The organism is Ferruginibacter lapsinanis, from assembly GCF_020783315.1.
In the GTDB taxonomy this organism is placed as follows: Bacteria; Bacteroidota; Bacteroidia; order Chitinophagales; family Chitinophagaceae; genus Ferruginibacter; species Ferruginibacter lapsinanis.
Genome location: NZ_CP086063.1, coordinates 1,835,514 through 1,893,184, shown reverse-complemented (window position 1 = coordinate 1,893,184; position 57,671 = coordinate 1,835,514). Strand labels below are relative to the sequence as shown.

Annotated in this window: 50 protein-coding genes (2 of these 50 cut by a window edge); 19 read left to right on the top strand and 31 right to left on the bottom strand. The window is 36.0% G+C overall.

What is annotated here, in order from left to right; genetic code table 11:
• The 3 genes from LK994_RS08175 to LK994_RS08165 all read right to left on the bottom strand — a co-directional run.
• A protein-coding gene (locus LK994_RS08175) for a hypothetical protein (RefSeq protein ID WP_229759585.1) crosses the window boundary here: on the bottom strand, nt 1–202 show its 5' portion. 356 nt of this gene lie to the left of the window's left edge; 202 of the gene's 558 nt are visible here — the first part of the coding sequence; it begins with the start codon at nt 200–202; its stop codon lies off the left edge, out of view.
• Nucleotides 203–325: 123 nt separating this feature from the next.
• Nucleotides 326–1,969 (bottom strand): TonB-dependent receptor, encoded by a 1,644-nt coding sequence (locus tag LK994_RS08170; RefSeq protein WP_229759584.1) that lies wholly within the window; start codon nt 1,967–1,969, stop codon nt 326–328.
• Nucleotide 1,970: 1 nt separating this feature from the next.
• A complete protein-coding gene (locus tag LK994_RS08165) occupies nt 1,971–5,015 on the bottom strand; it encodes a tetratricopeptide repeat protein (RefSeq protein WP_229759583.1) in 3,045 nt (1,014 codons plus the stop codon).
• Between the two features lie 145 nt (nt 5,016–5,160).
• On the opposite strand from LK994_RS08165, the gene LK994_RS08160 reads away from it, so the two are divergent.
• Both LK994_RS08160 and LK994_RS08155 read left to right on the top strand, forming a co-directional pair.
• Nucleotides 5,161–5,568 (top strand): DoxX family protein, encoded by a 408-nt coding sequence (locus LK994_RS08160; RefSeq protein ID WP_229759582.1) that lies wholly within the window; start codon nt 5,161–5,163, stop codon nt 5,566–5,568.
• A gap of 62 nt (nt 5,569–5,630) precedes the next feature.
• Nucleotides 5,631–6,038, top strand: coding sequence for an acyl-CoA thioesterase (locus tag LK994_RS08155; RefSeq protein WP_229759581.1), 408 nt, complete (start codon nt 5,631–5,633; stop codon nt 6,036–6,038).
• 121 nt (nt 6,039–6,159) lie between these two features.
• Here the strand turns inward: LK994_RS08155 and LK994_RS08150 are convergent, their stop codons facing one another.
• Nucleotides 6,160–6,588 (bottom strand): DUF6526 family protein, encoded by a 429-nt coding sequence (locus LK994_RS08150; RefSeq protein WP_229759580.1) that lies wholly within the window; start codon nt 6,586–6,588, stop codon nt 6,160–6,162.
• Between the two features lie 87 nt (nt 6,589–6,675).
• On the opposite strand from LK994_RS08150, the gene LK994_RS08145 reads away from it, so the two are divergent.
• Both LK994_RS08145 and LK994_RS08140 read left to right on the top strand, forming a co-directional pair.
• Nucleotides 6,676–7,923, top strand: a complete 1,248-nt coding sequence (locus LK994_RS08145) for a competence/damage-inducible protein A (protein WP_229759579.1) — start codon at nt 6,676–6,678, stop codon at nt 7,921–7,923.
• A 94-nt stretch (nt 7,924–8,017) separates the two neighbouring features.
• A complete protein-coding gene (locus LK994_RS08140; RefSeq protein WP_229759578.1) occupies nt 8,018–9,409 on the top strand; it encodes a dihydrolipoamide acetyltransferase family protein in 1,392 nt (463 codons plus the stop codon).
• Between the two features lie 135 nt (nt 9,410–9,544).
• Here LK994_RS08140 and LK994_RS08135 read toward each other — a convergent pair whose 3' ends face one another.
• Nucleotides 9,545–11,737 carry a glutamine synthetase III family protein gene (locus LK994_RS08135; RefSeq protein WP_229759577.1) on the bottom strand — a complete coding sequence of 731 codons (2,193 nt, stop codon included), beginning with the start codon at nt 11,735–11,737 and terminating at the stop codon, nt 9,545–9,547.
• Nucleotides 11,738–11,848: 111 nt separating this feature from the next.
• Entirely contained in the window at nt 11,849–13,114 is a 1,266-nt protein-coding gene (locus LK994_RS08130; protein ID WP_229759576.1) for a hypothetical protein, read from the bottom strand.
• Nucleotides 13,115–13,361: 247 nt separating this feature from the next.
• Here LK994_RS08130 and purL point away from each other — a divergent pair, with 247 nt between their 5' ends.
• Nucleotides 13,362–15,605: a phosphoribosylformylglycinamidine synthase subunit PurL gene (gene purL / locus LK994_RS08125; RefSeq protein WP_229759575.1), complete on the top strand. Its 2,244-nt coding sequence runs from the start codon at nt 13,362–13,364 to the stop codon at nt 15,603–15,605.
• Nucleotides 15,606–15,647: 42 nt separating this feature from the next.
• On the top strand, nt 15,648–16,442 hold the full coding sequence (gene proC, locus LK994_RS08120) for a pyrroline-5-carboxylate reductase (RefSeq protein WP_229759574.1): 795 nt from the start codon (nt 15,648–15,650) through the stop codon (nt 16,440–16,442).
• 2 nt (nt 16,443–16,444) lie between these two features.
• On the opposite strand, the gene LK994_RS08115 is transcribed toward proC, so the two are convergent.
• Together LK994_RS08115 and LK994_RS08110 are read right to left on the bottom strand one after the other, a co-directional pair.
• Entirely contained in the window at nt 16,445–17,530 is a 1,086-nt protein-coding gene (locus LK994_RS08115; protein ID WP_229759573.1) for an LptF/LptG family permease, read from the bottom strand.
• A 107-nt stretch (nt 17,531–17,637) separates the two neighbouring features.
• Complete coding sequence (locus LK994_RS08110; protein WP_229759572.1) at nt 17,638–18,354, bottom strand: OmpA family protein; 717 nt, start codon at nt 18,352–18,354, stop codon at nt 17,638–17,640.
• Between the two features lie 267 nt (nt 18,355–18,621).
• Here LK994_RS08110 and LK994_RS08105 point away from each other — a divergent pair, with 267 nt between their 5' ends.
• Nucleotides 18,622–19,017 carry a PRC-barrel domain-containing protein gene (locus tag LK994_RS08105; RefSeq protein WP_229759571.1) on the top strand — a complete coding sequence of 132 codons (396 nt, stop codon included), beginning with the start codon at nt 18,622–18,624 and terminating at the stop codon, nt 19,015–19,017.
• Between the two features lie 22 nt (nt 19,018–19,039).
• Here LK994_RS08105 and tgt read toward each other — a convergent pair whose 3' ends face one another.
• Nucleotides 19,040–20,224, bottom strand: a complete 1,185-nt coding sequence (gene tgt, locus LK994_RS08100) for a tRNA guanosine(34) transglycosylase Tgt (protein ID WP_229759570.1) — start codon at nt 20,222–20,224, stop codon at nt 19,040–19,042.
• Between the two features lie 88 nt (nt 20,225–20,312).
• On the opposite strand from tgt, the gene LK994_RS08095 reads away from it, so the two are divergent.
• Both LK994_RS08095 and rsmG read left to right on the top strand, forming a co-directional pair.
• A complete protein-coding gene (locus LK994_RS08095; RefSeq protein ID WP_229759569.1) occupies nt 20,313–21,446 on the top strand; it encodes a glycosyltransferase in 1,134 nt (377 codons plus the stop codon).
• On the top strand, nt 21,437–22,051 hold the full coding sequence (rsmG, locus tag LK994_RS08090; RefSeq protein ID WP_229759568.1) for a 16S rRNA (guanine(527)-N(7))-methyltransferase RsmG: 615 nt from the start codon (nt 21,437–21,439) through the stop codon (nt 22,049–22,051). The genes LK994_RS08095 and rsmG overlap by 10 nt, the downstream gene beginning before the upstream one ends.
• Here the strand turns inward: rsmG and LK994_RS08085 are convergent.
• The 14 genes from LK994_RS08085 to LK994_RS08020 all read right to left on the bottom strand — a co-directional run bounded on the left by LK994_RS08085 (nt 22,031) and on the right by LK994_RS08020 (nt 34,897).
• Entirely contained in the window at nt 22,031–22,567 is a 537-nt protein-coding gene (locus LK994_RS08085) for a GNAT family N-acetyltransferase (RefSeq protein ID WP_229759567.1), read from the bottom strand. The genes rsmG and LK994_RS08085 overlap by 21 nt on opposite strands.
• 4 nt (nt 22,568–22,571) lie before the next feature.
• The gene (locus LK994_RS08080) at nt 22,572–24,506 is read right to left on the bottom strand and encodes a M1 family metallopeptidase (RefSeq protein ID WP_229759566.1); all 1,935 of its coding nucleotides are present in this window, start codon (nt 24,504–24,506) and stop codon (nt 22,572–22,574) included.
• A gap of 237 nt (nt 24,507–24,743) precedes the next feature.
• A complete protein-coding gene (gene rsmI / locus LK994_RS08075) occupies nt 24,744–25,472 on the bottom strand; it encodes a 16S rRNA (cytidine(1402)-2'-O)-methyltransferase (RefSeq protein WP_229759565.1) in 729 nt (242 codons plus the stop codon).
• Nucleotides 25,473–25,513: 41 nt separating this feature from the next.
• Nucleotides 25,514–25,768 (bottom strand): phosphoribosylformylglycinamidine synthase subunit PurS, encoded by a 255-nt coding sequence (gene purS, locus LK994_RS08070; protein ID WP_229759564.1) that lies wholly within the window; start codon nt 25,766–25,768, stop codon nt 25,514–25,516.
• Nucleotides 25,768–26,541 carry a CDP-alcohol phosphatidyltransferase family protein gene (locus tag LK994_RS08065; RefSeq protein ID WP_229759563.1) on the bottom strand — a complete coding sequence of 258 codons (774 nt, stop codon included), beginning with the start codon at nt 26,539–26,541 and terminating at the stop codon, nt 25,768–25,770. The genes purS and LK994_RS08065 overlap by 1 nt, the downstream gene beginning before the upstream one ends.
• Nucleotides 26,542–26,548: 7 nt before the next feature.
• Nucleotides 26,549–27,838 carry an aminopeptidase P family protein gene (locus tag LK994_RS08060; protein WP_229759562.1) on the bottom strand — a complete coding sequence of 430 codons (1,290 nt, stop codon included), beginning with the start codon at nt 27,836–27,838 and terminating at the stop codon, nt 26,549–26,551.
• Nucleotides 27,839–27,873: 35 nt separating this feature from the next.
• Nucleotides 27,874–28,530 carry a CoA transferase subunit B gene (locus tag LK994_RS08055; protein WP_229759561.1) on the bottom strand — a complete coding sequence of 219 codons (657 nt, stop codon included), beginning with the start codon at nt 28,528–28,530 and terminating at the stop codon, nt 27,874–27,876.
• A 58-nt stretch (nt 28,531–28,588) separates the two neighbouring features.
• Entirely contained in the window at nt 28,589–29,284 is a 696-nt protein-coding gene (locus tag LK994_RS08050) for a CoA transferase subunit A (protein WP_229759560.1), read from the bottom strand.
• A 2-nt stretch (nt 29,285–29,286) separates the two neighbouring features.
• Nucleotides 29,287–29,652: a DUF4296 domain-containing protein gene (locus tag LK994_RS08045; protein WP_229759559.1), complete on the bottom strand. Its 366-nt coding sequence runs from the start codon at nt 29,650–29,652 to the stop codon at nt 29,287–29,289.
• Nucleotides 29,649–30,566 (bottom strand): type IX secretion system protein PorD, encoded by a 918-nt coding sequence (porD, locus tag LK994_RS08040; protein ID WP_229759558.1) that lies wholly within the window; start codon nt 30,564–30,566, stop codon nt 29,649–29,651. Before porD ends, LK994_RS08045 begins: the two co-directional genes overlap by 4 nt.
• Nucleotides 30,559–31,749: a bifunctional phosphopantothenoylcysteine decarboxylase/phosphopantothenate--cysteine ligase CoaBC gene (gene coaBC, locus LK994_RS08035; RefSeq protein WP_229759557.1), complete on the bottom strand. Its 1,191-nt coding sequence runs from the start codon at nt 31,747–31,749 to the stop codon at nt 30,559–30,561. The genes porD and coaBC overlap by 8 nt, the downstream gene beginning before the upstream one ends.
• A gap of 70 nt (nt 31,750–31,819) precedes the next feature.
• The gene (locus LK994_RS08030) at nt 31,820–32,161 is read right to left on the bottom strand and encodes a DNA-directed RNA polymerase subunit omega (RefSeq protein ID WP_229759556.1); all 342 of its coding nucleotides are present in this window, start codon (nt 32,159–32,161) and stop codon (nt 31,820–31,822) included.
• Nucleotides 32,130–32,960, bottom strand: coding sequence for an outer membrane protein assembly factor BamD (locus LK994_RS08025; protein WP_229759555.1), 831 nt, complete (start codon nt 32,958–32,960; stop codon nt 32,130–32,132). The genes LK994_RS08030 and LK994_RS08025 overlap by 32 nt, the downstream gene beginning before the upstream one ends.
• 308 nt (nt 32,961–33,268) lie before the next feature.
• On the bottom strand, nt 33,269–34,897 hold the full coding sequence (locus LK994_RS08020; RefSeq protein ID WP_229759554.1) for an OmpA family protein: 1,629 nt from the start codon (nt 34,895–34,897) through the stop codon (nt 33,269–33,271).
• Between the two features lie 289 nt (nt 34,898–35,186).
• On the opposite strand from LK994_RS08020, the gene LK994_RS08015 reads away from it, so the two are divergent.
• From LK994_RS08015 to LK994_RS08005, 3 genes are read left to right on the top strand one after another with little or no spacing between them, the layout of a single operon-like run.
• Entirely contained in the window at nt 35,187–36,149 is a 963-nt protein-coding gene (locus LK994_RS08015) for a polyprenyl synthetase family protein (protein WP_229759553.1), read from the top strand.
• Between the two features lie 55 nt (nt 36,150–36,204).
• The gene (gene recJ, locus LK994_RS08010; protein WP_229759552.1) at nt 36,205–37,911 is read left to right on the top strand and encodes a single-stranded-DNA-specific exonuclease RecJ; all 1,707 of its coding nucleotides are present in this window, start codon (nt 36,205–36,207) and stop codon (nt 37,909–37,911) included.
• Nucleotides 37,912–37,924: 13 nt separating this feature from the next.
• Nucleotides 37,925–38,590, top strand: a complete 666-nt coding sequence (locus LK994_RS08005) for a class I SAM-dependent methyltransferase (RefSeq protein WP_229759551.1) — start codon at nt 37,925–37,927, stop codon at nt 38,588–38,590.
• 2 nt (nt 38,591–38,592) lie between these two features.
• On the opposite strand, the gene htpG is transcribed toward LK994_RS08005, so the two are convergent.
• From htpG to LK994_RS07990, 3 genes are all read right to left on the bottom strand, one after another.
• Entirely contained in the window at nt 38,593–40,407 is a 1,815-nt protein-coding gene (gene htpG, locus LK994_RS08000) for a molecular chaperone HtpG (RefSeq protein ID WP_229759550.1), read from the bottom strand.
• A gap of 120 nt (nt 40,408–40,527) precedes the next feature.
• Nucleotides 40,528–42,534, bottom strand: a complete 2,007-nt coding sequence (locus LK994_RS07995) for a DUF5689 domain-containing protein (RefSeq protein ID WP_229759549.1) — start codon at nt 42,532–42,534, stop codon at nt 40,528–40,530.
• Nucleotides 42,535–42,569: 35 nt separating this feature from the next.
• Nucleotides 42,570–45,128, bottom strand: coding sequence for a TonB-dependent receptor domain-containing protein (locus tag LK994_RS07990; protein WP_229759548.1), 2,559 nt, complete (start codon nt 45,126–45,128; stop codon nt 42,570–42,572).
• Between the two features lie 149 nt (nt 45,129–45,277).
• On the opposite strand from LK994_RS07990, the gene LK994_RS07985 reads away from it, so the two are divergent.
• The 4 genes from LK994_RS07985 to LK994_RS07970 all read left to right on the top strand — a co-directional run bounded on the left by LK994_RS07985 (nt 45,278) and on the right by LK994_RS07970 (nt 50,752).
• Complete coding sequence (locus tag LK994_RS07985; RefSeq protein WP_229759547.1) at nt 45,278–46,177, top strand: S1/P1 nuclease; 900 nt, start codon at nt 45,278–45,280, stop codon at nt 46,175–46,177.
• A 92-nt stretch (nt 46,178–46,269) separates the two neighbouring features.
• On the top strand, nt 46,270–47,880 hold the full coding sequence (locus LK994_RS07980; protein ID WP_229759546.1) for a T9SS type A sorting domain-containing protein: 1,611 nt from the start codon (nt 46,270–46,272) through the stop codon (nt 47,878–47,880).
• A gap of 103 nt (nt 47,881–47,983) precedes the next feature.
• On the top strand, nt 47,984–49,519 hold the full coding sequence (gene guaA, locus LK994_RS07975) for a glutamine-hydrolyzing GMP synthase (RefSeq protein ID WP_229759545.1): 1,536 nt from the start codon (nt 47,984–47,986) through the stop codon (nt 49,517–49,519).
• Nucleotides 49,520–49,558: 39 nt separating this feature from the next.
• Entirely contained in the window at nt 49,559–50,752 is a 1,194-nt protein-coding gene (locus LK994_RS07970; protein ID WP_229759544.1) for an ABC transporter substrate-binding protein, read from the top strand.
• Here the strand turns inward: LK994_RS07970 and LK994_RS07965 are convergent, their stop codons facing one another.
• Both LK994_RS07965 and LK994_RS07960 read right to left on the bottom strand, forming a co-directional pair.
• Nucleotides 50,753–51,262 carry a hypothetical protein gene (locus LK994_RS07965; RefSeq protein WP_229759543.1) on the bottom strand — a complete coding sequence of 170 codons (510 nt, stop codon included), beginning with the start codon at nt 51,260–51,262 and terminating at the stop codon, nt 50,753–50,755.
• A gap of 53 nt (nt 51,263–51,315) precedes the next feature.
• Nucleotides 51,316–52,542, bottom strand: coding sequence for a proline dehydrogenase family protein (locus tag LK994_RS07960; RefSeq protein WP_229759542.1), 1,227 nt, complete (start codon nt 52,540–52,542; stop codon nt 51,316–51,318).
• An 85-nt stretch (nt 52,543–52,627) separates the two neighbouring features.
• Here LK994_RS07960 and LK994_RS07955 point away from each other — a divergent pair, with 85 nt between their 5' ends.
• Nucleotides 52,628–53,143 carry an acyl-CoA thioesterase gene (locus tag LK994_RS07955; RefSeq protein WP_229759541.1) on the top strand — a complete coding sequence of 172 codons (516 nt, stop codon included), beginning with the start codon at nt 52,628–52,630 and terminating at the stop codon, nt 53,141–53,143.
• A 73-nt stretch (nt 53,144–53,216) separates the two neighbouring features.
• On the opposite strand, the gene LK994_RS07950 is transcribed toward LK994_RS07955, so the two are convergent.
• Nucleotides 53,217–53,978: a lysophospholipid acyltransferase family protein gene (locus LK994_RS07950; protein ID WP_229759540.1), complete on the bottom strand. Its 762-nt coding sequence runs from the start codon at nt 53,976–53,978 to the stop codon at nt 53,217–53,219.
• A gap of 146 nt (nt 53,979–54,124) precedes the next feature.
• On the opposite strand from LK994_RS07950, the gene hxpB reads away from it, so the two are divergent.
• Complete coding sequence (gene hxpB, locus LK994_RS07945; protein ID WP_229759539.1) at nt 54,125–54,781, top strand: hexitol phosphatase HxpB; 657 nt, start codon at nt 54,125–54,127, stop codon at nt 54,779–54,781.
• A gap of 4 nt (nt 54,782–54,785) precedes the next feature.
• Here hxpB and LK994_RS07940 read toward each other — a convergent pair whose 3' ends face one another.
• Together LK994_RS07940 and LK994_RS07935 are read right to left on the bottom strand one after the other, a co-directional pair.
• On the bottom strand, nt 54,786–55,892 hold the full coding sequence (locus tag LK994_RS07940; protein WP_229759538.1) for a hypothetical protein: 1,107 nt from the start codon (nt 55,890–55,892) through the stop codon (nt 54,786–54,788).
• 40 nt (nt 55,893–55,932) lie between these two features.
• Entirely contained in the window at nt 55,933–56,679 is a 747-nt protein-coding gene (locus LK994_RS07935; protein ID WP_229759537.1) for a T9SS type A sorting domain-containing protein, read from the bottom strand.
• Nucleotides 56,680–57,207: 528 nt separating this feature from the next.
• Between LK994_RS07935 and rpsA the strand changes: the two genes are divergently transcribed.
• Nucleotides 57,208–57,671, top strand: the beginning of a protein-coding gene (gene rpsA / locus LK994_RS07930) for a 30S ribosomal protein S1 (RefSeq protein ID WP_229759536.1). Its footprint extends 1,459 nt past the window's final position; 464 of the gene's 1,923 nt are visible here — the first part of the coding sequence; its start codon is at nt 57,208–57,210; the stop codon falls past the right edge of the window.

The following is a 57,671-nucleotide window of genomic DNA, read 5'->3' as shown; positions in this document are numbered from 1 at the left end:
GTAGCTGACTGATTGCCGAGAATTCGTTGAATGGCGCATTGCCCTCATTTTCTGTGGAAAATTCTATTGTGTACTGAGGTGCCAATATCCGGCTATTTACAAAATCTGTTTCAGCCGGAAGCGTTTCCACGCTCAGGGCGCCAATACCCGGCAATAGGCAGATTTTGTTTTGAAATAGAGAGGTGGCAATAATGTTGTACATGTCATTATAAATGTTACCCAAAGATATGAAGTACAAGTTCCGATTCCAAGTGCAACATTAGCATAGCGATAAAATTAAATATGCAGGAAATAATACCAGACAGAAAACACTATCGATTGAAAATTAAAACTTCATAATAATACCACCTAAGAAATTAAGGCCGTATGTTTCATAACGATGCCAACGTTCATATTTGTTATTCAACAAATTATTGATATCTGCCCATGCACTGAAATTTTTATTGATCACAAACTCTGCCCCTACACTTAAATCAGCCGCTCCCTTCAAATTTTTGGTAACATTATCTTTTAAAAGATAAGGGCCGCCCCCGAAAACAAACAGATCACTTTTCAGTAACACTTTATCAAAAGCCCACCAGCGCATAGAAGCGGTAATTTCTATAGGAACAGTTCCATAAGCAGCTGCATTATTTTGCATATCAGTATACCCATTAAAAGTTACACCACCAGTAATTGTAAACTTATCTTGGTTGATATAGCTCATATCTGCATGTAAACGCAATGCATTTACATTCTTATCATTACTTATTATAAAACCTTTTTCATCGGTGAGTGTATCATTTACAAAGAAAGCAAAATCATTAAAATGTACCAGTCCGGCCTTTGCACTGAAATTAAAATGCTTCCCAACCGTTGATTTAATTCCACCATACAGTTCTGTCTCCCTGGTATTTAACTGATCGGTTACCGGCAATATGTATGGGTTGATCGCACTCAGATTTTTGTAGGTATTCTTGATGATCTTTCCCACAAAACCAGCCTGCACCAAAAATTTCTTCTCACTCAATCGCATTTCGCCATAAATATTCGGCAACAAAACAAATTTCTTATTGCTGTAAGTTGGCGTAAGCCCGCCATGTATCGTATACATCGGAGCGGTATAAGTTAATACCGGAGTTACTTGAAAAACATTGTTCTTGATGGTTATATTATCCAGTAATAAATTTTTTGTTTTGTAAGAAGTAATGTCTGCTGTTGCAGAAATTTCAGCAGAAAAGCTTTCGTCAAATTTTTTATCAAATGGAATATTTACTATTACATTATTCTCAGACAATTTATTCTGACTGGTAAAAACATCTACGGAAAGAGACGGGTTGTAGTTTATACCCAGATCATTGGTATTGCTATTCCTCACCCCGGCGTTTAAAGAAAAATCCTGAAATCGCTGTAAGAGATCAGTTTTAGTAAAACTGTGCAGACCATGATCGTATCCGTATAGATAATTATCATGCAGACTTAACCCAACTCCTCCATATACTTCATTCTGTCCTGTAAAATAACTACCCGTAGCTTTTACATTCAGTTTTGAATAATCCTGGTATTTGATCTTTCCTTTAGATGAAATATAATCTCCGTAAACATTTATCAAACTGGTTTTGCCATCTCCAAAACTAAGTCCGGCTTTCAAAAAGGGCGTAGAATAATTACCGATACCGATCTTTAAATAATTCCGCACGCCTAACTGCAGGCTATCGTTTGCCTGCAAAGCCAAAGGACGCAACGGGATAGGCTGATAGGTATAAAATAAATTTTGTGCAGGCACCGTATAATTCATTTTTACTTTAGCTGTATCAGCAACCAATTGTGTGGCAGACAAATTAATTTTAACTGCATTTCTTAACACGGGTTTGTAGCTGGACGTAATATCGATCGATTGCTTTTTAGTAGTATCTCTCTGTGCAAAAGAAGCCAACGCCGAAATAGTGCAGGCAAAAAGCAATATTGAGTATTTAATATTTTTTGTCATCTTAATTACTGATTTTTGAAACTTTATTTTCTTCACTAACCGCTTTATCAAATTTTTGCTGTGCTTCTGTTTTTAATTCTGCTATAACTGAATTCTGAGCTACACTTTGATAAGTAGCTTTGGCATTGAAATAATCTTTACGTTGCATAAAAATATCTCCTAATAAAATATATGATCTGGTTACCCAAAAATCATAACTACCTGTTTCTTTTATAACAACCATTGCGGCTTTCTCAGACGCTGTATAGTTATTTAAAATAAACTGCGTATTGGCAATTTCATAACGAGCCTCTGCCCCCCATGCCGATTTATTAATGGCCGCACATGATTTAAATGAGTTAATCGCACCTGCATAATCACTACTTATCTGCTGTGATTTTCCCAATACCAAAAATGCAATTGATCTATCATCTGTACTAATCCCTTTCCTTGTCAAGAGATCTTTCGCCACCTCATTTGCCTGTACATAATCTTTCAATTGATAGTAACATCTTACCAATCCCCTCACTGCTTCTAACTGATTATCCTGATTAGAAGCCCCGGAGCGTAACAATTCAAAACTCTTCTTCGCTGCTGCATAATCCTTAATTTCAAAATAATTGATTCTTGATGCTGCCAATGTAGCTTTTTCAAAATATTTACTCAAGCCTCTTGCACTTACTGCATTATACCCTCTCAAAGCATTATTCCAGTCTTTATTTTTTAAATAACATTCTCCCAAAAAGTAATTGGCATCTAATGCATTTGCTCCATTAGGAAATTGTGACAAGTAATTGCTAAATGCTGAGATAGCACCATTACAATCTCCATTATTATATTTCAATTCAGCAGCGTTATAAGTAAGCGCATCCGCTTCGCTGACAGAAACATTTTTTCCGATCTTACGCATGAAGGCTACATACTCATCAGGCTTGCCATCTTCTACATAAATATTTTTTACATTATCCAACGCCTCTTCCGCTTCCGGTGAAGCCGGATATTTTTGTATTAGCTGCTGGTAATTATTTAATGCTTCTTTATTGTTATTAGTATTGTAATAGCACAAACCTAAATTCAATAACACTTTCGGCTGCAAGCCATTTGAATTAGGAACAGCCAATAAAGTATTCAGATAAGGAATAGCATTGTTAAATTTTTCATCCACCATATAAGTAGTTGCAATTTCCATATTAGCATCATTCACCAAACTACTTTTCGGATACGCTCTGGTAAGATTATTTAATATCCTGATCTTATCGTCCGAGTTTTTTATTCCTGCTATCATTGATTGCTGAAACATCGCATAATCACTTTGAGACAGAGCACTATTAATAACAGTACCGTACATGCCATTGGCTTTTACAAAATCCTTGGTCATAAAATAACAATCCGCACTGCGTAAATAAGCATCCTGCTCAATTGATGGCGATGATGGAGAAACAGATCTGGCAACCTGCTCAAAATACACCAATGCCTGTTTGTAATTTTCTTTCTTCAAGTAACTGTACCCAATATCATACCTGGCCGCAGTAGGATTTGCTTCTCCCTGCATTCCTGCATTACCAGCTAAATACACAGATAAATATTTTATTGCGTCATCATATTTATATTGACGATATGCTATTTCGCCTTTCCAGAAGTTGGCATAAGGTGTAACAGCAGAAGCAGGAAGTTGTAAGATCTTATTAAGCAATTCATCTGCTTTTTCAATCTGCTGATCATTAATTAACTCTACAGCCCTGCCGTACAATATACGGGGATAAGCTTTTTGCATTGTTGGTGTAGGTTTATCAAAAGATTCATACAGTACCAGCGCATCATTAAAATTATTTGTATTGGCCAACAGACTAACCAGTATCTCTCTGGCCTCTACAGAATAAGTTGAGTTCGGGTAATCATTGATGAATTTTCTCAATTCACTCAATGCTATGTCCTGGTACCCTAATTCGTAAGAAAGCTTTGCATAATTAAACCGGGATATTTCCTGCTGTTTTTTATTACTGCTATTATAAGCACAATATTGAAATGCATTTCTTGCATTTTCTTTTTGATTCGTCTTCAGGTAACAATCTCCCAGCAAATACATAGAATTCTGTCCTAATGAATCCTGCTGACTACTTAATTGCTTAAACCCTTCTATCGCTTTATCAAGATTATTGGCCACGTAATAACAATAACTCACTTCATACAGATCTTCTTTACTTACCTTGTCGCTGTTGTTTACATAATACTCCAATAATGGCAGTGCTTTGGCAAACTCTTTCTTTTCAAAATAGATCTGACCAAGCAATTGTTTCATCTCCTTTTCATAATATAATCCGCCCCTGTTTAAAACCGATTCGCCATATTTGAGTGCTTCGTCTTTTTTCTTCTGGAAATAATATATTTCGGCAATGTAGTAAGGTACTACCGCTTTATATTCATCCTGCGATTCTACCAGCTTAAATGATTTTAACGCCTCTGAATATTGTCGTTTATAATAGCTGATAAACCCATAATAATAATTAGCCGACATATAATACTTACTTCCCTCTAATTGACGGATCTCATCAAACAGTGGTTGAGCATCATCAAATCTTTTTAAATTAAAATAACTGTATGCCATTTCGAACTTAGCATCACCAATCTCTTCATTGCTTAAATTATCTATACCCGCTCTCTCATAATTAGTAATAGCATTTTCAAAATCATCTTTTATAAAATAATATTTACCCAAATGATAACTCATCAATTCTACCCGTGGCTCATTATTCACTTTGCTGATATAATTTTTTGCTTCCTCTACAGCAATTGGCAATTGTAATTTTAACCCACAAACAGTATAATAATAGTTTACATCTTCATGTAAATAATAATTATTGCTTTGCTGACCATCAGGTTGCTGATCATGTAGCTGCTTCAACAATGGATATGCCAGGGCGTATTGTTTTTTTACAAACAACTCTTTGGCTTCTTTGTAATTCCTTTCCTCATCGATAATGGCATGTGTAGGTTGAGAAAAAACAGGCAGGGAAAATAGTATCAGTAAAAAAAGAAAAGTATATTTTTGTTTCAGACTATAGATCATATCACTCATTTTATCGATTGCAAAATTAACTACTACACAAGGTTATGCAAACACTGTTCCAAAAGTATTGTGTATAAGTGGATAACTGCTCTGAATAAAAGATTGTACATTTGTTTTACTGTTAAAAAAAGTATAAAATATTTTTATGAAAAAATTATTATCGACAAACTATTCGGCAGGCGCCTTTAGCACAGCAGTACTTTTGTTGAGATTATCCCTGGGTATATTAATGATGCATCATGGATATGACAAGCTGGTACATTTTAGTCAGTATCAAACCAAATTCATTGCATTTGCAGGAATGAGTTCTTCCATGTCTTTAGCAATGGATATTTTTGCAGAATTTTTCTGCTCATTATTTTTGATCATTGGATTATTCACAAGGCTGGCAGTAATACCATTGATCATTGCAATGTGTGTTGCTTTGTTCAAAGCGCACAATATGGATTTTTTTGCTACAGGCGAAATGGCATCTTTATACCTGACCGGTTACCTTGTCTTACTGTTGGTTGGACCAGGCAGAGTAAGCGTTGATAGCATGATTGCGAAATAAATACAATTTATAATTTATAAAGGATGGTTATTTAAGATCATCCTTTATTTTTTCCTCACAATATGTTTACAAGCGAAACACAAATACGTATACACTATGCCTTGACTGATCAGATGGGGGTGGTATATCACGGGCACTATGCACAGTTTTACGAAATTGGCAGAGGCGAAGCTATCCGGCAATTAGGATATACTTATAAAGATATCGAAGCAATGGGCATCATCATGCCTGTAGTGGATATCCATAGCCGTTTTTTACGTCCGGCAAAATACGATGACCTGATAACGGTAAAGACTACACTCAAAGAATTACCTATCCATCATAAGATCACCTTTCATTCAGAAATTTATAACGAAAAGAATGAGTTGTTGAACACCGGCGATGTTACACTGTATTTTATGGAAGCAAAAACAATGAAAAGATGTGAAATGCCAGAGGAACTAAGAAAAAAACTCAGTAAATTTTACTAGATCCTGTAAAAGAATTTACGATATGATGGATATATGATTTGGAATTTACGAATTGAAAAACACCCAAAATATAAATAAGTCATGTGTATCCATACATTACACCTCATTAATCGATCTCTACCTATACTCTATGATAGTCGCCTCTCCAATTTTGGATTGCTGCTTTAATTTCTTTTGGCGCTAGATTTTCATCTGCCGCCTTCTTAGCCAAAGCAACAAATTCGCCATCACTGGCAAAACGTAATGCGATAATTTGTCCTAAATGTAACCGACTGTCCATTTGCTGACCTGTTGCTATAAAATAACGCAACTTTTCTTCAGCCCTGATGGCCCTGTCCTGCGCTTTTAATGCAAATGACCTTCCAAAAAAAGCAATCAATATCATTAATAAAGAAGCTAGTATCAATAAAGAAGCGCTATAGATATTCTCTTTGGCAGAATGTAAATAATTTACTACCGAGCCTATCAACAATGCTAATAGACCTCCATAGACACCAAAATGGTAAAAAGGAACATACTGCGTATGATTTTTAAAATTCTGTGTTTGCATAAAATATTTTTAAATTTGATATGAAAGGTACTAACAATAAACAAACTGCCCTTCAAGTTGTTTAATTATCTTGAATAAAAAATAAAAATGGTAAAAGCAGGCATTATAACAATTGGAGATGAATTATTGATTGGTCAGGTTATTGATACCAATAGCGCCTGGATAGCGCAGGAACTGAACAAAGCCGGTATACCGGTTGTAAGGAGAGTGGCTGTAGGAGACGCATGGGATGAGATATGGACTGCATTGGATGAGGAAAGTAAACATGCCGATATTATTTTAATTACCGGTGGACTTGGGCCCACTGCAGACGATATTACCAAACCTTTACTATGCAAATATTTTAATGGCAACATGATCGTTGATAAGGGTGCATTGGAAAATGTAGAACACATTTTTAAAAATATTCTTAAACGACCAATGATAGAAAGAAATATAAAACAAGCTGAAGTGCCGGACACCTGTACGGTTGTACTGAATAAAAGAGGCACAGCTCCGGGAATGATATTTAAAAAGGATGGTAAAATATTTATTAGTATGCCGGGAGTGCCGCATGAAATGAAAGGCATGATGACAGATGATGTCATCGCTTTGCTGCAAAAAGAATTTACAACGTCACATATAGCACACCGCACTTTACTTACTGCCGGTGTTGGAGAAAGTTTTTTGGCGGAATTGATCAAAGATTTTGAAGAAGCATTGCCAGCTAATATCAAACTGGCATATCTACCCAATTACGGTATGGTACGCTTGCGTCTATCATCAATAGGCATAGACAAAAATACTGTTGATCATGAAATTGACACACAATTTGCAGTGCTGCAAACATTGGTAAAAGATTTTTTAGTGACCAATGAAGATGAACCCTTAGAGAAAGTTGTAGGCAAATTATTGTTATCGAAAAACAAAACAATGTGTACTGCAGAAAGTTGTACAGGGGGGTACATAGCTCATTTAATTACAGCTATACCAGGCTCGTCAAAATTTTATGATGGTAGTATTGTATCATACAGTTATAAGGCAAAAGAAGATCTGTTAGGTGTAAACAGGTCTACTTTGGAAACATTGGGTGCAGTAAGCGACGAAGTAGTGATAGAAATGGCAAAAGGAGCCCTTCAAAACATACAGTCAGATTATACCATTGCTGTATCAGGTATTATGGGTCCAGATGGAGGTATGCCTGATAAACCGGTTGGTACCGTTTGGATAGCAGTAGGAAATACCCAAAAACTGACCGTCGAGAAATTTCAATTCCGTTTTGACAGGCAAAGAAATATACAGCTTACAGCAGCCAGCGCTTTGAACCTGTTGAGAAAATTTATAATAGAAAATTAGCATTTTTTTACCGTATAATTTTTCAGATAAACAGCTCTCTTGCAACTTACTATTTTTACTTACATTTGTTGCAGTTAACATCAAATTACAGTATATGAGTTTAGTCGATCTGCTAATGCCAAAACTGGGAGAAAGTATCACAGAGGCCACTATATTGAAATGGCACAAAAAGCCAGGCGACAGCGTTAAGCAAGACGAATCCGTACTGGATATTGCCACTGATAAAGTTGACAGTGAAGTACCGAGTACACATGAAGGTGTAATTGAAGAGGTGCTATTCAACGAAAACGACGTTGTACCAATTGGAACTGTTATTGCAAAAATAAGAGTAGGTGGAAGTGCTGCTGTTACTCAATCTCAACCAACAATTACACATACACCAGAACCTGTTTACGAAGAAGCTAAAATTGTTGAGCATATCCCCTATCAACCCACACCAGTACATGCTGAACAAACTGATAAACCAACTATCCGTTTTTACTCTCCTTTAGTGTTAAACATAGCACAACAGGAAGGGATCAGTATGAGTGAACTGGAAAGAATACCGGGAACAGGACAAGAAGGAAGAGTTAGCAAGAAAGATATTATGGAATATGTTGCTGGAAGAGGTAGCAATAGGCAACAGGCAATGGGCAATGAACAATTAGCAACAGGCAACAGGCAACAAGCAGCGGCCAATATACAAGCCGCCGCCAGCTATCAACCTCAAACACAACCTCCAACATCCAACATACAACCAACGACTCCTAACTATGCTCCTCCAACTACTTACACCGGTAATGTAGAGATCATAGAAATGGATCGTATGCGTAAACTGATTGCAAAGCATATGATAGACAGTGTGCATACAAGTGCACATGTTACCAGTTTTGTAGAATGTGATGTTACCAATCTTGTTTTGTGGAGAGAAAGAATTAAAAAAGATTTCGAAAAAAGAGAAGGTGAAAAGATCACCTTTACTCCATTATTTATCGAAGCCGTGGTTAAATGCATAAAAAAATACCCATGGCTTAGCAGCAGCATTGATGGAGATAAAATTATCATAAAAAAAGACCTGAACATTGGCATGGCAACAGCTTTGCAAAATGGCAACCTTATTGTACCTGTAATAAAAAATGCCGATCAGTTAAATTTAGTAGGACTTACAAAGCAGGTAAATAATTTAGCGAATGCCGCCAGAAGCGGACAGTTAAGACCCGATGATACCAATGGGGGCACATTTACAATATCTAATATCGGTAGCTTCGGAAGCATAATGGGCACTCCGCTTATTAATCAACCACAAGTTGCTATCATGGCAGTTGGTGCAATAAAAAAACGGCCTGTTGTAATTGAAACTGCACAAGGCGATAGCATAGCTATACGTCATATGATGTATATTTCTTTGAGTTACGACCATCGTATCATTGATGGTGCATTGGGTTCTACATTCTTAAATGCCGTGTCTAAAGAATTAGAAAATTTTGATGTAAGCAGAAGTATTTAAAATAAATTTTTATTGATTGATCTCAGTCCGGCAATAGCCGGATTTTTTTATATGCAAAGCCAATACAATAAAAAAAGCCCGATTTACTAAGTAAACCGGGCCGTAACGATTGCTTGCCAGCTATTTTAAAAGAGATTATCTTAAGAAAAGCATTTCTCTGTATTTAGGCAATGCCCAATAAGCATCATCCACCAATACTTCTAATTTATCAACGCTGTAACGGATCGCATCAAAGTATTTCCCTTTGATATCATCACAATAAGCGATGGCTTTTTCTCTTGTATTGCTAATTTCATTTACACGCTTTCTTTCTTCAATCATTTTTTCAACACCAGAGCTCATTTTAGCAATATGTGTACTTATTTTCTCTAATATTTGTAATTGGTTAGAGTAAGCTTCTTCTTTCAAACCAGCTTCTTTCAAACCTTTAATATTAGTCAATAACACATTTTGATATTTAACAGCAGATGGTAAAATAACCGATGTAGCTAACTCACCCATGATCCTTGCTTCAATTTGTACTTTTTTAATGTACGCTTCCAACATGATCTCATGACGAGCTTCTAATTCAGCATGATTGTATATCTCACAACCTTCAAATAATTTTTTAGCTGTATCAGACATGTATGCATCTAAAGCCTGCGGAGTAGTTTTTACATTTGGTAACCCTCTTTTTGCAGCTTCGTTTGCCCATGCTTCGCTATATCCATCACCTTCAAATAATACTTTTTTGCTTTCAACAATATAACGCTGAATCACCTGCATGATAGCGATCTCTTTTTTATCACCTTTTTCAATTAACGCATCAACATCTTTCTTAAATTGTTTCAATGTATCAGCAACAATTGCATTCAGTACTGTCATTGCATTTGCACAATTTGCCGCAGAACCTACCGCACGGAATTCAAATTTATTTCCGGTGAATGCAAATGGAGAAGTACGGTTACGATCAGTGTTATCCAACATCAATTCTGGAATTGTTTTATGAATATCCAGTTTCAACATCGCTTCGTCTTGTTCATCAAACTTACCACCAACACGGGTTTCAACCTGTCCTAGTACTTCAGTTAGGTATTTACCGATGAATACAGAGATGATAGCCGGAGGAGCTTCGTTAGCACCCAAGCGGTGATCGTTACCTGCACTTGCAATTGATGCTCTTAATAAAGGAGCGTAATCATGAACCGCTTTGATGGTATTAACAAAGAATGTCAAGAACATCAAATTGGTTTTTGGAGTTTTACCAGGAGATAATAAATTAACCCCTGTATCAGTACCGATACTCCAGTTATTGTGTTTACCACTACCGTTAATACCAGCAAATGGTTTTTCATGTAACAATACTACTAAACCATGACGTTTTGCAGTTCTTGTCATAACATCCATTAATAAAGTATTATGATCTACCGCCAGGTTAGCTTCTTCGTAAATAGGCGCACACTCAAATTGAGATGGAGCTACTTCATTATGACGAGTACGAAGAGGTATACCCAATTTATATGCTTCAGTTTCAAAATCTCTCATGAAAGCATACACTCTTTCAGGAATAGCACCGAAATAATGATCTTCTAATTGTTGTCCTTTAGCAGGAGCATGACCAAATACTGTACGACCTGTCATTGCGATATCAGGACGAGCATTTACCATACCTGCATCAATCACAAAATATTCTTGTTCCCAACCTAAGTTGGCAGTTACTTTAGTTACATTTTTATCAAAATACTGACAAACATCTACAGCTGCTTTATCCATCGCAACCAATGATTTGATCAAAGGAGTCTTAGCATCCAACGATTCGCCGGTGTATGAAACGAAAATAGTAGGAACACATAAAGTTTTTCCCTGACCAATTTCCATGATAAAAGCTGGAGAAGATGGATCCCACGCAGTATATCCACGAGCTTCGAAAGTAGCTCTCAAACCACCATTAGGGAAAGAAGACGCATCTGGTTCTTGCTGAATTAAAGCAGTTCCTTCAAACTCTTCAATTGGAGTGCCATCTCCTTTTAATGTAAAAAATGAATCATGCTTTTCAGCAGATAGATCAGTTAACGGTTGAAACCAGTGTGTGTAATGTGTAACACCTTTACTTTCAGCCCAAGCTCTTACGCCGTTAGCAATTTGATTTCCCATAGCACGGTCGATCTTTTTGCCACCTTTGATAGAAGCTACTAAACTTTTGTATGCTTCGTCGCTTAAAAACTGGCGTGCAGTTTTTAGAGTAAACACATTCTCACCAAAAATTCCGGTGATTTTTGCAGATGCTTTTACTGCAACTTCCTGATTCGACTGTAAATTGTCGATTGCTTTAAAACGTAGTGATTGCATGATTTTTTTGTTTTAGAAAGACAAAATTAACGGAAATAAATTCAATAAACGGTCATTTTGAATTTATTTTTAATTTTTTGGTTAAAAAATAGGCAAAAATTAAATATGTAATTATTTTTTAATTCGAAGTGTTAGGACAAGTTTTTCCCAACTAATATAATATAACAGAGGTGTTATTATAAAAGGCAGATAGATTGACTTATAACGTACTATAGCACCGAGCACAGAAGTAGTATACCCTATCATAAGCAAAAGCGAAAAACTAAAAAACAAGCCAAATACCACGAACGAATTACTGAAAATCATACTATCATCCCTTTTAAAAAAGAGGAAGACTAGGAAAATCAGTTCATACAATAATATTTCAAAAGCAAAAAGATATAGAAAGCGAAGTAACTTCCCATCTGTTATAAAAGGCCGAAGTAAACTATTTACAATGGCCCTTGGTGTATTCGCAACAAAACTTCTGAAAGTGGGATGCAATGTTCCCATCTCAACTGCTGTATTAGCTTTTTCAAGTCCTTTGAATGCCTCCTGCTTTTCTACTACAGCCTGTGGTAAATTCAGTACCGGGATAACTTTTCCAATTGTGAAAAATAGTATTATAAGCAACCCATAAACAACGGAAAAAACTACCAATGGTCTGAATGTCGTCTTTTCTGCAATAACCCAGGCAATCGCACCGGGAATAAATGCCATAAAAACAAAATTCCTAAGCAGAAAAATAAAACCTAGTGAACATATAATGAAAAATACCCAGCGAAAAGTAAGACCCGAATAGTGTAAGGTATTATATATACAATATATTGATGTGCCCAACGCCGCTATGATCAATCCTTCTTTATGGATAGTACTACCAAAGAAAATAAATGATGGCAGCAGAAAGCAAGTTATGACAAGAATGTTTGTATGGTTTTTATATACCTGCTTAAATACCTTGAACAAGGCTATATTCCCTAAAAATATCAGGAAATTATAAATTACGACATTTATATAATAACGACCTCCGCTAAGAATATGAAAGACTGAAACCATTTTTACCATCAAGTTTGTCTTTAGATCATTCCAGTATGAGCCAGTAGACTTAAACACTCCCGAATAATCATCTCCATAATTTGAAATAAATAAATTGGTAAAATATTCTTTAGGATTGATAAAAAGAAGTTGATATTCTTTTAATGCATCAGAATGATATAACCAAGTATCTGCATTAGGATAAAATTGATATAACCATCCGGCGAATAATCCTGCAGATACTTTAGTTAAAAAAAGTATTACTATAATTTTTTTACTCAGTCCGGCATTAACTACAAATTTTATTTTACCGAGCAACCAGCAAAAAAGCAACAAATAAAAAATGAACAGTAGATATCCCAAGTACAAAATTTTTAGTGTGGGAAGTTAGTTAAAATAATAAATATCTATCTATAACTTAAAAAGAAATACAGGTTGTACTTTTGCATTTTATTACACGAATTAAACAATTACACGAATTACACGAATTAAGGTTATTTAATTTCAAAACCTCTATCTGGTTAGTAAAAGTGCAATACATACAAAATAACGTGTAATAAAATAAATCAAATTGATATTAATTCAATCGTAATTAGTGTAATAAAAAAATATGGAAATTACAGCCACCACTGCCGAACAATTAAGACTTACCGCCGAAGAATTTGAATTGATAAAACAAAAGCTCGGACGTACACCAAACTTTACAGAACTATGTTGCTTTAGTGCAATGTGGAGTGAACATTGCAGTTACAAAAATTCAATCAAGTGGCTGAAAACACTACCCAGAGAAGGAAAAAAAATGCTGGTAAAAGCAGGTGAAGAAAATGCCGGATTAATGGACATAGGAGATGGCTATGGTGTAGTATTCAAAATTGAATCGCATAACCATCCTTCTGCATTAGAACCTTTTCAGGGAGCAGCAACAGGTGTGGGGGGTATCCATAGAGATATTTTTACGATGGGAGCAAGACCAATTGCATCTCTTAACTCTCTTCGCTTTGGAAATTTGACAGAAGCTAAAACAAAGCACTTACTTGCAGGAGTAGTACATGGCATCGGTCATTATGGGAATTGCTTTGGTGTACCTACAGTTGGAGGAGAGATTTATTTTGAAGACTGCTATCATACTAATCCGTTAGTAAATGCCATGAGTGTTGGCACATTGAAAAACGGTACAACTATCTCTGCTACTTCAGGTAATGTTGCTGGCAACCCGGTTTTTTTTGTAGGTAGTGCCACAGGCAAAGACGGAATTGGAGGGGCAAGTTTTGCCTCTGCGAATATTACTGCAGATAGCGTTGAAGATCTCCCTGCGGTACAGGTAGGCGATCCTTTTCAAGAAAAAAAATTATTAGAAGCCTGTTTAGAATTATTGAAAACTGATGCCGTTGTAGGTATGCAGGATATGGGAGCAGCTGGCATTATATGCTCCACAGCCGAAATGAGTGCAAAAGGAAATACAGGCATGCATATTGATCTGGACAAAGTTCCGATGCGTCAGAAAAATATGAAAGCATGGGAATTACTGTTAAGTGAAAGCCAGGAGAGAATGTTAATGGTGGTAGAAAAAGGAAAAGAAAAAGCAGTCATTGATATTTTTGAAAAATGGGATCTACCTTGCAGTGAGATTGGATATGTAACAAATGATGGCTTCCTGAATTTTTATATGAATGGCGTACTGGAAGCAAAAGTTCCTGCTCATGAATTGGTATTAGGAGGTGGAGCTCCTCAGTATGAAAGAGAGTATACCGAACCGAAATACCTGGAAGAAATAAAAAAATTCAACGTTGATACGATAGCAGTTCCGACAGACCTGAAAACTGTGGCAGAACAATTGATCACTATCCCAAACATTGCATCTAAACGTTGGGTATATACGCAATACGATAGCATGGTTGGTGCCGGAACTATCTCTACCAATTTACCAAGCGATGCTGCCGTTGTTATTGCTAAGCCTACCAACAAAGCATTGGCATTAACAACAGACTGTAACAGCCGTTACGTTTTTGCAGATCCTTACAAGGGCGCTATGATTGCTGTATCCGAAGCTGCAAGAAATATTGTGTGCAGTGGTGGCCAACCACTAGGTGTAACCAACTGCTTGAATTTTGGAAACCCATATAACCCTGAAGTATATTACCAGTTTGTAAATGCTATTAAAGGAATGGGTGAAGCTTGTGTAAAATTCGATACACCCGTTACCGGTGGTAACGTTAGCTTCTACAATCAATCTCCTGATGGACCGGTTTATCCAACACCTACTATCGGAATGGTTGGTTTGATAGATAGTATTGGCGATGCGATGACGATGGATTTCAAGAAAGAAGGCGACCTTATCTTTATGATTGGTCAAAATAGAAACGATATTCATTCATCTGAGTATTTACATAAAATACATGGTATTGAATTTAGCCCTGCTCCATATTTTGATTTGAATGAAGAATTTACTTTACAACAGTCTGTAAGTGAATTGATAAAAAACAAAGTAGTAGAAAGTGCACACGATATAAGTGAAGGAGGGTTATTTATCACCTTGGTAGAAAGTGGATTTAATCGTGATCTTGGATTTGAATTATCAACAGTAGAAGCTTCTCTGAGAGCAGATGCATATCTATTTGGTGAAGCACAAAGCAGGGTAATTGTTTCGGTATCATCCGATAAACTGACTGCATTTACTGAAATTATAAAAAAACAAGCGATCCGTTTTACTCAACTGGGCAAAGTAACAAGCGGAGAAATTAAAGTAGGGGCCGAAAACTGGGGATCGATTTCAGAATGGAAAGAAAAATATGACAATGCGATCGGGAATCTGTTAGCTGGTCAGGAAAGTGAACAGGCTTTAGCTGCTTTGTAAAAAAAGAGATAAATTGCGTAGATCAATGTTAAACAATCAATCATGAGTAAAAAAATTGCTATTATAGGTGGGGGAAATTTAGGTACCGCTATCGCCGAAGGTTTATTAAAAAGCAAATTTTGTAAGCCCGCTGATATTACAATTACTAAAAGAAATACCAACACGTTAAAATCATTGCAGGACAAAGGTGTAAAAGTCACTTCTGACAATGCTTCGGCTGTACGTAATAGTGAATTGATCATATTAGCAATAAAGCCATTCCAGGTCAAAGATGTATTGAGTGGTTTAAAAACTGTATTGAACAGTAAACATATTATTTCCTCTGTATTGACAGGTATTTCGATCAGCGATATTGAAGAGATCGTTAAAAAGAAAATGGCTGTTTGCAGAGCTATGCCTAACACCGCAATTGCTATACAGGAAAGCATGACCTGCCTGAGTTTTAAAAATGCAACAGAGAGCCAGGTTAATTTTGTAAAAGACCTGTTTTGTACAGTGGGTAAAGTAGTAGTTATTGATGAAAAATTAATGGATGCTGCTACCGTATTGGGAGCTTGTGGTACTGCTTATGCAATGCGATACATTCGTGCCAATATACAAGGCGGTATTGAGATCGGATTTGATGCAGCTACCGCTAATCTGATCGCTGCACAAACGGTAAAAGGTGCTGCTGAATTATTATTACAAAAAGGCACTCACCCAGAACAGGAGATAGACAAAGTAACTACCCCAAAAGGTTGTACTATTGCAGGGTTAAATGAGATGGAACACCAGGGATTCAGTTCTTCTTTAATAAAAGGAATTGCTACCAGCTACGATAAGATCATTAAAGGATAAATTTATTTCGGCGCTTTTTTATACAAATAAAAAGCAAGTAATCCGAAAAATACATTGGGTAACCATGCCGCTATCAAGGGAGAAAAATCTCCTTTGGTAGAAAATACCAATGCAAACCTGCTGAAGAGCACATACAAAACACTCAACAATACTCCAGCTGCAAGATGAAGTCCACTCCCTCCTCTTACTTTACGTGATGCCAATATTGCGCCAATCAATGTAAGAATGACTACAGACACCGGTATTGAATCACGGTTATATCTTTCTACCAGAAAAGAATTAATATTTTCCGACCCTCTTAACTTTTCCATCCTAATCACTTCATTCAATTCAGGTGTGGGTAAGCGATCTTTTAAATACTCTTCTTTTTTAAGGTCTCTGGGTTTAAAATTATAATCCATTACCAACGAACGACTGAACTTCATCGTCTCTTTTTTCCCTTTAAAGAAACGCTCCATTGCATTTGTTAAGCTCCATTTTTTTGATGCTGTATCCCAAACAATATTATCTGCTCTCAGATTATATACCATTTGGTCTTTATCAAATTTTTGTACAAAAAAACTACTCCCCCTTTTGCTGGTAGTATCATAATAGCGTATACCTGCATATGAAGAAGAGTCTATCCTGAAATAATAATTTTTGGTAGCATCGGGGGCTCCGCCAAAATTCATATCCAGGTATCTAGCCTGAAATATCCCCCATTTGGTATTTGCATCCGGTAAAACAAAATGATATACCGACCAAAGTAAGACTGTTAAGAAAATACCGCCGACCCAATAAGGAAATAAAAACCGGCGAAAACTTACACCACTACTAAGTATCGCCACCACTTCCGACCTTTCTGCCATTTTTGAAGTAAAGAAAATAACTGCAATGAAAACAAACAGTGGGAAAAGCATCGCATCCAACCGAGGAATAAAACCTGTATAATATTGCACAAATATCTGCCACCCGGATAATTTCGATTTTACGAAATCATCTGTTTTTTCACTAAGATCTATTACCACTACAATTACTGTAAACAATAACAGACAAAAGAAAAAAGTAGTAAGGTATTTGCTTAATATATAGCGGTCGATTTTTTTCATAAACACTTACGGTGCAAAAGTAATTAAAACAGCGTTGTATTGGTCTATCAAAAAAACAAAGGAGTTGAATAAATTCAACTCCTGTCATCTTATTATAAAAAATCAGATCAATCTAATGTTTTCACTTCTGTTCTTCTGTTGATCGCTCTACCTTCTGCAGTTGTATTTTCTGCTATTGGCTGGGTTAATCCATATCCTTTGGCGGTTACTCTGTCTGGAGCGATCCCTTTCATCAAAAGATAAGCTCTTACAGTATTTGCCCTATCCTGAGATAAGATCAAATTCTTAGCCGCTGTACCTACATTATCGGTATGACCGCCAATCTCAATCCTTTCGTCATCCTTTCTTTTTAAATACTCAACTAATTCATCCAATACAGGAAAGGCTTCAGGCGTCAGGTCTGCTTTCCCTGTCTCAAACGTACAATGATCCAATACGAACGACCCGGGTGCTTCAAACTCTATGTCTACAGTAAAAGGCTTATTATAGAATTTGGTTCCTGATAATGCAGGTATATCCAAAATAAGCGGATAAGCAGTAGAATCTTTAAATCCAAGTATAAAGATATCGTACTTGGCACCGATCGGAAGCCTTAAAGAGAAACGCCCCTGATCATTGGTCAAACCTTGAAATTCTGTGCCATTTGCCTGGCTTTTAAAAACCACAATTTCACTTGGTAATATTTTGCCACTCTTAGCATCTACCATCGAAACATCAACCTGTGCGTCTTTAGGTATGTTTGCTGCAGTAACCGGGGTATTCTGTGCAACCCCAAAAACAGGAAGTAATAAGATCAATAGGCTGTAGAAATATCTTTTTGTCATATTTAGTGATTATAATTTTTAAAGATAAGATTGGTTTTTCAATTATTATGCCAATCAATAGACAAAAATCACAGACATAGCGTTACATGCCCTGTTTTACATTTCATTAACGTATTGAAAACAAAGTAAATAACTAAGTATTGATAAGAGTTTGAGCGATAAACTCCTTTCTGCATATTAACTTGATTTGGCATGAAATTTTCGGCAATATTTATTAGATGAACCGGTAATTTTTTATTGAATTGATAACCATAAAAAAAAATAACTATGGAAATTTTTCAGGAAAATATTACAGGCGTAAATACTGAAGGGAATTACCCTAATGTGCCGTTGAAGGTGTTAACTGCCAAATCTATTATTGGAGATAAGGTTCATAATACGAAGGATGAACATCTGGGAGATATAAAAGACATCATGCTCAATGTACAGGATGGAACAATAGAATATTATGTTATTGAGTTCGGAGGATTCCTGAGTTTAAATAAAAAATATTTTGCTATCCCGTTCAATATGTTGAGAATTGATTCAGCAAGGAGAATGTTTATATTCGATCAACCTAGGTCTGTTCTAGAAGAAGCTCCCGGATTTGACAAGAATCATTGGCCTGAAACCAATATTCATTATTACGATTACGATTCTAATGCCACCTGGACTTTTTGGTAAAAACTCCGGAAGCATAAAATATCTATAATCGTTGTTGCAGTTTAACCATCATTTCATTTTTCCAGCCTGGAAAAGTGCCGGTAATTATTTGCTTGCGGGCTTCGGTCACTAACCACAAATAAAAAGCCAAGTTGTGGACACTTGCTATTGTGTACCCTAAGTATTCTTTCGCCTTCATCAAATGTCTCAGGTATGCCTTACTGTAAAAATTACTTACCTCACAAGGTATACCATCATCGATAGGGGAAAAATCTTTCTCCCATTTTTTGTTATCAATATTTATTATCCCATTGCTGGTAAACAACATAGCATTGCGGCCGTTTCTGGTAGGCATCACACAATCAAACATATCCACCCCCAACGCAATTCCTTCCAAAATATTCCACGGCGTACCCACACCCATTAAATACCTTGGTTTTTCTTTCGGTAATATATCACAACACAACTCAGTAAATTCATACATCACTTCCATCGGCTCACCAACACTCAACCCGCCAATAGCATTACCCGTAGCATTTTTAGATGCAACAAATTCAGCAGATGCAGTTCGAAGATCTTTATAAGTACTTCCCTGTACGATCGGAAAAAGATTTTGTGTATATCCGTATTTATCCGGTGTAGAATTAAATTGCGTAAAGCATCTGTCTAGCCAGCGATGTGTCAATTCCATTGAATCCTTTGCATATTTATAATCGCTGGGATATGGCGGACATTCATCAAACGCCATAATAATATCACCTCCAATAGTTCTTTGTATATCCATTACTTTTTCAGGAGTAAAAAGATGTTTACTTCCATCAATATGACTTTGAAAAAGTGCACCTTCTTCAGCCAGTTTTCTATTGTTAGCCAATGAAAATACCTGGTAACCACCGCTATCTGTTAGGATAGGCCTGCTCCATCCATTAAATTTATGTAACCCTCCTGCAGCCTCTAAGATATCCAAGCCCGGACGCAGATATAAGTGATAGGTGTTACCCAAAATGATCTGAGCGTTTACATCATCAAATAACTGTTGTTGAGTAACCGCTTTTACGCTACCAACTGTACCTACAGGCATAAATATAGGCGTTAATATTTCGCCATGATCAGTGGTTATCTTACCCGCTCTCGCCTTGGTATTTATATCTGTATGTTGTAAGTCGAATTGTAGTGCTGCCATATATGCTCCTGAACCGGAATAAAAGTTAGCTGCGAAGATACGCATGAAACATTTTATAAACATTCCCACAAATACGATCGCAGAAATTCAAAACAGCTAATATTTTACCTTAAACAGTCATAAATTTGCCGCTATGAACTTTAATGAACTCCTGGCACACTGGCATAGTATTGTTTTTATCATTTTTTGTATCGTAGCTTTCATACAAATTTTTTATTACCTGTTCTTTTATACAAGACTGGCTTTTTATAAAGCGAAGCCTAAAGCCACTTCACAAACACATCCTGTATCGGTAATTATTTGTGCAAGAGACGAGGCCGCTAATCTGGCCAAGAATTTACCCGGCTCTTTATTGCAACAGTACCGTACCACACATGAAGTGATAGTGGTAGATGACAACTCATTTGATGACAGTAAATATTTACTGGAAGAGTTCAAAAAAGAATTCAAGCAATTAACTTTTGTAGAATTAAAACAAGAAGCAAAATTAATACCCGGCAAAAAATTCCCTTTAAGTATCGGCATTAAAACAGCCAAATATGAAATAGTTTTATTGACAGATGCTGATTGTGTACCGGCTAGTGAATTTTGGATAGACAAAATGCAGGAAACTTATGACGATGACACAGAGATCGTTTTGGGATATGGAGCATATATAAAAAAACATGGGCTCCTGAATAAATTAGTAAGATGGGAAACATTTCATACCGCTTTACAATATTTCTCTTACGCATTAGCTGGTAAACCATATATGGGTGTTGGTCGAAACCTGAGTTATAAGAAAACAGTCTTCTTCCGTCACAAAGGATTTTCAGCGCATAATAATATACCCAGTGGAGATGACGATCTGTTTATTAATATGGCCGCCACAAAAAAGAACACAAAAATTAATATTGACAAAGATGCTTTTACATTAAGTGAACCCGTGACTACCTGGGGCCAATGGACAAGACAAAAGACCAGGCATTATAGCACCGGAAAGTATTACAAACCACTGCATAAATTTTTATTGGGATTGTATTCATTATCTCATTTTTTATTTTTTCCTTTACTGATGGTTAGTGCCATATTCTATTGTTGGCAATGGGCATTGATCGTATTCGGCATACGTTTCGTTATTCAGGCAGTTATTTACTTACCTGCTATGAAAAAATTAAATGAGAAGGACCTGTATCCGCTTTTTTTGTTTTTTGATTTGTGGATGTTTTTTTATTACCTGATTTTTGCAGTAGCATTGATCAAAAAACCAACCAACACTTGGAAATAGTTTTAAAATATTTTTCTGATTTTTCTGAAAAGCAACTTGACCAGTTTGCCGCATTGAAAGAATTATATACAGAATGGAATGAAAAGATCAATGTCATTTCCCGTAAGGATATTGATAATTTTTATGAACACCATGTGTTGCATTCTTTAGCCATTGCAACTCAATTTGAATTCACTAAAGATATGCAGGTGATGGACCTGGGTTGTGGTGGTGGTTTCCCCGGCGTTCCACTTGCAATATTTTTTCCGGACACACAATTTCACCTGGTAGACAGCATTAATAAAAAACTGAAAGTGGTAAATGAAATTGCTACTGCTATCGGGTTAACAAATCTTACTACGCAGCACTCCAGAGCAGAAGATATTAAGAACAGGAAATTTGATGTAGTGACTTCTAGGGCTGTTGCACCACTTAAAGATTTATGGTATTGGAGCAAGCCTTTGTTACAAAAGGGGCCAAACTGTAAAGGATTGATCTGTTTAAAGGGCGGTGATCTGGCACAGGAAATTCATGAAAGTGGCTGTAAACCCAGGGTATGGGAAATTGAAAAAATATTTGATGAGCCTTTCTTTAAGGAAAAATTTTTACTGCAGGTTCCGTTCTAAAAATTTCCAATACCAGCAATCAGTTTGTGGTGTATTACCAATTGGAAAATCATGCGTATACCCTGTATTCTTAAATCCTTCTTTTTCGTAGAATTTTCTTGCACGTAAATTATGTTCCCAAACGCCCAGCCACACCACTTCATAATTCTGTTGCTTGGCAAAATTAATAGCAAACTTCATCAGCACCTGCGCTATGCCTTTCCCCAGATGCGTTTGTAAGACATAGAGTCTTTTTAATTCCAAAGCTTTCCACTGCTTCATCGTTTCAAAACTTGTGTAATCTTCTTTAAGCCTGAGGTACCCAACCGGAACATTATCGATTTCAGCAAAATAATAATAATCTTCCGGATCACTTAACTCTCTCTTTACCTGGTCAATATTATAATACTCTTCGAGGAATTGTTGCATATCTTCTTCAGTACATGTTCCCGTAAATGTATCATAAAACGTTTTTGCACCGATTGCAGACAAAGCTTCCGCATCTTCAATAGTCAGTCTTCTGATATTGATCGTCATTTTTCTAATTTAATTCAAATACATTATTTTTCCTATCTACATCAGCCATTCTTTTTGAAGGATCTATTTCTACTTTTTTCAAATCAGATAAATGATGTTTGATCTCAACAATATAAACCGGATGCGTCCAACGCCATTCTTCATGCACTTCTCTTTTTTCTACAGTATTCTCTGCAGGTTTTTCTCCATACATCAAATTCAATGGAACATAATGCATCTCAGTACTTCCATCTTTTAAAGTAACCTGTAGATCGACAGGCATTGGCATTTGACCTATTCTTTTTATTCTGATCTTTAATACACCATTCTCTTCCCAGGAACTATCAACAGAATAATCGATGGTTTTGGTAGTGTTGCACCAATATTCTTTATACCAATCTAATTTTATACCGCTTGTCTTTTCCGCTACCTGTATAAAATCATCTGCATTTGGATGTTTGAAACGCCACAATTTATAATACTCCAATAAAATTTTATCCCTTACCGATGCTCCAAGAATATAACCAAGCTGTTCTAAAAAAACTTCACCTTTGCAATATGAAGCAATACTATATGCAAAGTTGCTGTTGAAATGATCTGCATGAGTGGTTAACGGTTCTTCCAGACCATTTTTTACTAATTGAAAATAACTGGCATAGCCATCGCAATGATCATTGGGTAATTGTGTTAGTAGTTCTTTTAAATTTTCATTCTCAGGATTATTTGCCAGTGCTGCTTTATAATCTTCAATAGATGATCTATTATCATAAAATTTAGTAACCAGATTTTCTGCAAAACTGGTAAATCCCTCATCCATCCATGCATACATGCTCTCGTTGGTACCCAACATCATCTGATACCAACTATGCATCCATTCATGAAATACACCACCTAAACCCGGTCCATTCAACAAAGTAGCCATCGGGTATTCCATCCCTCCATCCCCCCCCTGTATAAACGAATATTGAGGATAAGGATATTTACCAAAATTGGTTTCAATGAACGGCAATACTTTTACAGCAGCATCGGCTACCTTTTCCCAATCCGAATCATTTTTTTTGTCGTTAGGTTTGTAATTATAAATTACATGAAGCATTGGTCCACCATTAGGCATTTTACGAACAAGGTGTTTATAATCAGGGTCAGCCGCCCAAACAAAATCATGTACATTATTACCAATAAAATGCCAGATGCGTTTAGCCTTTTTGGTAGGTTTCAGATCAGTTGTATTTAAACTATCATAGCCCCACCCTATTTCATTAGCATTGATTAATACACCTGTACCTCCGATCTTATATGTTTTATCAATATTGATCGTTACATCAAAATCTCCCCAAACCCCATAAAACTCTCTGGCAATATAGGGCGTAGGATGCCAGCCTTCCTGGTCATACTCACACAACTTTGGATACCACTGACTCATACTGTAACGAACACCTGTGTTAGGATTATCTCTTCCGCTTCTTCTTACCTGTAATGGAACCTGTGCTTCAAACTCCATATCAAAAACAACTTTGCTTTTAGGTAAAATTGGTTTAGTAAGATTCACTTCTAAAATTGTCTCGTGATATTTAAATGGCTGAGGCACTCCGTTTACTTTTAGCGAGACGATCTTTTGATACCCTATTTCATTTTCTTTAAGATTTAATATCCTGTCTCTTACTCTACCATCCCAATCTTGCCTGCCATTGATAGTTTGTTTGCCCAACTCTCTGCTACGCATATCCATACTGCTGTTTGGCTGAAAAGCATTGAAGTATAAATGATAAAATACTTTGTTCAAAACATCAGGAGAATTATTGGTGTATTCTAATTTCTGTTTACCTGTAAACTTATTGGTAACTGCATCCATATCTATATTCATGGTGTACTTTACTTTTTGCTGCCACCTGTCAGGTTGTGCAACAATTGATGAAATAAGAAACAGGGAACAAGAAATAAGAAATAAGAATCTTTTCATGTGAAATGTTTAATGAGTAAATTTCGGTAAAATAATAGATATAACAGTATAGATAATGATGGAAGGTTTTTATAGATATTTTTTACTGAAATTTACCGAGAATGCATAGAGGGAGTAGATTCTCTGTGAAACGCTGTATCTTCTCGGTACACTCTGTGTAAGAGAAATAAAAGGAATGTTAATTTTATTTGAGGAGAAATTTTACAAGACTTATATAATCCGAACAGAAATATTTTATTACTTCTTTCCTTCCACCACAATCACTATCTCCCCTTTTACAGGTTTTGCATTAAAGTGATCATGCACTTCCTGTAGAGAGCCTCGTTTGTTTTCTTCGAATTTTTTTGTGAGCTCACGGCTTACACAACATTGACGATCGGCGCCGAAATATTCTATAAAATCATGTAGCGTTTTTACCAATCGCATGGGACTTTCGTAAAAGACCATCGTACGTTCTTCTTCAGCCATCCGCTTTAAAAAAGTTTGTCTCCCTTTTTTTAAAGGCAAGAAACCTTCAAAGCAAAAACTATTAATGGGTAAGCCGCTGTTTACCAGCGCAGGTACAAAGGCTGTGGCACCAGGTAAACATTCTACATCAATATTATTTTTCACACATTCACGTACCAGTAAAAACGCAGGATCGCTGATACCAGGTGTACCTGCGTCTGTAAGCAATGCCATTATTTTACCTCCGGATAATTGTGTGGCAAGATGCTCTACAATCTTATGTTCGTTGTGTTGATGATACGGTGTGATTGGTTTTTGTATCTGATAATGCTGTAAGAGAACTGAAGAGGTTCTGGTATCTTCTGCCAGAATAAGATCCACATTTTTAAGTATATCGATTGCCCGGTAGGTCATGTCGGCTAGATTGCCAATAGGCGTTGGAACAATATATAGCTTCCCCCCTAGCCCCCTAAAGGAGGCACCTGGAGCATTATCATTCTGGTGCTGTGTATCACTCAAATCTTTATGTTATGAATTCACTAAGCTCTTTGAAAAGCTCTTTAGGCGTTTGGGGTTACATCTACTTCAAACATTTCCATCACAGCATTTGCCAATAATTTCTTGGCTGCTTCTTCGGCAATTTGTTTTGCATTTTCAGCAGTATCTGCTTCTATTTGCAGGCTGATGCTTTTTCCTATTCTAACATCTTTAATAGCGGCTAATCCTAAGTTGCTAAGTCCACCCATAACTGCTTTTCCTTGCGGATCTAACAATTCTTTGTGTGGCATTACTTTTACTTGTGCAGTGAAGGTCATTATGTAGTTTTATTTTTGAGGGCCAAAGATAAAATAATATACGCAATGAAAATAATCGGAACAGCTAACCATTTTAATAAAATAATCGCTATAAGCGCTACCCCTAACAGTATAAGTTTTGGCATATTATTTTTAATGGTATAATCTTTAAATTTTAAGGCCATAATGGGCAGATTGCTTACCATTAACCAGCTAAGCAGTAATACTGCAGCGTATAAAAACCATTTATTGATAAGCCAGTCGTTCACGTTCAATAAGCCACTGCCATAATGCAATATCAATGGAAACGAGGCAACTAATAAACCTACTGCAGGTGTCGGAACCCCTTTAAAACTGTATCCCTGTGTTTCATCTATATTAAATTTTGCTAATCTGTATGCAGCAGCACAACTAACCAAAAACGCAGGTAGTAAACAGATCATAGAAACTTCTAATCCGTTTTCCTCTCTGGCAAAGCTCATTCTCAACAGTTGATATAAGATCACTCCCGGGGCAACACCAAAACTTACGACATCACTAAGTGAATCTAATTGCTTCCCCATTTCAGATGTTGCTTTTAGCAATCTGGCAACAAACCCATCTAAAAAGTCAACCACTGCCGCAGCGAATAATAACAATGCTGCATAAGATAATTTTTCCGGAATATTAAAACTACTGCTGAATTGATCGTCCGTATAGATAATAATATTTTCTGTTTGCAGAGCAAAAACGATAGCAATACAACCGAGAAAAAGATTTAGTAAAGTAAAAATGTTGGGAATTTGTTTGGTCATTATTTTTCTATTTTTTCATGAATGCTTCTATGTCTTCAACAGTGATCGGAATATTTTTCATCAGATCTTTATTCCCATTTTTTGTCACCCAAAAATTATTTTCAATTCTGATACCCATCTGCTCTTCTTCAATATAGATACCCGGTTCAACTGTAAATACCATCCCTGCTTTTATCGGTTCCGTTCTTGTGCCCAGATCATGCACATCAATACCCAGGTGATGGGATATGCCATGATATAAATATTTTCTGTAGGCTCTGCTATCAGCACTTTCATTCTTAATATCAGATTTTTTCAGCAATCCTATTTTTTGAAAAACAACAGTAGCCTCATCACCTACTTTTTCTGTATAATCTATGATACTGATCCCTGGTTTTAAAATACTTGCCGCATATTTATGCAAATGCAGACAGGCATTGTACACAGTTTTTTGTCTACGGGAAAATTTTCCGTTAACCGGAACGGTCCTTGTAAGATCAGCACAATAGTTACCATACTCGGCGCCAAAATCCATCAGAATCAATTCCCCATCCTTACATTCTCTGCTATTTTCTACATAATGCAAAGTTCTTGCTCTATCTCCGCTTGCAACGATCGAGCTGTATGCTTGTCCAGTTGCTCGTTGACTTAAAAAAGAATGCATGATCTCAGCCTCTATTTCATACTCCATTACCCCGGGCTTAATGAATGTAAGCAAACGTCTGAAAGCCACATCTGTAATATCCATTGCCTTCTGCATCACTTCTACTTCCAATGCAGTTTTTATAGCACGGAGGTCTTTGAGGATTTTCGCACTTCGTTTATAATTATGTAAAGGAAAACGTTGTTTCATCATTTCGGCATACCGGTAATCCCTTACTGGAACCCAATTTGCTTTACGATCATTTTCATTTGTGTTCAGGTATATTGTTTCTGCTGCATGGATCCACGGTTGCAAAATGCCTTCAATCGTATCTAACCACACAATTGTTTGTATGCCTGATATTTCGGTAGCCTCTTTAGCCCGGAGTCTGTGTCCGTCCCATTTTTCTTTCAATTCATTTGGTCTAACCAACACCAGCACTTCCCTATATTTTGGATCAGGATTATCAGGAAACAATACCAACATCGTTTCTTCTTGCTCAATTCCGGTTAACCATATTAGATCACTGTTTTGTTTAAATTTATGTAAAGAATCTCCATTGCTAGGCAATTCATCATTACTATTAAAAATTGCAATGGATTTTTTTTCCATTCTTTCTACAAAACGTTTCCTGTTCTGGATAAATATTTCAGGATTTAATGGCAAGTATTTCATACAAAAAAATTTACGGTGTCTATATTTTATCGTGTCTAAGAAAAAATCATTTCTTTAATTTCACCATCAACGACCAATCTTCCGGCTGTTTTTGCAACAATTTCATCTACACTCACTCCCGGGGCCCTTTCAATCAATTTAAATCCATCTTCAGTAATATCTAATACCGCTAACTCCGTAACAATTTTTTTTACACATCGTTTACCCGTAATCGGTAGTGTACATTCTTTCAATAATTTACTTTCACCTTTTGGATTTGTATGCATCATTGCCACAATGATATTCTTTGCACTAGCCACCAGATCCATTGCACCTCCCATTCCTTTCACCATTTTTCCGGGTATCTTCCAGTTAGCAATATCACCGGTATCACTTACTTCCATGGCTCCTAATACCGTCAGGTCTACTTTTCCTGCCCGTATCATACCAAAACTCATAGCGCTATCAAAAAAAGCGGAACCCGGTATTGTTGTAATTGTTTGTTTACCTGCATTGATCAGATCCGGATCCTCTTCTCCTTCAAACGGAAAAGGCCCCATGCCCAATAATCCATTTTCACTTTGTAACACAACATGAATACCTTCAGGAATATAATTAGCCACTAAAGTAGGTATCCCAATCCCGAGATTAACATAATAGCCATCTTTTAACTCTCTGGCAATCCGCTGTGCTATTTGTTCTTTAGAAAGCATAAGTAAAAAATATTGATTTGAATATTTGGGATAAATTAATAGTGTTCAAATATTCAAATTATCTAACCGTTTTATGTTCAATTCTTTTTTCATAATCCCTTCCCTGAAAAATACGATGTACGTATATACCAGGTGTGTGTATATAATTCGGATCTAATGCTCCGGCCGGTACTAATTCTTCGACCTCAGCGATTGTTATCTTTCCAGCCATAGCCATCAACGGATTAAAATTTCGAGCTGTTTCTTTATAGATCAAATTCCCATCTGTATCACCTTTCCATGCTTTTACCAAAGCAAAATCGGCATCAAATGCATATTCCAATAAATATTCTTTGCTATTAAAGACCCTAACTTCTTTTCCTGCAGCAACTTCAGTGCCTACTCCTGCCGGTGTGAAAATTGCAGGCATTCCATATCCTGCTGCCATACATCTTGTTGCCAATGTTCCTTGCGGAATAAGTTCTACTTCAAGCTCACCACTTAACAATTGTCTTTCAAACTCAGCATTCTCCCCTACATAGCTTGAGATCATTTTCTTTACCTGCTTTTGTTGCAACATTAACCCTATACCAAAATCATCCACCCCTGCATTATTTGAAATACAGGTAAGATTCTTTGTCTTGCGCTGAACAAGTGCCCTGATACAATTTTCCGGAATTCCACACAAACCAAAACCACCCAACATAAGTATAGCCCCATTATGTATATCAGCAATTGCTGTAGCTGCATCTGTGTATACTTTGTTGATCGGCATATTTATAGTTTTTTTATTGGCTGTAAATATTTGTCTCTTTCTGCCTGTTGCTTTGCACTTATGATGCTATCCAATATAGGCTGCATCTCCAACGGATGATCTTGATAATATTGATAGCTGCTGTAAAACGCTTCCTTTGTTACATGATGTATTGCAAAAACCCGTTGCTGCAACTTCAAATTTTCTTCAGCACTATTTTTAGTAGAATCATTTTTAATAAATTGTTTTGTATAAGCTTCCACCCGAATGATATCCCACAAAACTTCCTGCATTTTTTTCTTACCTAATACATCGGCAGAAGAAGTTACAGAAGTATTACAACCAGTAAAAAAAATTACACAAAAAAACAATAATAATTTTAGGTTCATTTCAATTCATCTTTATATCTGGCGGCATTGGTAATATCCAGTTTCTGCAGTATCTCAGAAGCCCTTGCTTTGTCCTGTGGCGCAGCTTTTGAAAAAACTTTGATCAGCTCAGTTGATTTTCCTTGAAAAAAGAACTGATTGATCATGGTATTAGGATTATCTGTGTTAAATGTATTTAACAGATTTAACACATTCATTAATTCCTGCCTGGCTATTTTTTCATCTTCATACAATTTGTCAAAACATTTTCTGTAATAATTATAATATACATCATGTATGATCGTATACCGGCTATTCAGCATATTTTCGGATAACCAATACCGATTTCGAATCCCGTCAAATGCCTTCCATCCTGATATTGTTCTTGATTCAGGTGCGGTATTGACAATATTCTGTGCCTTTTGAAAATATAACGTTCCTCCTTTAGGAGAGTATGAGTCCTGATCAAAACCAAGGATCATGTATGCATAGTACGCAAGAATCGCTGTCAAATTTGACATCTGAGCATCTGATCCTGCCACTCTGTTATCATTAAATTCTAGTTGCTGGAATTCTATATATTTAAAACTTACCTCTTTGTCCTGGTAGTTAATTATCGGAGATAAATAAGATGAATTAAATACAGGACGAGCTGCTTGTATAGTTAATGATGCCGAATAAACATTTGCATCCGATGTTGGTTGTAAATTAAGCAAGAAACTGCAATCTATTTTTTCATTTGCTTGATAAACATCTGTTGACCATTTACGATTATTTATAAAATTCGTAATAGATGTTTGTAAAGTTTGAAAAACATTTTTATTGACTTCTCTTCCTATAGCACTACTATTGATAGTTACTCTTGCATTGAACTCTTGTGCTTTTGTAAGATTCGACACAACCAGAAAAAAGAAAATTATTTTTACTTTATGCATATAATTGAATGATAGTATTTACAATATCAGCAGCCACCTCTGTTTTGGATTTTGTTTCAAAAAGATGCTCATTTTCCTGCTTATCAAAAATAGTTATTTTATTAGTGTCATGACCAAAGCCTGCGCCATTGTCTCTTAATGAATTCAGCACAATCATGTCTGCATTCTTATCTTTTAATTTTTTGAGTGCGTATTCTTTTTCATTCGTTGTTTCCAATGCAAAGCCAACTAAAAATTGACCGGCCTTTTTACATTCGCCCAGATATTTCAGAATATCTTTTGTTTTCTTTAATTCAATCGAAAAGCTATCTGTTTGCTTCTTTATCTTTTCATTTGAGATGTTTACAGGCGTATAATCAGCCACCGCAGCACTCATAACAGCTATATCTGCAGATTCGAAAACATTTACCGCTGCTGAGAACATTTCATCTGCAGACTGGACATGTATTATTCTTATATTATCTGGCACCATTATCTGAGACGGTCCCAGGATCAACGTAACTTCAGCTCCTCTTTTTTTAAACTCATTAGCAATGGCAACTCCCATTTTCCCGGAAGAATGATTACCAATAAATCTGACCGGATCTATCGCTTCATAAGTAGGACCGGCAGTTACAAGTACTTTTTTCCCTTTTAGTTGATTTGCGTTAAAAAAAAAATCGTCTAACCAAGCTACAATTGCTTCTGGCTCGGCCATTCTTCCTTCACCTGATAAACCACTAGCCAATTCCCCATTATCAACCGGGATCACTTGATTACCAAAATCACGTATCTTATTTATATTTGATCTGGTTGATGGGTGAAGCCACATATCCTCGTCCATTGCAGGAGCCACTACAACCGGGCAAGTTGCCGACAGATAAACTGCCATCAATAAATTATCGCAAAGTCCGGCAGCCATTTTAGCAAGCGAATTACAGCTTAGTGGAGCTATCAGCATTATATCTGCCCATCTGCCTAGCATCACATGATTGGCCCATGAGTCATTCGTTTCCAGATCACTTAATGCCGGCTGTTTTGATAACGTAGAAAGCGTGAGGGAAGAAACAAAATTCTTAGCTGATGGTGTTACTATTACCTTAACTTCCGCACCTTGTTTAATCAGTAACCTAACGAGTATAGGTATCTTATAAGCAGCTATACTACCCGTAACACCCAACAATATTTTTTTTCCTTGTAACATAAAAAATCCCGTCTTGCCTGAGGCAGACGGGATAAAATTATAACTTCTTATCCATAAAAAATGCTAAAGACTAACTAAATAAATCTTCGTCATTTTTACGGAAATAAACTTTGTCTTCCATAAACTCCTGCGATGCTAATAAAGCAGGGTTAGGCATACGTTCGTAAGCTTTAGAAATTTCAATCTGTTCTTTGTTTTCATGAATTTCTTCCAGGCTATCGGTATGACTGGCAAATTCTTCCAACTTATTATGCAATTCTTCTTTTATAGAAATATTGATCTGGTTTGCTCGTTTTGCAACAATAGCAATCGACTCATAAAGATTTCCTGTTTTTTCTTTTAAATCAAACAGATTTTTTGGCTCAACCACATTACTGGTACTAGAGCTTAGTTGTCGTCTTAATTTGCTCATTTTGTATTTCTTTTATGTAATTTTTACTTAAATTATTATACTCTTCTGCGTCTTTCAGCAATTTACTTTCTGGGTATCTATCAACGAAATCCTGGTATTCTGTTATCACTTTTTCAAAACGCTCTATCTGCTTTTCTGTGATGCTTAGTTTAGAAAATTGATAGTATGCTTTGATCGTTTTAAACTTATATTCATCCCCTCTTAAAGATTCCGGGTAGTTGTTAAGCAAATCTGTATAGGCCAACGCTGCGGCTCTATATTGCCCTACCTTATAATATAATTCAGCGGCACGTAATTCCTTCAACTCTAATTTAGCACGACACTTATCAATAATTTCTGTAGCTTCCTTATTTCTCGGCGAATTTGGATGGGTAGAAATAAATGTCTGCATCACACCGATAGATTTTGCTGTATTGGTTTGATCCAATTCTAGCTTAGGCGATTGCTTGTAAAAACACAATGCATGCAAAAAATCTACTTCCTCCGCTTTACTGCTATTAGGGAAAACCTCCAGAAATCCTTTAAAAAAATTCTCAGCATCTCTATAATTTTTTAAATAATAGAAACAAAGCGCATCTTTATAATAGATCTCTTCAAACTTATCCGTGCCTTTATACACCGGATACAACTCCTCGTATAATTCCTGTGCTATTGTATATTTCTTCTCATCGAAGAACTTATCTGCCATGGTTAATTTATAGGCATAGTCTTTACTCTTATACACTTTGCCGTATTTACTACAAGCTGTAAAAAGAAAAGACATTAAAACCACCGAAATCAATACGCTAAAAAACTTCATAAAGGAGTGCAAAATTAATGGAAATTACCCGAAAATCAACATAAATTATTTAACGACAAAATAAAGGTAGTTAAGGTTTTGTAAACGTTCAGATTATCCTGATTCGAAAATATCATCTTTTAGGCATTTAAAGGCTGGTAAAGGCATTTAAAGGAAATAAGCCTACAGAGATATCAAATTTTTAATCTAGGCAGGATTAAGCTACATTAATGGGTTATTCAATACATATCACTATTCTTCCTTTGCGTAAAAAACCCTCTCGAATAATCGAGAGGGTCTATCATTGAGCAAAAAGTGAAAATAAAAACTTAGTTAGCTTTAATATCTACTGTATTCACATCACCACCATCAACACTGCAATCAAAAGTTACTCTATCAGCGCTGATACCTAATGTTTCTACTAAGTAAGCTTTGATAGCATCGTTTCTTTTAGAACATACAGCTTGAGCAGCTTTAGATGCACCAGGATAACCTGTAATGCTGATTGAACAAGTTGGATTTGCTTTTAATTTAGCAGCAACACTTGACAAAAGAGCTTTTGCATCTGCACTCAAAGATGTACTAACACCTTTGAAGCTTAAGCTTGGGTAGTCTGTAGGACATTCTACAACTGTAGTAGCAGGTTTAGCTGTACAACAAGCAGGATCTGGACATTTACCAACACCATCAGCATCAACTGGTTGACAATCTGTAGGAGTGATCAATTGTTTATCTTTACAATCTGGAACACCATCACCATCTGTGTCTTTAGTTACACCGTGTGTATCAACAGGGCAATTAGCCGGAGTATTTGGTTCTCTATCAAGAGCATCAAGAACACCATCACCATCAGCATCTTCGAAAGATGGTTTTGGCAATTTCATGTGTTTAGGATTGTTTAATTCGCTGTAAGCATAATCCAAAGGATTTAACCACCACAATGGTTCAACAGATTTAGCACCTAAGTTGAAGTTTAAGCTTAAAGTTAATGCATTGTAAGAATCGAAATCACGAGTTAAAACTGCATCACCGAAAGCATGTTCTTGCCAACGTTGACCATCTAATAAATCATCTTTAACGAATGTATGACGATCTTCTATAGCAAGGTTAACTCTTTTGCTTAATTTAAAAGCAACACCTGCTAAGATAGTACCAGAAGGTTTCAAAGTGTAGTCACCAATTTTTGGACGACGAGATCCTTGATTTTCTGCATCTGTTTCGTAAGTTTTATCGTGGTTAGGTAAACCTCTGATAAGATCAAGTGTAGTTTTTCTTGTTTTGTGTGTACCATCTAAGATATCATCGAAAGCATAAGCTTCACCATCGCTACCTAAAGCATTGATTTTAGCTTTATACAAAGTAGCTCCGATACCACCACCACCATAAAGGTTGAATCCTGTTTTAGCTTTGTGGAAACGGATATTGTTTAAAGTAAAAATACCTTGTAAACTCAAATCTTTCAATTGTGTTTTGTAGTTGTAGAACACTTTTTGACCAGCAGTTTTGTTACCAGCTCCGTCAACATAGTTACCAGAGTAGTATTTCGCAAAACCTCCAACAACATTATTGTTGTCGTCACGAGCTATGTTCTTGCCATAATTGTAAGAACCTTGCCAAGCTTGTCCTTTGGCAACACCTTGAACATATTGTAATCTCAAAGAGAAAATGTATCCAAAAGCTTTTCTAACGTGAGCTTCAAATCCGAATGTAGGAATTACTGAAGGAACGTCTCCACTGATAGTGAACATACCACCACCAACACCAACTTCCCACATGTTACGTGGTTTTGCTGGAAAATTGTAAGTGTTGTTCCAAAATTCGTTGTGCTGCGGCATCCTTTTTGCAGGAATAACAGACGAATCGCTTGCGCTATAACCTGAACCCGATTGGGCGAAAGTTGCAGTCGCTGCGAAAAGGGCTAAAAACCCTAGTAATAATTTGTACTTTTTGCTTGCCATAACTAAATGATTATTTTGATTTTAATCTGAAAATACATGATGATTGAATGCAAAAATATCAATTGATTGTTAAAAACCAAATTTTTTTATCAAATTTTTAGTTTTTTTCATTTTTTTCTTTCGCATTAATTCCGTATTGTAAGAGAGCGACAAATATTTCATTTCGCTGCATTGTGAAAAAATATTTTTTTTAGGTTATCTGATTGCTTCCTAATGTTTTGCAGGATTATTGATTTACGAATATTGTCTATTCCCTTTTAAACATTAAATTGCCGACTTATTCAGAAAAATGGATTTTGTAAAAGACATCATAGGCGAAGAGTTAACCATCTTTGAGAAAAAATTTGCTGAGGCAGTTAAAAGCAACACTCCGTTGCTTGACAGGATAATGAAATACATCATTAAACGTAAAGGGAAACAGTTACGGCCAATGTTTGTTTTCCTTTCTGCCAAATTACATGGAGACATTAACGAAAGTACCTACAGAGCTGCCGCATTGGTTGAACTCTTACATACTGCTACACTTGTACACGACGATGTTGTAGATGAATCGCTCGAACGCAGAGGTTTTTTCTCTATCAATGCGATCTGGAAAAATAAAATTGCTGTATTGGTAGGCGATTACCTTTTATCGAAGGGTTTATTACTTTCAACGAGCAATGATGATTTTGAACACCTCCACATTTTATCTGAAGCGGTAAGACAAATGAGTGAGGGAGAATTATTGCAGATTGAAAAATCCCGTAACCTTAATTTGAGTGAGGAAATATATTTTGAGATCATCAGAAATAAGACTGCATCACTCCTCTCTTCAGCCTGTGCTGTTGGTGCTTACACCACATCTCAGGATAAAATTATAGCCGATAAAATGAAATTATTTGGTGAAAAAGTGGGCATTGCTTTTCAGATAAAAGATGATCTTTTTGATTATGGCAAGGAAGATGTGGGGAAGCCAACCGGCAATGATATCAAAGAGAAAAAACTCACACTCCCTTTGATTTATACTTTAAATAATATCGATACAAAAAGAAAACGGGAGATCATTTACATTCTTAAAAATGAGAATACTAATCCCGAAAAAATAAATGCGGTAATTGATACCGTTGTAAAGGCTGGTGGTATTCAATATGCCACTGAAAAAATGTACCTCTACCGTGATGAAGCACTTGCAATCCTGGATGAATTCCCCGCTAAAGAAGTAAGAAAAGCATTGGAAGATCTGGTCAGATATACTACTGACAGAAAATACTAATTCTTATACGAATTGGTTGATTATTGAATTTTTGTTGATCTGATAACCGCACACAATGGAAAAACGTTGGAATTTACTGCAGGCTGATAATGCTAAAGCAATTGCATTACACCAATCATTAAAGATCAGTAAAACACTTTGCAAAATTTTAGTGCAACGTGGTATTGACGATTTTGATAAAGCCAAATCATATTTCAGGCCCTCATTAGGTCAGCTACATGACCCGTTTTTGATGAAGGATATGCACAAAGCTGTTGAAAGAGTGAAAAAAGCCTTTGTAAAGAAGGAAAAAATATTGGTTTTTGGTGATTACGATGTTGATGGCACTACAGCAGTAGCAACTATGTACCAGTTTATCTGCAAAATATATGATCCGGCTAATGTAGAGTTCTATATCCCTCACAGATACAGGGAAGGATATGGCGTTAGTAAAATGGGTATTGACTATGCCGCCGAAAACAATTTCACACTAATTATCTCATTGGATTGCGGGATTAAATCTGCTGATCTGATTGCTTATGCTACTACGCTAGGTATTGATTTTATTGTTTGCGACCATCATTTACCGGATAAAGAATTACCTAAAGCAGTTGCTATATTAAACCCTAAACAAGCGGATTGCAATTACCCATACAAGGAACTTTGTGGTTGTGGAGTAGGCTTTAAATTGATCACAGCATTGGCACAACAGTATAGTATAGACGAAGAAAACTATTTTTGCTATCTCGATTTGCTGGCAGTAGCCATCGCCGCCGACATTGTCCCTATGACAGGCGAAAACAGGATACTGGCTTACCATGGTCTGGCCCAAATAAATCAGCAACCATGTGAAGGAATAAAAGCACTGATACAGTTAGCCGGTATAGAAAAAAAGTTATCTATCACTAATGTGGTCTTTGTTATTGCTCCAAGGGTAAATGCTGCAGGAAGAATGGATGACGCAAAAAAAGCAGTGCAATTATTTATCGAAAAAGATCCGATCAAAGCCCTGGACTATGCAGAGATCCTGCATAGTGATAACAGCGATAGAAAGGAGGCAGACAGCAGTATTACAGAAGAAGCGCTCAAATTGATCGACACAGATGAAATCTTAATAAATAAAAAAACAACTGTTGTTTATAAGGAGCATTGGCACAAAGGAGTAGTAGGAATAGTAGCCAGCAGATTAACCGAAAAATATTACAGACCAACGGTAGTGCTTACACGAAGTGGAGATATTGCTGCAGGTAGTGCCCGTAGTGTGGTTGGCTATAATTTATACGAAGCCATACATGCCTGTAAAGAGCATTTATTGGGATACGGAGGACATTTCGCTGCAGCGGGCCTTTCTTTATTACCTGAAAATGTAGAAGCATTCAGTAAGCAATTTGAAGAAATTGTAAGCAGCACAATTGACCCGAATTTACTGATACCAGAAATAATTATTGATGCAGAGACATCTTTTGAAGAAATAAATGCACCATTGTATAATATTATTTGTCAAATGGAACCATTTGGCCCTGATAATATGCGACCCGTTTTTTTAGCAAAAAATGTTACTGATACAGGATATTCAAAAATTGTAAAAGAATTACATGTTCGGTTTGTTGTAAAGAACCATAATAAAACCCTTACCGGTATAGGCTTTAATATGGCTGATAAATTTCACATCGTTGAACAACAAAAACCATTTGACATTGTATTTACAATAGATGAAAATGAATGGAACGGCGAAACAACATTACAAATGAAGGTCATTGATATCAGGCCGTCAAAAAATTAAATTCAATATACAATTGAAAATAAAAGCATACATACAATACTTTTTCTATATCGGGCTGAACTGGAATTGGCGTATCGCTGCACATATCCTAAAAAACGAAATTAAAGGAGAGAAAAAATATGGTATTGATACCACCGGAGTTGACGAATTAAAAAAAATCAAAAAAACCGGAACAGATATTTCTCATGCAACTATATATATGCCCGTTAGTTACGACATGCTCGAAATTGCCTTTACCCAATCAATTTTTTCAACAAAAAATCATTTCTTAGATATCGGCTGTGGCAAAGGAAGAGCCTTATGTGTAGCAGGTATTGAAGGATTCAAAAAAATTACCGGCATTGATTTTTCTTCTCAATTATGCAATAAAGCAAAAGAAAATATTGCAACAATAAAACAGCAGATTCCCAATGCTTTATTTACTATAATCGAAGCTGATGCCAGTTCTTTCATCATCCCCTCCGATGTTGATTGCATTTTTTTATTCAACCCTTTTGATGAATTTATCATGACTAAGGTTGTCGACAATATCATTCAAAGTATCACAACCAACCCGAGAAAAATACAGGTCATATATGTAAACCCACTTTACAAAAAGCTCTTTATAAAAAAAGCGTTTACTGAATTTTATTACAGTAAACGCTTACATTATCTTGAACTTAGTATGCTAAAAAATTAATATCAGTTCATCAGCTCAACACTTCTGTTGATAAAATTAGTTAGGCTATTCCCTTTTAATAACCCTTGTGATAACAAAGCAAGGTCTGCCAGATTATGAATGGTTTTTTGTTGTTTTTCTGCTTCACTATGTGACAATACATTTTTGTATATCGGGTGATTGCCATTTACTGTCAATGTAACCTCATCGGGCATCTGTGCATAAAATGCCCCCATACCTCCCTGCATAGCCGCCATATCTTTCATTCTACGCATAAATTCAGGTCTGGTAGCAATTACAGGCGGCGCATCTGCAGATAATCCTTTGATCTCCACATTAATATTTAATTCCGGAACCTGCAATACAAATAACTCTTTCAATTTTGCTTCATCATCTTTACTTAAAACGCTTTCTCCTCCTTCCTGTTTGTCGATGAGATTATCAGTAATATCGCTATCCACCCTGGTAAATTGTACATCATTCCATTTCATTTCCATCTGGCTGATAAAACCTCCGTCGATGATAGTTTCCATTTTCACCACTGTATAGCCCTTAGCTACAGCTTGTTGTATATAAGCATCCTGTTGTATCGGGTCAGTAGTATACAGTATCACATGTTTCCCATCTTTATTTTTCTGTATTGTTTCTGTTGCTGTTTTATATTCTGCCAGTGTATGAAATTTACCGGCAGTATCCTGCATTATTAAAAATTTGTTGGCTTTGTCCAAAAATTTGTCATCGGTCATCATGCCGTATTTAACAAACAAACCAAGGCTCTCCCACTTTTCTTCAAATGATTTTCTGTCGTTATTGAATATTTCTTCTAATTTATCCGCTACCTTTTTAGTGATATGAGCATTTATCTTACGTACATTAGGATCGCCTTGTAAATAGCTACGACTAACATTCAAAGGAATATCCGGACTATCGATCACCCCTTGCAATAACATCAAAAACTCAGGAACAATATCTTTTACCTCATCTGTTACAAATACCTGGTTGCAGTATAATTGTATTTTATCTTTTTGTATCTCGTAGCTCTGCTTGATCTTAGGGAAATATAAAATACCTGTTAGATTGAATGGATAATCAACATTCAAATGGATCCAAAACAATGGGGCTTCATTGTATGGGTATAATTCTTTATAAAAATTCTGATAATCTTCTGTACTTAATTCAGTAGGTTTTTTAGTCCAGGCCGGTGATGGATTATTGATCTGTTTGTCTTCGAAAAAGATAGGTACCGGTAAAAAGCGGCAAAATTTTTCTAACACTGTGCTGATACGGATCGCTTCTAAAAACTCTTTGCTCTCTTCATTAAGGTATAAAATGATGTCTGTGCCTCTTTCAGCTTTGTCTGCGTCCTCTAAAATAAATTCCGGGCTACCATCACACTCCCATCTAACGGCCTTGGAATCCTCTCTAAATGACTTACTGATCACCTCCACTTTTTCACTCACCATGAAAGCAGAGTAAAATCCTAGTCCAAAATGCCCGATAATATTATTTTCATTTTGCCCTTTATATTTTTGAACAAATTCTTCGGCACCACTAAAAGCTACCTGATTCAAATATTTGTCTACTTCTTCGGCTGTCATACCAAGCCCCTTATCAGAAATAGTAACTGTCTTTTTTTCAGCATCGATCTTTACATCAACTCTCAACTCCCCTAACTCGCCTTTAGCCTCTCCTAATGAGGATAAAGTTTTTAATTTTTGCGTAGCATCCACTGCATTACTCACTAATTCTCTTAAAAAAATATCGTGTTCACTGTATAAAAATTTCTTAATTATCGGAAATATGTTCTCCGTTTGAACCCGAATGTTCCCTTTTGCCATAGTTATAATGTTTTTTGTAGGTTTTGCAAATTAAGTGCCATTCAATGTTTTACTGACATGATGACAAAAAAAATACCATTTCAAAAGTGAAATGGTATTTATAAAAAAATAATTCGATTATTAGTTTCCTACAATTTTCACGTCATCAACTTGAAAAGTAGTTGTTTTCACAGTAGGCGAATAACCTCCTTCATAAACAAATGCTATATAGACCGCTGTGCCATTAATAGCAGATAAATTAACATTACCTGAAGGAGTGAAGGCTGCTCCATAACCAGCTGTATTACCACTGGATATTGTAGCAGTTAACTCTGTCCAAGTTGCCGTTGATGGCGTATTATCACCAGTATAATTTGTTGAATAATAAACTTTCAATGTAGCTCCATTGTTAAAACCGTCATTCGTTTTAAAAGTTAACGTTTCTGTGGTCGTTCCATTTAAATTAACTGGCGGAGTAATCAGCCATGATTTAACTACTGGTTTTTGATTTGCAACAGTGCTGTTAAACGCTGTTATCTGAGCATATTTATTACTGCTAAATGTTTTACCTAAGTACTGTATAGCCCCCGTTTCTCCAATATTTTTCCAACCTGTAAGCGCCACTGGAGTACTGCCTGTAGTTGTTACAGTTTCAAAATTTTCATCTAACAAAACACCTGCTGGCGGTGGAGGAACGATACCCCCAGTTACATCCGTAGTATTTCTAATACTAACTTGCTTAGTAGCTGATGCCCCACCTTGTGATACATAAGCGACCATATCGACAGATCCTGTAGGTTTAGTACTACCCGAGAAGGTTGCAGCAGTGAGTGTAAAACAAGTTATTGTACTAGACGATTGTGTAACAGTAGTATTACCGCTACTTGCTGCCCATGTACCGGCAGGAGTAAGATCCACTCCGGTAAATTTAATCAGGGTACTTTCCCATGCTTCAAAGTTGGTCAATAAACCCGCAACAGTTGTAGCCCTCGGTGTAATACTTTTACCTGACGACACTTTACCAGCATTACCAATCGGAACATTATTGAGTTGCAGTAAACCATTAAACTCAGACAGTTCTTGTCCTGAAACAGAAACATCAATTGAATCTCCTAATTCGAAATTATGATCTCCATCAAAACGTACCAATATACCAGCTAAACCATTTCCTTGTTGCAAAACAATATTTCTTGAATTTATATTTAAAGTGTTTTTGTTGCTTATGACAATGCCCGTGATTTTTTTCCCTGTTGGTGCTGTAGTTGTTGTTCCCGTATATAGCGCTCTAAGGTCAGCTGTATTGATAAGTGTTCCAGCTACAGGACCTCCGCCACCTCCACTACATCTGTCGCCATAAAATTGCACATCACTTGTATCTCTTACAATTAATTGTTTGGTGCTGCCAAAAGTTGTGTAGATTGCCTTTAACGGACCATTACCATTCGGAACATTAATGCCTGCAAAATTTGCGTAGCCACTTGTACGTACAATCACGGTACCACCGCTGCAAGGTTTTACATTCAGGTTTACTGATAATTTACCAACGGCATCTGCATAAGTTTTGCTGGTATCAGTAGAAGCAAATTCTGAACCATCAATCTGGATAAGCATACTTTGTAAAGAGCTATTCAATTCAGAAATTTTTACAACTTTTGCAGGAACAGGATAACCAGGACTGCCTTTAATAATGTGTGTATCAAATAATGCACTTGGTATACCTAATACATTAGGGAAGGTACCGCTATAATCTTCAGCACCACCCAATTGAACTAATCCATTATAATCACCCATAAACAAGCCTTTTAGTTTAATATAAATTTTACGGCCTATAGGATAGTTTGCATATAAATTAGTTCCGTCCAGACGAATGGTAATTCCACCTGTTTCATCCTGAATACTGATCTGTTTATAATAATTTCCGCTTTTATCATCAGCATTTACAATACCTGATATTACATCATCATCTGTAAAAGCTTCAATCTGATTACTAACATGCAACGCTTTTATTTGAGCAATTGTTTTAGTTACAGTTATCAATGGCTCTTGAAAAACCGGAGGTTCATCAAATTTCTTTTTACAAGAACTTATAACATTAATTACCAAAATGGTTAATAATGTCAGAGCAGAAAATTTAAAAAACTTGTTCATATATCTAATTTAAATGTGTTGAATTTGTTTATCAATTAAAATCTTAATGCTACACTTGCTCCGAAATTTAAACCAAAAGCATAGCTTAATTTATTAGGGAATTTGTTTGGATTTTTGTTCAAATAATCAAAACGTGATTGTTCATATTCGGTTTGTACAATATCTCGGTTATTTAAAATATTATTTACATTAAAATTTATAAGCAATAGTGTATATTTTCTTCCTTTAAAAATCGATCCTTTTAACTTTTTAGACCAATTTGCATTTGCATTCAAAGTAAACTGACTTGGCAGTTTTGTTTGATCCAAAATATCGTGCCAAAGCTTACTATCATAATCTACTCCTTCTATAGCAGAGTAAGTTCTACGAACAGGACTAATCCTTGCCCACATCTGATCAAAATAATTAGCATTGATACCTACACCCCAATAGTTTTTAGAACGATAATATAGGCCAACTGAATAAGCTTCTTCTGGGCTACCTGTGTGGTAATTTTTGATATAGGTAACAACATCCTTCAAAATAATATCACTGGAATTATCTCTTGTAGCTGTAAGTAATGGCCTATTGCTATAACGATATCTTCCTATCGCTGCAGCCATATTTAATGTTAACCCTTTTACCAGCAATACATCCGATCCTACTTCAACCCCCATATTTACTTTATCTATCTTAGTAAGACTAAAATTGGCAAAAGTGCGGCTCAGGTCATCATAAAAAGTAGACTGATCTATTCCATCTTTAAATTGTGTATAATATCCTGTTGCTCTGAATTTAAATTTAGGACTGGCATATTCATATCCCCCCTCAACACTTGTAACTTTTTCGCTTACTAAATTGCTTTGTACATCATTTCGGCGACGAATAGATATATATGATTTTTCAAACTGAGGTGCATTTGTTTGATAAGCAGCATTAACATAAAAATAATTACGATAATTTAATTTATAAGAAACACCTCCTTTAAAACCGTAATTCCAAAATACATTAACACTTGATTTATCAAAAGAATTGTCAGGGAATAAACCTGTTCTATAATACCCTACTCTATAAAAACTAGTAGCTGAACCATTACCCGCTAAAAAGAAATTAAGTTTTTTATACTTAAACATTGCCTGCATCCAAGCTGCTGCTTTATGAGAATTGATAACATAGTTATAATCGTATGTATCTCCAACTTTTACAATTGTGTTTGTATTGTTTAAGTTATTGATATTAGCAGAATCATTAGATCGAAAATCCCTTTCTGCAAATTGGTTTACGTTTACAAAAAAATCACCTCCTAACAGATCAGTTATTTCTTTGTAATAATTATTGCGCAAGTATTGATAAGTAAGACCACTAGAGAAATCAATGTGTTTACTAAATTTAGTGTTCAAAGTACTACTGGCATTAAAGTTATTTGAACTGATCACCTGATCGCTCAATATATATAATGATCGTTTACCTGTAGCTAATTGTTTGCCATTTATATCATAAATAGTTTCTGGATGTGATCGATTTACATCAAAAAATTTATCAAAATTTATTTGCCTCAAATTCACGTCTTCTAACATGGCCCCCATTACATCTTCTTGCAGAACTGGATTATCTATATAATAACTTGGCAAGTATCTGTAATAATCCGGTCTTGGATCCGGAGCATTATACCAATCAACCCCACCACGTCTTCTTTTGCCGAATGAATAAGAAGCTCCTGTAGTCAGAGAAGTTTTTTTATTAATTTTCAAATCTTGAGAAATAATAAATATTGGCTGACTTGTTTTATTAACTGCCGAATTTCTTTTTTTGCCATTTTGGTATCCCCACAATGAATTATAATTGTGTGTACCAGCGATATCATACATTTCCTGTACTACATTCCCTTGTCTTCCTGTTTCATTCGGCGCATAGATTGCTACAAATGAAATAATATTTTGATCATCAATTTTTTTATCAATGCCTATTTGAGCAGCCCATGCATTTTGATAAGTACCTGTTATATAACCTTCGTCAGAAAACCTACGATCTCCTGCAAAATTGAAAGCCCAGCCTTTTTTATTAAATCCTGTTGCTTTGGTTATAGAAAGCCTGTGTGTATAGTTTCTATTGCTAACACTATATTTTACATTCAGTTGTTTATATTGTTTAAACGCTCTTGCATCTAAATTATATGTACCACCATAACTGCCATATCCATAATTATTCATTTGCAACCCCGGAGCATTGGTACTATGCTTGTAAATATCACTCAATCCACTCCATAAATAATAAGGAGTTGCTCCATTTCCTAAATTCTCGATAGGAACACCATTAATGTATGTTTTATCAGCATCATTGTTATATCCACGTTTACGAAATCTTACCGGACTCCAATTGAAACGAGCTGCATTATAAAAAACATCCCTGTAGGCATTTGCCTGTGTAGAAACATTTGTAAGATTTGCATCATTACCATCAGACTCATCTAATGACACGATCGAAATTTCATCTGGTGAGTTTGTTGACTCACCTGTAGTATCAGCAGTATTTGTTCGTACATCTTGAGAAAAAGAAAAAGAAGATATATGTAACAATAGCAGTAAAACAAATAATCTAAGTTTTGGAGTGCCCATAAAAAAAATTTAATGTAAACTCAAAAATAATGTTAATTTTTCAGAAAAAATATGATAATATAAAAATAATGTAGAAATAACATAAAAAATAAGTTTTTCCACATCATACCTATTTCGAAATTACATTACATTTGTATAAATAAAAATTCATGAAGAAGAGCCTTTTCTTAGCCGTTTTCGCTGCATTGGTATTTACAATTCCTAATAAATCCTATGCCTGGGGTGCAAAAGGCCACAGCCTGGTAGCTGAGATAGCCTTCCATTTTTTAGATGATTCTACAAAAGCAATTGTGGGGAAATATCTAGGAAACTTATCAATAGAAGAAGCCGCAACCTGGATGGATGACAGTAAAGGCAACACCTATTATGAATTTATGCGTTCATGGCACTATTTTGATATAGATAAAGGAGCCCCAATAAAAGTTACCCCCGACAGGAACATGCTTACTGTTATATACACTTCTCTAATGGAATTGGAAAAGAAGGATAATTTAAAGAAAAAAGATATTAATGTAAGATTAAAATACCTTTTTCATTTGATCGGAGATCTGCACCAGCCTTTACATTGCGGGTATTCCAGTGATAAAGGCGGAAATGCTATCAGCATCCATTCTCCATTTGTTTCCGGAAACCTTCATAGCGTTTGGGATACACAGATCATTGATTATGCTCCTGTAGATCTTGAAGATTGTTTAAAACTATATGATTCTTTAAGTGCCGATGAAATAAAAGCTATCCGTAAAATAGATGTTCTAGGTTGGTATAAACAATCACGCTCTTATCTGGATACAGCTTATAATTTCAAAGACGGGCTATTAGATAAACCATATCTTGATAATATGACTCCGATCATTACCAAACAATTGCTTAGAGGAGGATTAAGACTTGCAAGTGTACTAAAAAGCATATTCAATCCAGATAAAAATGAAACAGTCGTAAACTTTGGCTTTGACGATTATTTTGATTATTACAACTACGTAGCCATCCCAAAACCTGAAAAAGCCCTACCATACCCCTTTATGATAGGGCACGGCGACGATTGTTTTTAAGTTCTTTTAAGGCAACATTTTTATAGTAATATGTGTCTTTGTTGTAAAATACCAGTATTATTTTTTACATTTGAATAAATAAAACAACTATTATGAAGAAAATTTTTACCCTGATTTTTTTGTTTGGGACAATTTCATCGCAAACAACGTATTCTCAATCAGCCTTTACTCCTGGTAATTTAGTTATCACCAGAGTTGGTATTGGAGATAAAGCATTAAGTAGTGCAGCTACCCCTGTATTTTTACAGGAGATAACAACTGCCGGTGCAGCAGTACAAACTATTACTGTGCCCTTCCATGCAACCCAGCTTACAGGGACAAATAATAAATTTACTACTGCCGGTTCTTCATCAAATGATGCCAACCTTACAGTGTCAGGCAATGGCGCTTATTTTGTTTTGACCGGTTATAGCGCAGATACAGGAACAGCAACTATTAGCTCTGCTGCAAATGTAAAAAGAGTTATTGCAAGAGTTTCAATGGATGGTACCGTTAACACTTCTACTCTATTGGATGTTGCCCATTCAAGTGGTAATTCAAGATGTGCTGCAACAAATGACGGAACTGGTTTCTGGCATGTAGGTAGCACAGGAGGATTAAGATATGTTCCATTTGGTTGTACAGGCATATCTCCAGACACAGCCGTTGTTGTTAGTACCAGCGTTACTAACTTCAGATCTGTTCAGGTTGTTGGCAGTGATATAATCACTGGCGCTGGCTCTGGTACTGTTGCAAGAATAGGTAGTTTAAGTGGATTCCCTACTACCAATGGAAATACTATTACTAATCTTCCTGGAATGCGTTTGACAGTTACTGCAAACAGCATCTATATGACACATCTTCCTGGTGGCCCTGATGGTTTAAACACTTTATATTTCGGTGATGATGTTAACCCAACAGGTATCAAGAAATTTTCATTGAATATGGCAGGAACATCATGGGATTCTACAGGTATAATGGATGCAGGTGGTGCTTACAGAGGATTAACAGGTACTACTTCCGGATCAACTGTAACTCTTTATGGAATTAGAGGTGGTTCTCCATTAAATGCCTTTGTTGATGCTTCAGGTTATGGCGTTGCTCCAACAGCTACACCTACATTAGTATTAGCAGCTGCTACAAATACTGCTTTCAGAGGTGTTCAGATTGTACCTCCATCTTCTGTAAATCCTGTTAGATTAAATGGATTTACTACACAAAAAAGTAATTCTTCTGTATCGATCAGTTGGGGTACTGAACAAGAATTCAATACGCATTCATTTGTTATACAACGTAGTGCTGATGGTATTAATTGGACAGATATTTCTTCAACTCCAGCTGCAGGTAACAGTAGCACATTGAGAAATTATTCTGTTGTAGATAATTCTCCTATCAGTGGTTTTAACTACTATCGTTTGAAAGAAGTTGCCATAGATGGAAGTGTTACTTTATCTGAAACAAGAAAAGTATTATTTAGCAGCAAATACAAAGTATTAATTAGCCCTAACCCTGCTAAAGACTTTATTAAAGTATACATTTCTAAAGAAAACAATAACAGCAATACGCTTGTTAAAGTGATCGACTTTAATGGCAAATTGGTTCGTTCAGAATCTACTGCTCTTTCTACCATCGATATCAGTACTTATGGATTGTCTAAAGGCATTTATTTTGTAAAAGTGACTGATGCTACACATACTACTACCCAAAAAATAGCAGTACAATAAATTAGCATTTTTTTCTATAAAAAAAGAACCCGAAAATATTTTTTTCGGGTTCTTTTTTTATAGAAAAAATTAACTGCGAACTAAATATTACCTTCGCAGTCCTATGACAGAAAAAATTTTAATTCTTGATTTTGGTTCTCAATACACACAGTTGATAGCCCGTGCAGTACGTGAGGCTAATGTTTACTGTGAAATAACCCCATATAACAAAGAAATAGTATTTGACAGCTCCCTGAAAGGTATCATTCTTTCCGGCTCTCCATTTTCGGTAAATGAAGAAAAGGCATTGATGGTTGATGTAAAAGCCATAGCAGCTAAATTGCCTGTATTGGGCGTCTGTTACGGTGCTCAATTGACTGCAAAGGTTTTTGGAGGCAGAGTAGATAAAAGTGATAAACGAGAATACGGCAGAGCCAGTCTTCAAATAAAGAAGCAGGATATTTTATTAGAAAATATCTCCCCTGCATCGCAGGTATGGATGAGCCATAGTGATAGCATTAAAGAATTGCCCGAAGGCTTCGAAATACTGGGCACTACGGAAAGTATTCCTGTAGCTGCTTTTAAGCGTACAAGCAGTGATGAGCATCCTTTGTATGGATTACAATTTCACCCCGAAGTATATCATTCTACCGAAGGGAAGATCATTATCAAAAACTTTCTGGTAAATATTTGCGGATGTACACAAGATTGGACACCGGCACATTTTATCACCGACACAGTTGAAGCACTTAAAAAACAAATCGGAGATAAAAAAGTTATCATGGCCTTAAGCGGTGGTGTTGATAGCACAGTGGCTGCTACGTTGATACACAGAGCCATTGGCAAGAACTTATTTGGCATATTTGTAGATAACGGAGTGCTGCGTAAAAGTGAATTTGAAAAAGTGATTGAAACCTACAATCAACTTGGATTGAATGTAAAAGGCATAGATGCAAGAGAACATTTCTATACTAAACTTGCAGGAAAATCGGACCCGGAAGAAAAAAGAAAAGTTATTGGAGGAGGGTTCATAGAGATATTTGACCAGGAGGCAAAAAAGCTGGAAGGTATAGAAATGCTTGGTCAGGGCACTATCTACCCCGATGTAATAGAATCGATATCTGTCCACGGCCCATCGGCTACTATTAAATCACATCATAATGTTGGTGGATTACCCGATACCATGAAACTGTCATTAGTAGAACCACTCCGTTATTTATTCAAGGACGAAGTAAGAAAAGTTGGTGCCGAATTGGGTATCCCTACAGAAATGATCGCAAGACACCCTTTTCCAGGACCAGGTTTAGCAATCAGGATTTTAGGAGAAGTTACTGAAGAAAAGGTACGGTTATTGCAAGATGCTGATGCCATCTACATCAATGGACTAAAAAAAGCCGGACTGTATGCAACTGTTTGGCAGGCCGGAACAATCTTATTACCGGTAAAGAGTGTTGGTGTAATGGGAGATGAAAGAACATATGAATTTACAGTAGCTTTGAGAGCTGTAACTTCAGTAGATGGGATGACAGCTGACTGGGCTCATTTACCTTATGAATTTCTGGCCAATATATCTAATGAGATAATTAATAATGTGCCGGGAATTAACAGAGTTGTTTATGATATCAGCAGCAAACCTCCTGCAACAATAGAATGGGAATAAGCAGGTAGAAGGTTTAATACGTTAAAGGTTTAAAAGGTTATGAAAAGATCGATCGTTATTTCATTGTTGTTTATCAGCATTTTTTTTCAGAAAAAAATGTTTGCACAAACTGATTCCACACCTATACTTAAAACGTATAAAGTAGGCATTTTTGCACCACTCTATATGGATTCTCTTTTCAGTACTAAGGGGAATTTCAGATATACAAAGAGCATCCCGAAATTTGTAATGCCCGGAATTGATTTTGTACAAGGAGCACAAATTGCTTTAGACTCTATGAAAATATGGAATGCTAATATTGCAGCCTATATTTATGACTCTAAATCTTCTGACCAACCAATCTCTTCACTGATTGACAATAAAAAACTAGATAGTCTTGATCTGATCATTGGATCTGTTAAAGACATGGAGTATAAAGAGCTGGCAGACTTTGCAGCAAACAAAAACATTCCTTTTATTTCTGCTACTTACCCCAACGACGGGGGTATTACTGCCAATCCATTTGTAGTTATCGCTAATTCTACTTTAAAGGCACATTGTGAAGCAATTTTCACCTACACCCTGCAAAATCATGGTACGGATAAAATTTTACTGTGCAGACAGAAAGGAGTGCAGGAAGATAAAGTAGCTTCTTATTTTAAGCTATTAAATGATCAGGATGGAAAAAATTTACTGAATATTCAAACGCTTAATTTCGACAGTACCATTGATGTAGAAATACTGAAAGCAAAACTTGATAGCAACAAACAATCAGTAATTATCGGCGGTAGTCTGGACGAAGAGTTTGCCACTAAACTAACAAATGCCTGTTATAGTATGTCGCAAAGCTATGCGATAACCTTAATAGGAATGCCCAATTGGGATGGCTTTAAGTCATTAATGAGTAAAGAAGAACATGAAGATTTTTCTGTTTATTTCACCACTCCTTATTACAACAGTAAAGCAGATAATTTCAGCAAAGTATTAACTAACGGTTACCTGAAAAAATTTAAAACTAAACCGAGTGATATGGCATTTAAGGGATTTGAATGTGCTCATCTATTCACAAAATTATTGGCGAAATACCCAACTGATTTTATGAGCCATTTAAATGACAAAACATTTAAAGTCTTTTCTGATTTCAATTTTCACCCCGTTATGTTAAAAAAGGGAAGTACCATTCCTGATTATTTCGAAAATAAACATTTGTATTTTGTCAGAATACTAAATGGTACTATTTCTAAAGCCTGGTAATTATTTTACCAGATACTTTCTTTGCAAAGTATATAAAATGATAAATACTACCGGAACAAGTAGCCCCAGATAGCTTTTCCAGTCGGCATATGCAGCAGCACCTAAAAAAACTGCATTCCCAATCAGCGGTAAAACTTCTCCGGAAACATACAACCAGTACCCATCTTTTTTCAATTTTCTCATCCACAAAGCTCCAACCAAACAAGCTATAATACTTATCACACCAATTATAGTCAGTGGTATTATATTTTGTTGAGTTAACTCAATCATATGCTTGCCTCTTGCTATATCTGCTAATTGTTTGTCAGACATCTCAGTACTCATTGAAGTGGCCTTGTCCATCATTTCTTTAGAGAACTTCATGATAAAAGGAGTAGCAACAGCACCTAATGCGCCGATCCCACAGCCAATAAAAGTAAGAATGGTTAATACATTCAGACTTTGTGGAAGTTTAGAATTATTTTCTTCTGCAAAATTTAAAACATCATTAGAGGAATTTGAAGGATTCATACAGTTAATTTTTATTAAGATAAATATTTATATAATAATTTCATAAAAAATTTTTACCCCCCACTATTCTTTCTCCTTAGCAATTCTTTTTCTATTAATGATAATTCTCTACCGGTCTGACCACTTACAGATGTATTTTCCTGGGCCCGCCGCATCAAATAAGGTATCACATCTTTAATAGGTCCAAAAGGTAAATACTTACTTACTTTACAACCTTCTTTAGCCAAATTAAAAGTAATATTATCACTCATTCCATACAATTGAGAAAAGTGTATATGAGGATGATCGAGTGGAATATTTTTTTGTTGCAATAGTTCAATCACTAACAGATTACTGTATTCGTTGTGTGATGCCACTATTAAAGAGATGCGATCCAGCTTATCGCTGCAAAATCTGATAGAAGCATTGTAGTCTCTGTCACAAGCTGTTTTATCCAATTGAATAGGTGATGGATAATTCATTTCCGACGCCCTCTCCCTTTCTTTTTCCATATAAGCCCCTCTAACTATTTTAACCCCTAAAATAAAATCACGTTCTGCTGCGGCCTCGTACATATCATGCAAAAATTTTAATCTGTCGTGTCTGTATAATTGCACTGTATTGAAAATTACCGTTCGTTGTTTATTGAATGTATCCATCATCAGTATTGTCAATGCATCTACAGGATCCTGTATCCATGTTTCTTCTGCATCTACCAATACACCAACATTTTTCTTTGCAGCTATATCACATATCTTCAGCAATCGTGATCTTACATTATGCCACTCTTCTCTTTCTGTTTCAGACAATTCGCTAACAGCTTTAATATAACGCTTCATCAAAGTACCAATCGCATTATTCATTGATGCATCCAGTTTTTCCAATAATCCAAACCTCGCTAAACCTGTTACCTTAATGCTCATGAACGGTATATTACGCTGGGTAGCAGCATAGTTGATCACTTTAACAAATTCATCTGCGGAGGCATCAAATCCGACTTCTCCATTTTCTCCCCCCTCTACTCCATAATCTAAAATAACCTGTACATTATACTGCTCCAATCTATCCGCTACAAAGGCAGTTTCTTCCAATGTTTCGCCACCTACAAATTGCTTAAAAATAGTATTTCGAACGATTTTTTTAGTGAATGGCCAATTATGTTTAATTGCTGCCGGCAGTACTTTTAATCCAATATTTACCAACCATGGTTTAGCCATTGAAGAAAAAAGAAAATGCGCCTTTTTTAATTCCGCAGTTGTTTTATAAGCAAATGCATATTCTGTATTATCAAATGAAACCATAAAAAAAATTGTCATCTAAGTTGCGTCAATCAAAACGAATTACCAAATAAATTAAAGCATCGCTATCTTTGATAAAAACTAACACATGGAGAAGAAAGCATCCGAATCATTAGTTGTTATGACAGAGTTGGTAATGCCCAATGACACCAATCATCTAGGTAATTTAATGGGAGGAAGATTAATGTACTGGATGGATATTGCAGCAGCATTATCAACAATGAAACATACAGAAACAGCCTGCGTAACTGCTTCTGTTGATAATATATCTTTTGAAAGTCCTATTAAATTAGGCAATGTGGTGCATATTGAAGCTAAACTAACAAGAACTTTCAAAACAAGTATGGAAGTACATATTATTGTTTGGGGAGAAGACGCTATGCAAAAGTATCGCTACAAAAGCAATGAAGCATTCATGACCTTCGTTTCGCTGGATCAAAATAATAAACCACAGGAAATCTCCTATAACTTAATACCTGAAAGTGAGGAAGAAAAAAGATTGTTTGATGGTGCATTAAGAAGAAGACAATTGAGGCTGATACTTAGTGGAAAAATGAAACCACATGATGCTGATGAACTGAAAGCCCTATTTATGACGCCGTAAATATTAGTTTGTAGTTTATAGTTTTAGTTACGAATACTCGAATTGAAATCGTTTTATTCGCAGAACAGTCCCATCAACTATGAACTAAGTGATGTCTGCCTTTAAACATAAACTCCTTACTCTGTTCGATGGCATCCATTATTTGTGCCAGAATATTTTCGGTAGTATCCTCGTAATCAATTTTTAGCGGCTCTTTAAATGTAACAGACAATTTGATCCCTGTCTTTTTGAATTTCAATCCTTTTTTGTTAAAAGCACGCCAATAACCATTTATTACAACCGGTATTACTATTGGTCGATGTTGTTTTATAATAAAAGCCGTTCCTTTCCTCCCCGGAGCAAAGGGCTTGGTGGTTCCTTGCGGAAAAGTGATCACCCAATTTTTTTGTAATGCCTTTTCTATTTTTCTGGTATCACTTGGATCAAGGGTGCGTCTGACCTCTTTACTTCCATCATTCCATGTACGTCTTACGGTAAGAGCTCCTGCTAGCATAAACAACCTGCTGATCCAATTCTTTTTCATGGTCTCTTCTGCTGCTACATATTTCACATTGGTAAAAGGCCACAATAAATAATAAGGGATTCCCAAGCCATTTTTCTTTCGCCACCTTACTGCACAAAAAATATGTAGAAATGTAATAACGTCTGCAAAATAGGTTTGATGATTGCTTACAAATAAAACATTCTGCTTAGGAAGCTTTCGCAGATTTTCCATTCCATTAACCTGCAACCTATTAATAATATTCAGGCCAGGGTATGTAATTAATCCTACAATAACATACACCGTCCCTTTTATCAGTTTAGTCTCTTTAAATTTTTCAAACCAGGCAGGCATCCAATATTATTTTAAAAATATTAAACGCAATATACATAATTGAGCCGAACACAGATAACTGCGGTTTGAAAGATTATTAACGGACCGAAGAATGTAATCTCTGATCAACCAATGAGTGTTCACATATTTAAAATATATTTGCATCCATGCAATTGAATACAGTAATTTTTGATATGGATGGCGTGCTGATTGATAGCGAACCTTTATGGAGTGAAGCTACCGACGAAGTGTTTAAAAACTATGGCATACAAATTTCCCAGGAGCAGTATAGCACTACAACCGGGCTGAGAACAAAGGAGTTTGTAAACTGGTGGTTCACTGTTTATAAAATTCCACAGGAAAAAGCATTACAGGCTGAAAGAGACATTGTAGAAACTGTAGTGAGCAAAATAAATCAGAAAGGAAAAGCAATGCCGGGTCTCTCCCACATTTTCAATTTTTTTATTGACAGAAAATTCAAGATCGGATTAGCTACATCTTCCGGATTTGCTGTTATAGATACAGTAGTAGATAAATTAGGTATCAGAAATTATTTACAGGCTATTTCCTCTGCAGACCAGTTAGAATATGGCAAGCCACATCCTCAGGTATATTTAAACTGTGCAGAAAAATTAAACACCAACCCTTCAAACTGTATTTGTTTTGAAGATTCTTTTAACGGACTAATTGCAGCCAAAGCCGCAAAAATGAAATGTGTTGTAATACCTGCACCACATGAAAGTCAGCATGTAAAATTCAATGCAGCAGATCTAAAAATTTCTTCCCTGCAAAATTTTAATGAGTTGTTGATGCAGAGTTTGTAAATGGCTATCTGGTGGCCCCAGATTGTCTTTTCTGTGATTGATTTAAATGCTTCTGCAACATTTGTTTCAATTGACGCTTAACCAACTCTCCCATGGTTTTACATTTAGAGAAATAGTTGTTCTCGAAATGTTCATTCAACTCATCACGTAAAATTTTCACTTTGTAATTTTCTGATATCTCATCCTTACTGATTATATTCAACAACTCCATCAAACGTTTACGTGATCCTATAACACGTAATGCCATGGTTGTGCGCTCTTCCGTACGGTATTGCGAAATCACATCCGGGCTTAAATTCTGCAACACCAACTGCACATACTCAAAGTTTTCTTTATAGAATTGAGGTAAGTACATATTCTTTTTCCCCTCGTAACTCTGCTGATCAAAATCAATAGCACGTATGCGATATTGGTAGTCTTCAATATCTGGTGTAATATCTATTACAAAATTATAGCTACGCATATCACCCAACAATCTGGCAAAACAACGTTCATTGAATTTCACAAATTCCTTCGCAATACGTACTTTATTTGTTTCAGGAAGATTCAGGTAATGCTCGATGAAGACATCACCGGGTATACCGGGAATATGTTCTTCAACCAATGTGTTTTTATGATAGAGGAAAACTATTTTGTTGGGTGATAACATGTCTTCCAACTCAAGCCCATAAATACGTGATGCATCTGCAGACTTTACATAAAAGTGATCGTAGTTATCGTTTATCCTATTAATGATCCTTATTCTAAAAGGCACACTGTTACCAAATTCACAAAAATCAATGCGTTCTACAGCCAGATGTTTTGCAAAGCTGAGATCGCCTTCGGTTTTTAAAAGTGCGTAAGTATTCACCAATGCCTCATTCAAATATTCCATTTCTTTCAGATCATATACTGCATTTTCCCAATGAGTGATCTTACCGTGTTTATCTCTTAAAGAATTGGCGTATCTGTAATTAAGCAGGTCTTTATAAACGATCGGCAACTTTACATCCCTGTCGTACTTACGCAGGTAAGTATCAAACATCTCACTTACCGGAAAAGAATCCTTCTTCATCATCGGCCTGTCAACCTCTTTTGACAGTTTCGCATTAATAATATCTTCAAACTCCATACGCAAAGATAATTAATCAACAATAGGCATCACCATTATGCTATTTTTTGATCACGGTAAATGATTGTATTTCGATATCGTTTCTACATAAACTCAATACATATGCTCCCTGTGGAAGTTCTCTTACCTGTATATAACTAACCTTATCCCTTACCTGGTCTTGCTGATGCTTTCTGCCATTCATGTCTGATAAGGTATAGTGTAATCCTGCCAGAGATATCTCATGGATATCCATCATTATGAATTCTGAAAAAGGATTTGGATAAACACTCGGTTTCATTTTTGTATTTATCTTGATGCGAACGATAGGGCCATCTTTGATCTGCCCGTTCAAATCAATTTGCTTCAATCGATAGAAGGTATAATTGGGAGAAGGTGATGCATCAAAGGCATAATAATTTTTTGTGGTACGGCTATTCCCTACTGCGGGGGATTTGATCAATTGTTTGTATTCGACATCATCCTTTGAACGTTCTATTATGTAGTAAGCTATATTGGTTTCAGAAGAAGAAGACCAGTATATATCTACTTTTTGCGACCCTGTTACTACTGCTACTAATGACAGTAAAGAAACGGGTTCTATACTATCTGGCGCACCGGATTTTGGCAACCTCTCAATTACAATGCTACCACTATTAATGGTTGGTACAAAATAACCTTGGTCAGCAGGAATAGGATTTGTATTGTCTGTGCTTTTGGCTTGCCCGGTTATGTCTATTTGTGCCCTGAGATCTGCATTTGTAACAAAAAGACAACTGCAAACCAGTATCAAAATTTTATTTTTCATATTGATGGCTTAAAAAAAGTGATAGGATGATCTTTGTTCATTCGCCAATTTTTGCCGGCTTTGCAAGCGATTTAACACTTATTGAAACAAAAATCTTTAACTGCCAAATGTAGACCTGATCTGCTCAACAGAAAATGATATTCATCATTTTTTAATATGAGATGTATTATAGACTGGTAAAGGTTTTTAAGGGTTTTATTACCCATTTATCTCGATCAAATTTATTTGTAAGCCGTTTCTAACCGAAGTTCCTGGCATACAAACGGGCAAAGATCAATATCTTATAAAAAATACACTGATAACCAAAAAGTTATACTTATAAACCGTATACAAAGTTTCGCAATGGTATGCCGTACAAGTGAGTGACACAACGATGATGCCCAAAGCCCCAATGCCGGTCCCAAAAAAGATCAACCCCCAAACAGCCTAAAACCTTCACCTGCACTGAAAAAAATCATCAATCAAACACCGTAAATCGTATATTTTAATGTACCTTTGCCCTCCCGTTAAAAAACCGGGATTTATATTATGTCATTTATTATTAACAAACAACTAAACGCAGATGCACAGGAAGGATCAGCTTCTCCAGAAGTTGAAACTGCTGCGGTAACAAATGTGCCTGTGGTTGCGCCTGTTGCTGAAACAGTAGCAACAGCTCACGACGACTTCGATTGGAGCGTTGACAAACGTAACGTTTCTAGTTACACAAAAGAAGAAAAAGCCAAGTATGATGATGTGTATGATAACACATTCAAACAAATCAACGATGGCGAAATGATCCAGGCGACTATTGAAGCGATCACTAAAACAGATGCTGTTGTAAACATCGGTTTTAAAAGTGATGGTTTAATTTCTTTGAATGAATTCAGAGATGTAGTTGGCGGTATCAAAGTTGGCGACATCATTGAAGTAATGGTAGTTGACAAAGAAGATAAGAACGGCAACTTACACCTTAGTCGTAAACAAGCTCGTACCAGTCGTGCTTGGGAACG

What these genes read in the sequence shown, in the direction of transcription:
- LK994_RS08170 (WP_229759584.1), bottom strand. Translation starts at nt 1,969, where the DNA reads ATGACAAAAAATATTAAATACTCAATATTGCTTTTTGCCTGCACTATT.
- LK994_RS08165 (WP_229759583.1), bottom strand. Translation starts at nt 5,015, where the DNA reads ATGATCTATAGTCTGAAACAAAAATATACTTTTCTTTTTTTACTGATA.
- LK994_RS08160 (WP_229759582.1), top strand. Translation starts at nt 5,161, where the DNA reads ATGAAAAAATTATTATCGACAAACTATTCGGCAGGCGCCTTTAGCACA.
- LK994_RS08155 (WP_229759581.1), top strand. Translation starts at nt 5,631, where the DNA reads ATGTTTACAAGCGAAACACAAATACGTATACACTATGCCTTGACTGAT.
- LK994_RS08150 (WP_229759580.1), bottom strand. Translation starts at nt 6,588, where the DNA reads ATGCAAACACAGAATTTTAAAAATCATACGCAGTATGTTCCTTTTTAC.
- LK994_RS08145 (WP_229759579.1), top strand. Translation starts at nt 6,676, where the DNA reads ATGGTAAAAGCAGGCATTATAACAATTGGAGATGAATTATTGATTGGT.
- LK994_RS08140 (WP_229759578.1), top strand. Translation starts at nt 8,018, where the DNA reads ATGAGTTTAGTCGATCTGCTAATGCCAAAACTGGGAGAAAGTATCACA.
- LK994_RS08135 (WP_229759577.1), bottom strand. Translation starts at nt 11,737, where the DNA reads ATGCAATCACTACGTTTTAAAGCAATCGACAATTTACAGTCGAATCAG.
- purL (WP_229759575.1), top strand. Translation starts at nt 13,362, where the DNA reads ATGGAAATTACAGCCACCACTGCCGAACAATTAAGACTTACCGCCGAA.
- proC (WP_229759574.1), top strand. Translation starts at nt 15,648, where the DNA reads ATGAGTAAAAAAATTGCTATTATAGGTGGGGGAAATTTAGGTACCGCT.
- LK994_RS08115 (WP_229759573.1), bottom strand. Translation starts at nt 17,530, where the DNA reads ATGAAAAAAATCGACCGCTATATATTAAGCAAATACCTTACTACTTTT.
- LK994_RS08110 (WP_229759572.1), bottom strand. Translation starts at nt 18,354, where the DNA reads ATGACAAAAAGATATTTCTACAGCCTATTGATCTTATTACTTCCTGTT.
- LK994_RS08105 (WP_229759571.1), top strand. Translation starts at nt 18,622, where the DNA reads ATGGAAATTTTTCAGGAAAATATTACAGGCGTAAATACTGAAGGGAAT.
- tgt (WP_229759570.1), bottom strand. Translation starts at nt 20,224, where the DNA reads ATGCGTATCTTCGCAGCTAACTTTTATTCCGGTTCAGGAGCATATATG.
- LK994_RS08095 (WP_229759569.1), top strand. Translation starts at nt 20,313, where the DNA reads ATGAACTTTAATGAACTCCTGGCACACTGGCATAGTATTGTTTTTATC.
- LK994_RS08085 (WP_229759567.1), bottom strand. Translation starts at nt 22,567, where the DNA reads ATGACGATCAATATCAGAAGACTGACTATTGAAGATGCGGAAGCTTTG.
- LK994_RS08080 (WP_229759566.1), bottom strand. Translation starts at nt 24,506, where the DNA reads ATGAAAAGATTCTTATTTCTTATTTCTTGTTCCCTGTTTCTTATTTCA.
- purS (WP_229759564.1), bottom strand. Translation starts at nt 25,768, where the DNA reads ATGACCTTCACTGCACAAGTAAAAGTAATGCCACACAAAGAATTGTTA.
- LK994_RS08065 (WP_229759563.1), bottom strand. Translation starts at nt 26,541, where the DNA reads ATGACCAAACAAATTCCCAACATTTTTACTTTACTAAATCTTTTTCTC.
- LK994_RS08060 (WP_229759562.1), bottom strand. Translation starts at nt 27,838, where the DNA reads ATGAAATACTTGCCATTAAATCCTGAAATATTTATCCAGAACAGGAAA.
- LK994_RS08055 (WP_229759561.1), bottom strand. Translation starts at nt 28,530, where the DNA reads ATGCTTTCTAAAGAACAAATAGCACAGCGGATTGCCAGAGAGTTAAAA.
- LK994_RS08050 (WP_229759560.1), bottom strand. Translation starts at nt 29,284, where the DNA reads ATGCCGATCAACAAAGTATACACAGATGCAGCTACAGCAATTGCTGAT.
- LK994_RS08045 (WP_229759559.1), bottom strand. Translation starts at nt 29,652, where the DNA reads ATGAACCTAAAATTATTATTGTTTTTTTGTGTAATTTTTTTTACTGGT.
- porD (WP_229759558.1), bottom strand. Translation starts at nt 30,566, where the DNA reads ATGCATAAAGTAAAAATAATTTTCTTTTTTCTGGTTGTGTCGAATCTT.
- coaBC (WP_229759557.1), bottom strand. Translation starts at nt 31,749, where the DNA reads ATGTTACAAGGAAAAAAAATATTGTTGGGTGTTACGGGTAGTATAGCT.
- LK994_RS08030 (WP_229759556.1), bottom strand. Translation starts at nt 32,161, where the DNA reads ATGAGCAAATTAAGACGACAACTAAGCTCTAGTACCAGTAATGTGGTT.
- LK994_RS08025 (WP_229759555.1), bottom strand. Translation starts at nt 32,960, where the DNA reads ATGAAGTTTTTTAGCGTATTGATTTCGGTGGTTTTAATGTCTTTTCTT.
- LK994_RS08020 (WP_229759554.1), bottom strand. Translation starts at nt 34,897, where the DNA reads ATGGCAAGCAAAAAGTACAAATTATTACTAGGGTTTTTAGCCCTTTTC.
- LK994_RS08015 (WP_229759553.1), top strand. Translation starts at nt 35,187, where the DNA reads ATGGATTTTGTAAAAGACATCATAGGCGAAGAGTTAACCATCTTTGAG.
- recJ (WP_229759552.1), top strand. Translation starts at nt 36,205, where the DNA reads ATGGAAAAACGTTGGAATTTACTGCAGGCTGATAATGCTAAAGCAATT.
- htpG (WP_229759550.1), bottom strand. Translation starts at nt 40,407, where the DNA reads ATGGCAAAAGGGAACATTCGGGTTCAAACGGAGAACATATTTCCGATA.
- LK994_RS07995 (WP_229759549.1), bottom strand. Translation starts at nt 42,534, where the DNA reads ATGAACAAGTTTTTTAAATTTTCTGCTCTGACATTATTAACCATTTTG.
- LK994_RS07990 (WP_229759548.1), bottom strand. Translation starts at nt 45,128, where the DNA reads ATGGGCACTCCAAAACTTAGATTATTTGTTTTACTGCTATTGTTACAT.
- LK994_RS07985 (WP_229759547.1), top strand. Translation starts at nt 45,278, where the DNA reads ATGAAGAAGAGCCTTTTCTTAGCCGTTTTCGCTGCATTGGTATTTACA.
- LK994_RS07980 (WP_229759546.1), top strand. Translation starts at nt 46,270, where the DNA reads ATGAAGAAAATTTTTACCCTGATTTTTTTGTTTGGGACAATTTCATCG.
- guaA (WP_229759545.1), top strand. Translation starts at nt 47,984, where the DNA reads ATGACAGAAAAAATTTTAATTCTTGATTTTGGTTCTCAATACACACAG.
- LK994_RS07970 (WP_229759544.1), top strand. Translation starts at nt 49,559, where the DNA reads ATGAAAAGATCGATCGTTATTTCATTGTTGTTTATCAGCATTTTTTTT.
- LK994_RS07965 (WP_229759543.1), bottom strand. Translation starts at nt 51,262, where the DNA reads ATGAATCCTTCAAATTCCTCTAATGATGTTTTAAATTTTGCAGAAGAA.
- LK994_RS07960 (WP_229759542.1), bottom strand. Translation starts at nt 52,542, where the DNA reads ATGGTTTCATTTGATAATACAGAATATGCATTTGCTTATAAAACAACT.
- LK994_RS07955 (WP_229759541.1), top strand. Translation starts at nt 52,628, where the DNA reads ATGGAGAAGAAAGCATCCGAATCATTAGTTGTTATGACAGAGTTGGTA.
- LK994_RS07950 (WP_229759540.1), bottom strand. Translation starts at nt 53,978, where the DNA reads ATGCCTGCCTGGTTTGAAAAATTTAAAGAGACTAAACTGATAAAAGGG.
- hxpB (WP_229759539.1), top strand. Translation starts at nt 54,125, where the DNA reads ATGCAATTGAATACAGTAATTTTTGATATGGATGGCGTGCTGATTGAT.
- LK994_RS07940 (WP_229759538.1), bottom strand. Translation starts at nt 55,892, where the DNA reads ATGGAGTTTGAAGATATTATTAATGCGAAACTGTCAAAAGAGGTTGAC.
- LK994_RS07935 (WP_229759537.1), bottom strand. Translation starts at nt 56,679, where the DNA reads ATGAAAAATAAAATTTTGATACTGGTTTGCAGTTGTCTTTTTGTTACA.